Source organism: Intestinimonas timonensis (genome assembly GCF_900626145.1).
In the GTDB taxonomy this organism is placed as follows: domain Bacteria; phylum Bacillota; class Clostridia; order Oscillospirales; family Oscillospiraceae; genus Intestinimonas; species Intestinimonas aquisgranensis.
The window spans coordinates 1,975,103-2,030,783 of record NZ_LR130817.1; the positions used below are offsets into that span (position 1 = coordinate 1,975,103).

General features: G+C 63.3%; 52 protein-coding genes (2 of these 52 cut by a window edge). 10 read left to right on the top strand and 42 right to left on the bottom strand.

Annotated features, from left to right (window positions below; genetic code table 11):
* The 5 genes in view from E0E29_RS16565 to E0E29_RS16585 are tightly spaced (at most 16 nt apart) and all read right to left on the bottom strand, a layout consistent with a single transcriptional unit that may run on beyond the window.
* A protein-coding gene (locus E0E29_RS16565; RefSeq protein WP_130850744.1) for an acyl CoA:acetate/3-ketoacid CoA transferase crosses the window boundary here: on the bottom strand, window positions 1-514 show its 5' portion. The gene continues 1,052 nt to the left of window position 1, outside the view; the window shows 514 of its 1,566 coding nt (coding positions 1-514); it begins with the start codon at window positions 512-514; its stop codon lies beyond the left edge, outside the window.
* A 12-nt stretch (window positions 515-526) separates the two neighbouring features.
* A complete protein-coding gene (locus tag E0E29_RS16570) occupies window positions 527-1,651 on the bottom strand; it encodes a 2-hydroxyacyl-CoA dehydratase subunit D (RefSeq protein WP_130850745.1) in 1,125 nt (374 codons plus the stop codon).
* Window positions 1,652-1,667: 16 nt separating this feature from the next.
* The gene (locus E0E29_RS16575; protein WP_130850746.1) at window positions 1,668-2,945 is read right to left on the bottom strand and encodes a 2-hydroxyacyl-CoA dehydratase subunit D; all 1,278 of its coding nucleotides are present in this window, start codon (window positions 2,943-2,945) and stop codon (window positions 1,668-1,670) included.
* Window positions 2,942-3,733 (bottom strand): acyl-CoA dehydratase activase, encoded by a 792-nt coding sequence (locus tag E0E29_RS16580; RefSeq protein WP_130850747.1) that lies wholly within the window; start codon window positions 3,731-3,733, stop codon window positions 2,942-2,944. The genes E0E29_RS16575 and E0E29_RS16580 overlap by 4 nt, the downstream gene beginning before the upstream one ends.
* A 13-nt stretch (window positions 3,734-3,746) precedes the next feature.
* Window positions 3,747-4,172 carry a VOC family protein gene (locus E0E29_RS16585; RefSeq protein WP_130850917.1) on the bottom strand — a complete coding sequence of 142 codons (426 nt, stop codon included), beginning with the start codon at window positions 4,170-4,172 and terminating at the stop codon, window positions 3,747-3,749.
* Between the two features lie 203 nt (window positions 4,173-4,375).
* On the opposite strand from E0E29_RS16585, the gene E0E29_RS16590 reads away from it, so the two are divergent.
* From E0E29_RS16590 to E0E29_RS16610, 5 genes are all read left to right on the top strand, one after another.
* On the top strand, window positions 4,376-5,863 hold the full coding sequence (locus E0E29_RS16590; protein WP_130850748.1) for a hypothetical protein: 1,488 nt from the start codon (window positions 4,376-4,378) through the stop codon (window positions 5,861-5,863).
* Between the two features lie 82 nt (window positions 5,864-5,945).
* Window positions 5,946-6,554, top strand: coding sequence for a hypothetical protein (locus tag E0E29_RS16595; RefSeq protein ID WP_130850749.1), 609 nt, complete (start codon window positions 5,946-5,948; stop codon window positions 6,552-6,554).
* Window positions 6,555-6,691: 137 nt separating this feature from the next.
* Window positions 6,692-7,669, top strand: coding sequence for a leucine-rich repeat domain-containing protein (locus tag E0E29_RS16600; protein WP_130850750.1), 978 nt, complete (start codon window positions 6,692-6,694; stop codon window positions 7,667-7,669).
* An 8-nt stretch (window positions 7,670-7,677) separates the two neighbouring features.
* Complete coding sequence (locus E0E29_RS16605; protein WP_130850751.1) at window positions 7,678-9,003, top strand: vWA domain-containing protein; 1,326 nt, start codon at window positions 7,678-7,680, stop codon at window positions 9,001-9,003.
* A complete protein-coding gene (locus E0E29_RS16610; RefSeq protein WP_130850752.1) occupies window positions 9,000-10,520 on the top strand; it encodes an ATP-binding protein in 1,521 nt (506 codons plus the stop codon). The genes E0E29_RS16605 and E0E29_RS16610 overlap by 4 nt, the downstream gene beginning before the upstream one ends.
* Window positions 10,521-10,566: 46 nt before the next feature.
* Here E0E29_RS16610 and E0E29_RS16615 read toward each other — a convergent pair whose 3' ends face one another.
* From E0E29_RS16615 to rpoB, 8 genes are all read right to left on the bottom strand, one after another.
* On the bottom strand, window positions 10,567-11,913 hold the full coding sequence (locus tag E0E29_RS16615) for an S-layer homology domain-containing protein (RefSeq protein ID WP_130850753.1): 1,347 nt from the start codon (window positions 11,911-11,913) through the stop codon (window positions 10,567-10,569).
* Window positions 11,914-11,947: 34 nt separating this feature from the next.
* A complete protein-coding gene (locus E0E29_RS16620) occupies window positions 11,948-12,352 on the bottom strand; it encodes an SEL1-like repeat protein (RefSeq protein ID WP_130850754.1) in 405 nt (134 codons plus the stop codon).
* 14 nt (window positions 12,353-12,366) lie between these two features.
* Window positions 12,367-13,566 carry an SEL1-like repeat protein gene (locus E0E29_RS16625; protein ID WP_130850755.1) on the bottom strand — a complete coding sequence of 400 codons (1,200 nt, stop codon included), beginning with the start codon at window positions 13,564-13,566 and terminating at the stop codon, window positions 12,367-12,369.
* A gap of 128 nt (window positions 13,567-13,694) precedes the next feature.
* A complete protein-coding gene (gene galT / locus E0E29_RS16630; RefSeq protein ID WP_207303620.1) occupies window positions 13,695-15,188 on the bottom strand; it encodes a UDP-glucose--hexose-1-phosphate uridylyltransferase in 1,494 nt (497 codons plus the stop codon).
* A 4-nt stretch (window positions 15,189-15,192) separates the two neighbouring features.
* Window positions 15,193-16,185: a UDP-glucose 4-epimerase GalE gene (galE, locus tag E0E29_RS16635; RefSeq protein WP_130850756.1), complete on the bottom strand. Its 993-nt coding sequence runs from the start codon at window positions 16,183-16,185 to the stop codon at window positions 15,193-15,195.
* Window positions 16,186-16,310: 125 nt separating this feature from the next.
* On the bottom strand, window positions 16,311-17,348 hold the full coding sequence (locus E0E29_RS16640) for a LacI family DNA-binding transcriptional regulator (RefSeq protein WP_130850757.1): 1,038 nt from the start codon (window positions 17,346-17,348) through the stop codon (window positions 16,311-16,313).
* 411 nt (window positions 17,349-17,759) lie between these two features.
* Window positions 17,760-21,542: a DNA-directed RNA polymerase subunit beta' gene (gene rpoC, locus E0E29_RS16645; protein WP_130850758.1), complete on the bottom strand. Its 3,783-nt coding sequence runs from the start codon at window positions 21,540-21,542 to the stop codon at window positions 17,760-17,762.
* A gap of 20 nt (window positions 21,543-21,562) precedes the next feature.
* Window positions 21,563-25,282 carry a DNA-directed RNA polymerase subunit beta gene (gene rpoB, locus E0E29_RS16650; protein ID WP_130850919.1) on the bottom strand — a complete coding sequence of 1,240 codons (3,720 nt, stop codon included), beginning with the start codon at window positions 25,280-25,282 and terminating at the stop codon, window positions 21,563-21,565.
* A gap of 360 nt (window positions 25,283-25,642) precedes the next feature.
* Between rpoB and E0E29_RS16655 the strand changes: the two genes are divergently transcribed.
* The 5 genes from E0E29_RS16655 (at window position 25,643) to E0E29_RS16675 (ending at window position 33,321) form a co-directional block, all read left to right on the top strand.
* Complete coding sequence (locus tag E0E29_RS16655) at window positions 25,643-26,956, top strand: conjugal transfer protein TraL (protein ID WP_165449943.1); 1,314 nt, start codon at window positions 25,643-25,645, stop codon at window positions 26,954-26,956.
* A gap of 260 nt (window positions 26,957-27,216) precedes the next feature.
* Window positions 27,217-30,573, top strand: coding sequence for an Ig-like domain-containing protein (locus E0E29_RS19070; protein ID WP_165449944.1), 3,357 nt, complete (start codon window positions 27,217-27,219; stop codon window positions 30,571-30,573).
* A gap of 507 nt (window positions 30,574-31,080) precedes the next feature.
* Window positions 31,081-31,371 (top strand): hypothetical protein, encoded by a 291-nt coding sequence (locus E0E29_RS16665; RefSeq protein WP_130850760.1) that lies wholly within the window; start codon window positions 31,081-31,083, stop codon window positions 31,369-31,371.
* 54 nt (window positions 31,372-31,425) lie between these two features.
* On the top strand, window positions 31,426-32,307 hold the full coding sequence (locus E0E29_RS16670; protein WP_130850761.1) for a C40 family peptidase: 882 nt from the start codon (window positions 31,426-31,428) through the stop codon (window positions 32,305-32,307).
* 120 nt (window positions 32,308-32,427) lie between these two features.
* Complete coding sequence (locus tag E0E29_RS16675) at window positions 32,428-33,321, top strand: DMT family transporter (protein ID WP_242622537.1); 894 nt, start codon at window positions 32,428-32,430, stop codon at window positions 33,319-33,321.
* Between the two features lie 71 nt (window positions 33,322-33,392).
* Here the strand turns inward: E0E29_RS16675 and E0E29_RS16680 are convergent, their stop codons facing one another.
* The 29 genes from E0E29_RS16680 to E0E29_RS16810 all read right to left on the bottom strand — a co-directional run.
* Window positions 33,393-33,812, bottom strand: coding sequence for a serine proteinase (locus E0E29_RS16680; RefSeq protein ID WP_130850762.1), 420 nt, complete (start codon window positions 33,810-33,812; stop codon window positions 33,393-33,395).
* Between the two features lie 244 nt (window positions 33,813-34,056).
* Window positions 34,057-34,515, bottom strand: coding sequence for a phage holin family protein (locus E0E29_RS16685; protein WP_130850763.1), 459 nt, complete (start codon window positions 34,513-34,515; stop codon window positions 34,057-34,059).
* Between the two features lie 12 nt (window positions 34,516-34,527).
* Window positions 34,528-36,045, bottom strand: coding sequence for a peptidoglycan recognition protein family protein (locus E0E29_RS19430; RefSeq protein ID WP_130850764.1), 1,518 nt, complete (start codon window positions 36,043-36,045; stop codon window positions 34,528-34,530).
* Entirely contained in the window at window positions 36,042-36,491 is a 450-nt protein-coding gene (locus E0E29_RS16695) for a hypothetical protein (protein WP_130850765.1), read from the bottom strand. Before E0E29_RS16695 ends, E0E29_RS19430 begins: the two co-directional genes overlap by 4 nt.
* On the bottom strand, window positions 36,484-36,687 hold the full coding sequence (locus E0E29_RS16700; protein ID WP_130850766.1) for an XkdX family protein: 204 nt from the start codon (window positions 36,685-36,687) through the stop codon (window positions 36,484-36,486). Before E0E29_RS16700 ends, E0E29_RS16695 begins: the two co-directional genes overlap by 8 nt.
* Window positions 36,680-36,937: a hypothetical protein gene (locus E0E29_RS16705; RefSeq protein ID WP_130850767.1), complete on the bottom strand. Its 258-nt coding sequence runs from the start codon at window positions 36,935-36,937 to the stop codon at window positions 36,680-36,682. The genes E0E29_RS16700 and E0E29_RS16705 overlap by 8 nt, the downstream gene beginning before the upstream one ends.
* 21 nt (window positions 36,938-36,958) lie before the next feature.
* Window positions 36,959-38,614: a glycine-rich domain-containing protein gene (locus E0E29_RS16710; protein ID WP_130850768.1), complete on the bottom strand. Its 1,656-nt coding sequence runs from the start codon at window positions 38,612-38,614 to the stop codon at window positions 36,959-36,961.
* A 4-nt stretch (window positions 38,615-38,618) separates the two neighbouring features.
* A complete protein-coding gene (locus E0E29_RS16715) occupies window positions 38,619-39,158 on the bottom strand; it encodes a putative phage tail protein (RefSeq protein ID WP_130850769.1) in 540 nt (179 codons plus the stop codon).
* The gene (locus E0E29_RS16720; protein WP_130850770.1) at window positions 39,155-40,249 is read right to left on the bottom strand and encodes a baseplate J/gp47 family protein; all 1,095 of its coding nucleotides are present in this window, start codon (window positions 40,247-40,249) and stop codon (window positions 39,155-39,157) included. The genes E0E29_RS16715 and E0E29_RS16720 overlap by 4 nt, the downstream gene beginning before the upstream one ends.
* Window positions 40,250-40,261: 12 nt before the next feature.
* Entirely contained in the window at window positions 40,262-40,678 is a 417-nt protein-coding gene (locus E0E29_RS16725) for a DUF2634 domain-containing protein (RefSeq protein ID WP_130850771.1), read from the bottom strand.
* A complete protein-coding gene (locus tag E0E29_RS16730) occupies window positions 40,675-40,974 on the bottom strand; it encodes a hypothetical protein (RefSeq protein WP_130850772.1) in 300 nt (99 codons plus the stop codon). The genes E0E29_RS16725 and E0E29_RS16730 overlap by 4 nt, the downstream gene beginning before the upstream one ends.
* 9 nt (window positions 40,975-40,983) lie before the next feature.
* Window positions 40,984-41,970 carry an XkdQ/YqbQ family protein gene (locus tag E0E29_RS16735; protein WP_130850773.1) on the bottom strand — a complete coding sequence of 329 codons (987 nt, stop codon included), beginning with the start codon at window positions 41,968-41,970 and terminating at the stop codon, window positions 40,984-40,986.
* Entirely contained in the window at window positions 41,963-42,730 is a 768-nt protein-coding gene (locus tag E0E29_RS16740) for a LysM peptidoglycan-binding domain-containing protein (protein WP_130850774.1), read from the bottom strand. The genes E0E29_RS16735 and E0E29_RS16740 overlap by 8 nt, the downstream gene beginning before the upstream one ends.
* A complete protein-coding gene (locus E0E29_RS16745; protein WP_130850775.1) occupies window positions 42,730-44,856 on the bottom strand; it encodes a tape measure protein in 2,127 nt (708 codons plus the stop codon). Before E0E29_RS16745 ends, E0E29_RS16740 begins: the two co-directional genes overlap by 1 nt.
* Before the next feature lie 155 nt (window positions 44,857-45,011).
* Window positions 45,012-45,401 (bottom strand): phage tail assembly chaperone, encoded by a 390-nt coding sequence (locus E0E29_RS16750; RefSeq protein WP_130850776.1) that lies wholly within the window; start codon window positions 45,399-45,401, stop codon window positions 45,012-45,014.
* A gap of 12 nt (window positions 45,402-45,413) precedes the next feature.
* A complete protein-coding gene (locus E0E29_RS16755) occupies window positions 45,414-45,854 on the bottom strand; it encodes a phage tail tube protein (protein ID WP_130850777.1) in 441 nt (146 codons plus the stop codon).
* A 118-nt stretch (window positions 45,855-45,972) separates the two neighbouring features.
* Window positions 45,973-47,091 (bottom strand): phage tail sheath C-terminal domain-containing protein, encoded by a 1,119-nt coding sequence (locus E0E29_RS16760; RefSeq protein ID WP_130850778.1) that lies wholly within the window; start codon window positions 47,089-47,091, stop codon window positions 45,973-45,975.
* Between the two features lie 4 nt (window positions 47,092-47,095).
* Window positions 47,096-47,563, bottom strand: coding sequence for a DUF6838 family protein (locus E0E29_RS16765; protein ID WP_130850779.1), 468 nt, complete (start codon window positions 47,561-47,563; stop codon window positions 47,096-47,098).
* A 3-nt stretch (window positions 47,564-47,566) separates the two neighbouring features.
* Complete coding sequence (locus E0E29_RS16770; RefSeq protein WP_242622538.1) at window positions 47,567-48,118, bottom strand: hypothetical protein; 552 nt, start codon at window positions 48,116-48,118, stop codon at window positions 47,567-47,569.
* A complete protein-coding gene (locus E0E29_RS16775) occupies window positions 48,115-48,681 on the bottom strand; it encodes a hypothetical protein (protein ID WP_130850780.1) in 567 nt (188 codons plus the stop codon). Before E0E29_RS16775 ends, E0E29_RS16770 begins: the two co-directional genes overlap by 4 nt.
* A gap of 3 nt (window positions 48,682-48,684) precedes the next feature.
* Window positions 48,685-48,996, bottom strand: a complete 312-nt coding sequence (locus tag E0E29_RS16780; RefSeq protein WP_130850781.1) for a head-tail connector protein — start codon at window positions 48,994-48,996, stop codon at window positions 48,685-48,687.
* Window positions 48,997-49,000: 4 nt separating this feature from the next.
* Window positions 49,001-50,245 carry a phage major capsid protein gene (locus tag E0E29_RS16785; RefSeq protein WP_165449945.1) on the bottom strand — a complete coding sequence of 415 codons (1,245 nt, stop codon included), beginning with the start codon at window positions 50,243-50,245 and terminating at the stop codon, window positions 49,001-49,003.
* Between the two features lie 13 nt (window positions 50,246-50,258).
* On the bottom strand, window positions 50,259-50,957 hold the full coding sequence (locus E0E29_RS18330; protein ID WP_165449946.1) for a hypothetical protein: 699 nt from the start codon (window positions 50,955-50,957) through the stop codon (window positions 50,259-50,261).
* Window positions 50,958-52,247: a phage portal protein gene (locus E0E29_RS16790; protein ID WP_242622569.1), complete on the bottom strand. Its 1,290-nt coding sequence runs from the start codon at window positions 52,245-52,247 to the stop codon at window positions 50,958-50,960.
* Between the two features lie 2 nt (window positions 52,248-52,249).
* Complete coding sequence (locus E0E29_RS18335) at window positions 52,250-52,429, bottom strand: hypothetical protein (protein ID WP_165449948.1); 180 nt, start codon at window positions 52,427-52,429, stop codon at window positions 52,250-52,252.
* A 33-nt stretch (window positions 52,430-52,462) separates the two neighbouring features.
* The gene (locus E0E29_RS16795; RefSeq protein ID WP_130850784.1) at window positions 52,463-54,265 is read right to left on the bottom strand and encodes a terminase large subunit; all 1,803 of its coding nucleotides are present in this window, start codon (window positions 54,263-54,265) and stop codon (window positions 52,463-52,465) included.
* Between the two features lie 3 nt (window positions 54,266-54,268).
* Window positions 54,269-54,775: a phage terminase small subunit P27 family gene (locus E0E29_RS16800; RefSeq protein WP_165449949.1), complete on the bottom strand. Its 507-nt coding sequence runs from the start codon at window positions 54,773-54,775 to the stop codon at window positions 54,269-54,271.
* 199 nt (window positions 54,776-54,974) lie between these two features.
* Entirely contained in the window at window positions 54,975-55,340 is a 366-nt protein-coding gene (locus E0E29_RS16805; RefSeq protein WP_165449959.1) for an HNH endonuclease, read from the bottom strand.
* 150 nt (window positions 55,341-55,490) lie between these two features.
* Window positions 55,491-55,681, bottom strand: the 3' portion of a protein-coding gene (locus E0E29_RS16810; protein WP_242622539.1) for a cysteine-rich KTR domain-containing protein. The gene runs 7 nt beyond the window's last position; only the last 191 of its 198 coding nucleotides appear in the window; its start codon lies beyond the right edge, outside the window — the gene reads right to left on this strand; it ends in the stop codon at window positions 55,491-55,493.

The following is a 55,681-nucleotide window of genomic DNA, read 5'->3' on the forward strand; positions in this document are numbered from 1 at the left end:
GGATGGGAAAAGCGGGATAGAAGAGGTAATCCTTCCCCTTGATGGTGATGCGCTCCACCAGGTCTTCTGTGGTGATGCTGTTGACCTTGCCGCCGCCGTTTTGGGGATCGATAAAGGTCCCCAGGCCCACCGGCGTAATGGTACCCGGCTTGTGGGCGGCAATGTCCCGGAAGAGGTGGCACAGGGCGCCCTGGGAGAGGTTATAGCCCTCGATCTCATTGCGCATGGCCATCTCCCCCAGGGCGGGCACCGTGGCCCAGTGGCCGGCGATGAAGCGTTTGAGCAGCCCCTTGTGGGCATAGTGCTCTCCGCCGCTGCCGTCCTTGTTGCCCTGGGAGCTGGCGTAGACGTAAGTGAGATCCCTGGGGTGGCCCGTCTCCAGGAAGCGCCGCTCCACCGCTTTGTTCAGCGCCTCCGGGATGCAGCTGGCCACAAAGCCGCTGGTGGTAAAGGTATCCCCATCTTTGAGAAGGCCAGCCGCCTCCTCCGGGGAGATGATCTTGACCTTGCCCATGCTTCTGCCCCCTTACAGGGTCTCCACCAGGCTCTGGAGCCGGGTGTGGATCTGTTCAAAGGATATGGACTCCTGGTCCACCTCGATCATAAGGCTGCGGACCCCCTGGGCCTCAAACTGCTTGTAGTAGATGGGGTAGTCCCACTCCTCGGGATCGCAGAACTTCATCATGGCAACCACCACGGCGTCGGCGCCGGTCTTGCGGACCATATCCAGGAGCATGGGACCCCGCTGCTTTTGGGTATCGGTGGCCACGGAGCAGCCGTACATCTTCTGCCATACCTTGGCCAGGCGATAGAGGGGTGCCTCGTCGCCGTCGGGCACGTCCACCCGGATCTGGCGGGACTCCTGGGCCAGATCGTCGGCGACGATGGCGAGACCCAGCCGGTCGAAGATCTCCAGCAGGCCGTTGGGCTCCAGCAGGATGCCGGTGACCACCACCTTTTTACCGGTCCAGGGCTGGGGCTCCGCCGCCCGGACGGCCTCCATCAGCGCCCGCACCAGGGCGGTATGGCGGGACTTCTCCATGAAAAGCCGGGCCTTGAAGACGGCGTGGCGATCCACAGCGGAGATGACCTGGGGATACTGGGCGGCCAGAGCCGAGAACTCCCGCATGGCGGCCCGGTTCTCATTGTAGATCTGGATGGAGCGCTCCAGGGCGGCGTTGGTGATCTTCACCCCGGTGATGTCCTCCAGCTTCTCCTTCAAAATGGCGTACTCCCGCTCCAGGAAACGGTTGGCCGCCTCCAGGCCCCGGTTCTGGGGATGGGTAAAGACCAGCACGGGGGAGGTGCCCTTCCATTTCTGGGACATGCACTTGAGGGTATCACAGGGGACGGAAAAGACCACGGCGGCCAGGTCGTCATAGGCCCCCTCGCACTCCAGCTCCATGACCTGCTGCATGATGGAGCAGGCGAAGGGCGGCAGGTAGGTACGGGCCTTGGTCACGGGGCGGCTGCCGCCCCAGAGGCCCACAGGGAGGAAACCGGTGGCGTGGACCAGCTCCTCGGGGGCGTAGATGGGCATCATACCGATGGCGCCCTTCCCCGTCTCGGCCAGGTGGTCGGCCACAGCCTTCCTGGGATCGCCGGCAATGGCTCTGAACTGCTCCAGCAGAGCTTTCACATTCTCTTCCATGACTTCCGCTCCTTCCTCATGCCTGGCCGCCGTCGGCAGCCTGCTCCATCATCTCGCCCAGGGCCTGGACCCGGGTATCGTACTGAGCGGGAGCAAAGTTCCTGGGATCGGTCTGATCGCCGTCGAAGCTGACGTAGGGCAGACCATTCTTCTCCTGGATGCGCTCAGCAGTCTCCACATTCAAAAAGCTCATGAGCTTGCAGCTGCGGTTGAGGTGATAGAGGACGCCGTCGCACTGGCCCTCCTCCATAATCCGCCGCAGGACGGCCACCTTGTTTTCCAGGCAGGTGTTGATATAGGTGCGGGTATAGGCCTCGGCCATGGAGTGGAGGGATTCGTCCTCGGCGTCATAGGTCAGGTCCCACATGTTGGGGTAGGCCGAGCCGGTCATGATGGTACCCTGGTTCTTTAGGGTCTTGAAGGTGTGCCCCAGATAGGGCCACACAGCGATGCCCTCCCAGGCAATGCGGTTCTTCTCAGCACCCTTGAAGGCAGACTCGCCCATCTTATACTTCTCCTCCAGCTCGTCGGCGAACTTCTTGAAGGTGATCTCGGCGTAGTCCCGGCTGCGGGCGCACACCACCAGGGCCATGTAGTTAAAGAGGTCGAAGCCGTTGAGAGGAGAGGGTTTATAGCGGCTCATGGAGGCGATGCGGTTCCACTGGGCGATGGAGCGCTGGGTCTGGCGGCGGACCTGGTGGAACTTCTCATAGTCGAAGGGCCGGCCGCAGATGACCTCCAGCTGGGAGATGGCGTTGCGGAACTCGTCGGCGATGTACTCCTTGGCGTGCTCGGACACCGGCATGGTGTGGTTGAAGGGCACGTCGATAACGATGCAGGGGATGTTCAGCTCGGCGGCCAGATTCTCATACCACTTGAGGAGGGTGTTGCAGATGTTGTTGCAGGTGATGACCAGGTCGGGGAGGGGCACCCGGGCGGCGGGGGAATTGGCCAGGGCCTCGGGGGTCTTGCCCGTCATGGCCTCCTCCTTCAGCAGCTCCATATAGCCCATGTTCACCCGGCCGTAGGAGCAGCAGTCCACGGAGTAGCCCATGCGGTCGGCCACCTCCAGCATGTCCATGGCGCCCTTACGGGCGCCGATGCCGGCGGCGTGGGTCTCGGGGTAGACCATGGAGATGTCCATGGCCACACACATCTCCGGCGGCGCCACAGAAGCCGACCAGCACACCAGCTTGCCGTTGGCCTTGGCCTGTCGTGCCTCCTCATCCAGCTTGGCCTGGTAATAGGCCAGAAGCTCTTTCGCCGTCATCTCTTGGGTGGATTTCTCACTCATGCGGAACGCTCCTTTCGCATCATTTCCTCATAGGCCAGCAGGGCGGCGCCCAGCGCGCCGGTGAGCTGCGGATTTTGGGCCACCACCAGGGGCGCCCCCAACTCCTTTTCAATGGCATCGGCCACACCGCCGTTCTTGGCGGCGCCGCCGCACAGGACCACCTCCCGCCGGACCCCCACACGCTGGGCCAGGGCACAGGCTTTGGCCGCCACGCTGAAGTGGACACCGGCGATGATATCCTCCTTGGCCGTCCCTCGGGAGAGGAGGGAAATGACCTCGGACTCGGCAAAGACCGTACAGGTGCTGCTCACCTGGGCGGGATTTTTGGAACGGAAGTGGTACTCTGCCATCTCCTCCAGCGGCACCTCCAGCACCCGGGCCATGACCTCCAGGAACCGGCCTGTACCGGCGGCACACTTGTCGTTCATATAGAACTGGCGGATGCCGCCCCGGTCGTCCAGGGCGATGGCCTTCACGTCCTGCCCGCCGATATCGATGATGGTGCGGACGGAGGGGTCCTGGAAAAAGACACCCTTGGCGTGACAGGTGATCTCGCTCATCTGCTTGTTGGCCATCGGCAGGGCGGTGCGGCCATAGCCGGTGGCCAGGATGAAGTCCATGTCCTTCAGGTCGAGTCCGCTCACTGCGGTGATCTCCTCCAGCACCCGGCCGGGCCCGCTGCTGCCGGTGCCCGCCTGGACGGCCAGACCCGCCACTACCTCCTTGCCATCTCGGAGGATGACGGCCTTGGAGGAGGCGGAGCCCACGTCGATGCCCATGGTATACATGCTGTTTCCTCCCTCAGTTCTGTTCGCCGCGGTCGATGGGACCCACGGTCTGGACCAGTTCGAAGAGGATGCCCTCAGAGTACCGGGGCCGCAGGAAATTGACGATGATATCGGAGGTTCCCTCCACCGCCTCTTTCTCCAACATCTCCAGACCCTGTGCCTCCAGCTCCCGGCTGGCGGCCTCCACATCCTCCACCTCGAAAGCGATATGGGCAATGCCGCCCTTGCCGCCGTTGAAGCGGGTGAGCACCCCCTCATGCGGGATGATGAACTCAATGGGGCTCTCCCGTGGGCCATACTTGGTAAAGATCAGGTCGGCGTGATAGCTCTTTACATAGCCTCGGTAATCCACCTCCAGGCCAAAGAGCTTGATGAGGCGTTCCGCCTGTTCCACAGTGGGGAGGACCACTCCCACATGGTGCATCCGCAGGGGTTTCATTTTGGTCACCCTTTCCTTTGAAGTGGCACCAGTGTAGCATGGTCCGCAGCGTGAAGCCATGAAATGCAATGGACTTTTCTGGAAATGAGTTGCATCAAACTTGAATCCGCCATGCAACTTGAATCAAGTTGCATGGCGGATTTGAAAAGTGGTCCCACCTATGGTATACTGACCCAAACAGGGAGCACAGGGAGGGATCTGTTATGACGGAATATGGCGCTCTGCTCCGGCGGCTGGTGGACTTCACGGGCAGTAAGCTCTACGCGGTGGCCGATGAGGTCGGCTACGACGTCTCCTATATCAGCAAGTGGTGCAACAAGGACCTGCTCCCCGCCCCCAAGACCGCCCACACGGTGGATGTGGCGCTGGGGCGGTTTTTCGGGGACGCCATCCGCCGGGATGGCGCGGAGGCCGCCTTTGACGCCGCCTTTCCCGGAGCCGGTGCGGAGGCGGAACTGGAGCCTCGGATCACCGCCCTTCTGACGGAGGCATACGATGCCTCCGTCCACCACCGGACCGCTGCCGGTACCGCTGCCACATCGGAAGCGGAGCTGCTCATCCGGCACCACGAGATCCTGGGGCGTCTGCGGGCCATCCCCACCCCAGGTAAGGGGGAGACGGTGGTCTGCACCATCGATCTGCTCACCCTGCTCAAAAGCCGGGATTTTCCCGCCCTGGAGCACCTCTTCCACGGCAGCGGCGTCCATATCCACGCCGCGCTGGACCTGACGGCCTTTCAGAGCGGCGGTCAGGAGGAGATGGAGCGGCTCTACGGCTTCCTCAGCCGGAACAGGGCGAGCTTCATCACCCTGTACGACGGCGCGGGGCTGGAGCGGGAAGGGCTCCTGGCGGCAGGTGAGCACTGCGGCATGCTCATGAGCATGGACGGCCGCGGAGAACTGGACGCCCTCGTCATGGCCCAGGGCGCGGCGGGAACCCATCTGCGGGAAACTGCCATGACCCGCCTTTCCGAGCGGCCCGTTCTGCTGAGTCCCGCCCAGCCGGAGGACATGCGCCGGGGCGGATACCGCACCGACTTCTACAGCCGGGATCAATTTCAGTTCTTTTCCCCCTACGGCTTTGAATTTCTGCTGCCCCCCTCCGTCTGCGAACCCATCCTTCAGGCCGGCGGACCGGCCGCCGGCCCCGTATGGGACCTCAGGCGGCTGTTCATCACCTGGGAGGAGGTCTTCCAGAAAAGCCACATCGACTTTTACCTGCTCAAATCCTCCCTCCTGCGCTATTTGGACTCCGGCGGCCTCCTCTTCGCCGACATCCCATACCACATGTCCTACGCCCAGCGCCTGGAGCACCTGGAAAACATCAAGGAGCGGGTCCTGGCCAACCATGACATCCGATTCTTTGTCCTGGATGACGACGCCCTCCCCGTGGGACCGCAGCCCGGCCTCGCGGTCTACCTCAGCCCTAAAAAGCTCTTTCTCAAAAACCCCGCCGCCTATTTGACAGGCGAGGGTCCCATGTTCTACACCGTCCAGAGCGAGGTGCTCATCCAGGCGGCGCGGCGGTGCCTGGAGCATCTCCAATCCCTGAACGCCTGCCAGTGCTTCGATCACCGGGATGTGCCCGAACTGGAACGCAGGTACGGCGGTATGATCTACCGTATGCTCACCCTGGGGCAGAGCGGCGAGCCGGAGGCCCGCTCACCCTCCGGCGGTCCTACGCCGATATGACCACGGTCCTACAACGGTGTTTTCTTCTCCTCTTTTTTGTGGTATGATACGAAAAGAATCTCATCTGCACAGGAGGACAGACATGAAAAAGCGCACCATCGCGCTGCTCCTGCTGACCGCCCTGCTGGGCGTACTGCTGACGAGCTGCAGCGAAGACAAACGCAACCACTACTCCCCCGGCTATTGGCAGGACAGCATCTTCTACGACGCCTTCGTGGACCTCCGCTTTACCCTGCCACAGGGCTGGGAGGCCACCAGCCAGGAGGACCTGGACGCCATGAGCGCCGAGGCCGACAAGGCCCTGGACATCCAGCGTGGCGGCACCGGCGAGGACCCCACCTCCGTCTACCACTATGAGCTCTCCGCCAAGGACACTGAGACCGGAAACGGCATTCTCATCTTGGTGCAAAGTTACAGCGGCAACGCCAATGACTACATTGACGGCCTGAAGTCTGGAGCCGAGCTTGAGGGCGCCACCTACTCTGTGGGCAGCACCTCCACTGTACAGCTGCCCGGCCACGCCTACCTCATGGTCCCCCTGACCATGGAGGGCCAGGACACCCCCTATCAGCGGCAGTACCTGCGCAAGCAGGGGGATTACCTCATCAATATCATGCTCTTCTCTACCACTGAGGATGAGGCCGCTTTCTCCGCTCTGGAGGCCACCCTCTCCGAGATGGATAACGCGTAAAACAGCCCTGTTTCCCGTTTCGCTCCAAAAGGCTCCGCCGTGACCGGCGGAGCCTTTTTTGCCCATTTGTCCCTCTTGCCTCGTCGGGACGGAGGTGGTATCATGTTGCCTGCTGAAACTGAAGGGAGGGAACCAATATGGAACGACAGACCAGTGAGAGCGATCTGCTCCTCACCTGCCGCAAAACGCAGGAGGGCGTCACCATCCTGCGCTGTGCCGCTGACACCGCCCATATCGTGCTGCCCGACTTGGTGCTGGGCCAGCCGGTAACCGCCCTGGGACCCTACGCCCTCTCCCAGCGGGAGCCCGATCTCTCCGGCTGCGCCAACGCCTTTCAGGTCCATGTCACCTGCGGTGGCACGGAACCCCAACACGATGCCTCCGCCATCCGCGACCTAGTCCTCCCCGCCGGGCTCAAAACCGTGGGGGATTACGCCTTCTATAACTGCCGGAATCTGGCCCACCTCACTCTCACCGGGTCTGTGGAGCGGCTGGGCAGCGACTCCTTCATGAACTGTCCTCTCCGGAAGATTACCCTGACCTTGGGGGAGGACGGCAGGAGCTGCCTGCGCCCCCTGCTGGCCGACTGCGTGGCCGACCTGGAGGTGGTGCTCCGCTTCCCCGACGGGGTGGAGGCCCGGCTCTTCTTCCCCGCATGGCACGAGGAGCTGGAGCTGCTGGCCGCCCCCCACATCTTCCAGACCCGCATCCAGGGGGGCGGCTACGCCTGCCGCCAGTGCGTCCAGAACGGCGTGGTGGACTTCGGCGCCTATGACGGTTGTCTGGACCGGCTCCTGGCTGAGCACGACTTCCCCGCCGTCTGCCGGATGGCCCTGGACCGGCTCCGCTGGCCCTTCCGTCTCTCCGCTGGAGCCAAGGCGGCCTACCGCTCCGCCCTCTCCGACCACGGAGCGGAGGCGGTCCAGCTCCTGCTGGACCGGCGGGATCAGGAGGGGCTCTCCTTCCTTCTCTCCCAAAAGCTCCTCTCCCCCGCCCAGCGCTCCGCCGCCTGCGACGCCGCCCGGCAGCGGGGGAACACCGAGGCCCTGGCCCTCCTGCTGGAGGACCTGCGCCCCGCGCCGGGGCAGGGCCTGGACAAGTCCTTTGATCTGTGAGGTGGACCATGGCAGAACGCAGTGAATGGCAGGCTTTGGGCCAAAAGATCCTGTTTGCCGCCCGGAACGAACTCTACCTCAACTTGCCCTTTCTGGACGCCGCTCTGGGTACCCTCCGGCCGGAAACCGGCTTTGACACCCCCACTCTGGCCACCGACGGTCGGGCCCTCTACTACTGCGGCACCTGGCTCTCCGCCCGGTATGAGCGCAGCCGGGCCCTGGTGTGCCGGGCCTACCTCCACACCGTCCTCCACTGCCTCCTCCGCCACCTCCCCAAGCGCAGGGGCCGGGACGGGGAGCTGTGGGACCTCAGCTGTGATATCGCGGTGGAGTCCATCCTGGACGGACTAGACTACCCCTGTCTGGCCGCGCCGGTGGCGGTAAGCCGGCGGCAGGCCCTCTACGCTCGGCTGGGGGGCGGGGAAAAGGCCCTCACCGCCGAGGCCATCTACCGCTTCTTCCGTCTGGAACGCCCCTCCCCCTATGAGCGGGCCACCCTGGCCCGGGAATTTCTCCAGGACGACCACAGCCTCTGGGACCAGAAGCAGACCCAGGAGAACGAGGAGCAGTGGCAGCATGCCGCTCAGCGGGTGCAGACCGGCATGGAGACGGTGTTCAGCCAGAACGCCACCGGCGGTCAGGCGGTGCTGGAGCATCTGAAGGTGGAGGCCCGGGAGAAGCACAACTACCGGGCCTTTCTCCAGCGCTTCGCCGTGCTGGGTGAGGAGCTGGGGGTGGACGCCGACGCCTTTGACTACGGCTACTACGCCTACGGCCTGCGCCGCTACGGCAATATGCCCCTCATCGAGCCTCTGGAGACCCGGGAGACCCGCCGGGTCCGGGACCTGGTCATCGCTATCGATACCTCCATGTCCACCTCCGGGGAGCTGGTGCGGGAGTTCCTCTCCTACACCTATGCCATCCTAAAGGAGTCGGAGAGCTTTTTCCGCACCTTCCGCCTGCGGCTCCTCCAGTGTGATGACCAGCTCCGTTCCGACCAGCTGATTACAAATGAAGAGGAATTGAAGGCCGCCATGGAGCACTTCCAGCTCACCGGCCAGAGCGCCACCGACTTCCGGCCCGTCTTTGAACATGTGGACGGCCTGATCAGAAAGGGCGAGCTCCGGGACCTGCGGGGGCTCCTGTACTTCACCGACGGTCTGGGGATCTACCCCGCCCGGCGGCCCGCCTACGACGCCGCCTTTGTCATGCTGGCCCAGCAGGGCTTCCCGGAGCGGGTGCCCCCCTGGGGCATCCGGGTGCTGCTGGACGAGGATGAGCTCATCCAGGAGGAAACCTACCCTGACACCCTTTCCGAGGAGGAAGATCCATGAACATCAAACGCGCCAAAGAGGAGATCCAAAACACCGTCCGGGCCTATCTGTCCAAAGACGAGCTGGGGGCCTGGCGTATCCCGCCGGTGCGGCAGCGGCCCCTCCTCCTCATGGGCCCGCCGGGCATCGGCAAGACCCAGATCATGGAGCAGATCGCCGCTGAGCTGGGCATCGGCCTGGTGAGCTACACCATCACCCACCACACCCGCCAGTCCGCCCTGGGCCTCCCCTTCATTCGTGAGGAGACCTTCGGCGGCCAGGCCCACTCGGTCACCGAGTACACCATGAGCGAGATTTTGGCCTCGGTCTACCGGACCATGGAGGAGACCGGCGTCCGGGAGGGCATCCTCTTCCTGGATGAGATCAACTGCATCTCCGAAACTCTGGCCCCCATGATGCTCCAGTTCCTCCAGTGCAAGACCTTTGGCAACCAGCGCCTCCCTGAGGGCTGGATCATCGCCGCCGCCGGCAACCCGCCGGAGTACAACAAGTCCGTGCGGGAGTTCGACGTGGTCACCCTGGACCGGGTCAAGCGCATGGATATCACCGCCGACTACGGCGTGTGGAAGGAGTACGCCCAGGCCCGGGGTATCCACGGGGCCATCCTCTCCTACCTGGACCTGCGCAAAGAGAACTTTTACGCCGTGGAGCGCACCGCAGACGGCCTCCAGTTCGTCACCGCCCGGGGCTGGGAGGACCTCTCCGAGCTGCTCCTCTCCTACGAGGCCCTGGGCATCCCCGCTGACCGGGAGGTGGTGGGGGAATACCTCCAGCTCCCCCGCATCGCCCGGGACTTTGCCGAGTACCTGGTCCTCTATGACCAGTACCGAAAAGTTTACCACGTCGATGAGATTCTCTCCGGGAAGTGGTCCCCCCTGATGGTCCGGGAACTCTCCGCCGCCCCCTTTGACCAGCGGTTGAGCATTTTGGGGCTGCTCCTCTCCCGGCTCCGTGAGGAGTGCCGGAAGGTGTGGGAGCTGGACGCCCTGGCCGACGCCCTCCACGCCGATCTGGCCGCCCTGAAGGGTCAGCTCTCCGATGTCCAGCCCGACGCCTTCCTGACAGAGAAGTCCGACGCCCTCCGGCAGGACCTGTCCCGCCGCCGGGCCTCCGGCTCCGGCGACCGGCAGGGGGAGCGGCTGGTCCTGGCCCATCTGGGGCGGCTGGAGGAGCTCCTCCGCCACATTGAGCAGGCCGCCCCCGCCGACGGCGCCGCCTTTGACCTCCTGAAAGCCGACTTCCAGTCCGACGTGGCCCTCCGGGCCAATGCCGCCGCCCAGGTGAGCAGTCACCTAGAGCAGGCCTTCGCCTTCCTGGAGGCCGCCCTGGGGGAGGGCCAGGAGCTGGTCATCTTCGCCACTGATCTCACCGCCGGCACCCACACCTCCTGGTTCATCCAGAGCTTCGGCTGCGAGGCCTATTACCGCCACAACAAGTCCCTCCTCTTCAACGACACCCAGCAGGCTCTTCTCTCTGAGATCGCCCAGGTTCGCCGGGAAGACCCCGGCGAGGCATAACAAAACGCGTCCCGGCTCTGAGAAAGAGCCGGGACGCGTTTTATTTTTACCAAATGGTGCGGAACAGGAAGGTGACGATCTGGCCCCGGGTGCAGGTGAGGTTGGGTGAGAAGGTCCCCTCGCCCGTGCCCTGGGTGACGCCCCAGTTCACGGCCCAGGTCACCGCGTCGGCGTAAGAGGCCCCGGCGGGCACGTCTGCAAAGCCGGTATCCGCTTCCACCTGGGGACGCTGGTTGGCGTGCCACAGGAACTCCACCGCCATGGCCCGGGTGCAGAGGTCACCAGGGGCAAAGGTATCGCCGTCCGTCATGCCCTGCTCCGCGGCCCACTGGCAGGTCTTGTAGTAGTAGCTGTCGCGATCGGTGACGTCGTCAAAGGCGGAGCCGGCGGCCTCTGGCTCAGGAGAGCCGTAAAACCGCCACAGGAGGGTGATGATCTCTCCCCGGGTGCAGGTCTGCTCCGGGGAGAAGGTGGTGGCGCTGGTGCCGGTGGTGACGCCAGTTTTGGCCGCCCAGAGGGCAGGGGCGTAGTAGTAGGCATCCTCGGCCACATCGTTGAAGGGATTCACCGGCGGGACCCGGAAGTTGATGCAGGTGTCGGCGTCGGTCCTGAACTCGTAGATCTTGTCCTCCACCACGGTGACACTGCGGCGGTCGTCCTCACTCACCTCGCCACCGCCGCCGTTTCCGGTCAGGATGGAGTAGGAGAGGCACATGTAGAAGTCGATCCCCTCCGGGGCGGTGACGGTGGTGCCGGGCTGGGGCTCATGCTCGGGGGTGCCGCTGAGCTCGTCTGCGGAAACCGCCACATAGGGCTTGTCCAGAGTAAAGACGTTGCCGGCGTCGTCGGTGACGGTATAGGCGTCCTCAGCGGTCTCAGGCACGTCGGTAGCCTCGGACGCCGTGTCGGCCCCCGCTACGACGATGCAGTCGGGGGTGGCATAGGCCACATCGCGGTAGCAGGTATACACCCCCTTGTGGAGGACGTAGACAGAGCCCTGCATATGGGCGGAGGGGCCGTACTCTTCCACGTCGTAGAACTGCGCCTGGGACATGTCCACCTCCGTCCCGGCGTCATAGTCCAGCCCGAACGTGGTCCAGAGGGCCTGATCCGCCACACGGAGATCATAGTAGTTGTCCTGAACGGCGGTCATCAGCGAATCCTCGCCGACGAAATAGACAGGCAGCTCCATGGTGCCTTCCAGATACGGGGCAAAGAGCTCCGTGGCGCCCGTCCAGCCGCCGATCTCGTACAGCTCCTCCAGCTGCCAGCTGCTCTCGAAGTCGCTCACGGTCCCAGAGGCGTCCGCGGCGTTGGCCGTCGGGACCGCGGTCGTGCACAGAAGCAGGCACAAGGCCGCCGTCAGGGCCCAGATGGGGATGCGTCTTTTCATGGTCATACCTCCTCGTTTCTATCCGCAAAGGGCGTCAGCCCTCGATGCGACGGCGCAGATCACAGATCCTGTGATAGAGCTCGATGCTGAATTTTTCATAGTTCTGCTCCTCCGCCCGGGCCAGCCAGGCCGAGGCGTCCAGCAGGCTGCGGTCCAGGGCCAGGAGAGCCAGCCGGTAGCTGGCCTGGGCGCTGCCCTGGGCGGAGGCCATCTCCAGATTGGCCCGGTAGGCCTCCGGGTCCGAGGTCAGGCCGTCGGGGGCGTAGAGCTGCAGAGCCAGGTTGAGCCGGGCGGTGGGGTAGTTCCAGGCGGCGGCCCGCTCCCACAGGGCCCTGGCCCCCTCCAGGTCTCCTCCGTCGCACTTGAGGAGGGCCAGGCAGTTCATGGCCCACAGATTGCCCTGGTCGGCGGCCAGCTGCCACCGCCCGGCCGTGTCCATGGGACCCTCCAGCTTCAGCTCCGGCCCCAGCAGGGGGAGCACATGCCGCCGGTAGTCGGCCCGGGACAGGACTCCGCCACGTTGATATGGCCGTAGGGCCAGCCGTCCTGCCCCGCCCGATCCCAGAGCTCCAGGGCCCGGCGGTAGTGGGAGAGCATGGCCGCCCGCTCCTCCCCCGTCAGTGCGTGGAGCCGCTCCAGCAGCCGGTCCCCCCGCTTTTGTTCCAGGAGCCCCAGGCTGTTGTGGGCCGCCGTGAACTCCTGATCGGCAGCGTACTGAAAATAGGTCTCGGCCAGCCGGTCGGCCTCCTCGCCGTCCAGGCCGGCGATCTTCCGGTTGAGGGCCATGTGGCCCAGGGACCAGCAGGCGCTGGTCACCGGCGGGTCCCAAGCGGCAGCCAGCTTGAAGTACTTTGCCGCCAGCTCGTGGTCCCGCTCCACCCGAAACCAGCCGTCGTTGCCCTCGCCCTCTTCCACGCACAGGTACTCCGCCCCATAGTAGTAGACGCAGGCCAGCTCGTTGGCGGCCACGGCGTTGCTACCGGCCAGGCGTTGGAGGGCAAAAAAGCGGTCGATGTTCCGATTGCCGAAGCGGTCCACCTTGGCAAAGTACTCGGAATTCTGCTGCTCCACCCGGCGCTCCGCCCCCCGGACCCGGGCCAGGTCGGTGCGCACCTGGGTGAAGAAGGAGCATAGGACCTCGTAGATCACGTTGGCCAGGATGCCAGGGGTGAGGAGGTCGGTCTGGCGCAGGGTGTCCGACGCCCCGCCCAGCTCCCTCTTCAGCTGCTCCAGGAGGGCGGCGAAGTCCCCCTCCTCCATGGCGTCCCGGGAGGAGCGGCGCACCAGGCAGTACTGGATCACCGCCCGCAGCCGTCGGAGGATCTCTCCCCGGTTTCGGTCGTTGAGGTAGTGGGCCCGGTGGGCCTTGGGCACCGGGTTGTCGGGCAGGTCGTTGATGTGCTTACCAATGTTGGCCGAGTTGCTGTCCAGGCAGTGGTGGAGGAGGTAGTCCATCTGCCGGCACAGGGGCTCGTCGGGCCGCTGACCGCTGCCCAGCCGGCCCAGCGCCTCCACCATGGGGACGGGCAGCAGGGCCGGGTCGGTGAGGCCCAGCACCCCGTTATAAAACACCACCTGGTTGGGAAAGACCTTCCGGCCCCGGCCGGACAGGTGCCGCTGCAGGATGCGCAGGTCCGTCTCTCGCCCTTTCATGTCCACCCCTCCCGTTTTATTCCATTTTACCATGGCCCGCATCCACCGTACAGGCGGCGGAGGCTCTATACAATAGTAAAGCGCCGTCCCGGAATCTCTTCCGGGACGGCGCAAAAATATAGTATGGCTCAGATCTGCTCCAGGAACCGCAGGAAGGCGGCCTTGCCCTCAGCGGTGCGCTTGTAGACACCGGCGTGCTCCAGCACCTGGGCAAAGACCAGGCCGGTCTCCTTCTCCACGATGTCCAGGGCGTTGTCCGCCGTGATGGTGTACTTGCCCTTGAAGCCCTCGGCCCAGTCAGCGTGCTTTTCAGTGCGCTCGTCGGCACGGAGATCAGCGCCGGAGGCCAGGGCATCAGCCACGGCGGCGAGCTCCTCCTTCAGCCGGGCGGGCAGCACAGCCAGGCCCATGACCTCGATGAGTCCGATGTTCTCCTTCTTGATGTGGTGGAGCTCGGCGTGGGGGTGGTAGACACCCAGGGGGTGCTCGGCTGTGGTGATGTTGTTGCGGAGCACCAGGTCCAGTTCATAGTCGCTCCCACGGCGGCGGGCGATGGGGGTGATGGTGTTGTGGGGCTCCCCGTCGGTCTCGGCGAAGATGAAGGCGGCCTCGTCGGTATAGTCCCGCCAGGACAGCAGGATCTTGTCGGCCAGGTCGATGAGCCGGGCCGGGTCGGCGGCGGTGAGGCGGACCACCGACATGGGCCACTTCACAATACCGGCCTTCACATCCTCGTAGCCGTGGAAGGTGAAGGGGGTCTCCACCGGCGCTTTTTCCATGGCGAAGGTATAGTGGCCGCCCTGGAAGTGGTCGTGGGCCAGGATGGAGCCGCCCACGATGGGCAGGTCGGCGTTGGAGCCAACGAAGTAGTGGGGGAACTGGCCCACAAAGTCCAGCAGCTTGGCAAAGCAGGCCCGGTCGATCTTCATGGGCACGTGCTCACTGTTGAGGCAGATGCAGTGCTCATTATAATAGACGTAGGGGGAGTACTGCAAGAACCAGGGAGAGCCGTTGATGGTGATGGGGACGATGCGGTGATTCTCCCGGGCGGGGTGGTTGACCCGGCCGGCGTAGCCCTCGTTCTCAGCGCACAGCTGGCACCGGGGGTAGGCGGAGGCGGGCAGGTTCCGGGCGGCGGCGATGGCCTTGGGGTCCTTCTCCGGCTTGGAGAGGTTGATGGTGATATCCAGATCCCCGTACTCCGTGGGGGCGATCCACTTCACGTCCTTGGCGATGCGGTCCCGGCGGATATAGTTGGTATCCTGGCTGAACTTATAGTACCAGTCGGTGGCCTTCTCCGGACTCTCTGCACAGAGGGCCTGGAACTTGCCGATGACCTGGGCGGGTCGGGGCGTGAGCACACCCATCAGCTTGGTGTCGAAGAGGTCCCGGTAGACCACGGAGTCCTCCTTGAGCACGCCCCGGGCGTGAGCATCGTCCATGAGGGCGGTGAGCACGGCCGGCAGGTCCACGGACCGCTCCGCCGGGGTCTCCGGCTCGGTATAGCTGTCCAGTCCCAGGGCCTCCAGCAGGGCGTTCACCGCCCATACCTGCTCGCAGGGCTCAATGAGGCCGGTATCCAGAGCGTAGGCCACCAAGGCCTGGATCTCTCTGTCCACCATGTGCTCAGCCCTCCCCGTAGCCGTTGGGGTGGGCCTGATGCCACTTCCAAGCGGTGGAGATGATGGTGCTCAGGTCGTTGTACTTGGGCTGCCACCCCAGGACCTCCACGGCCTTGGCGGAGGAGGCGATGAGCTGGGCAGGGTCGCCGGCCCGGCGGGGAGAGACCTCTGCGGGGATGGGGTGGCCGGTGACGCTTCGGGCCACGTCGATGACCTCCTTCACGGAGAAGCCCACACCGTTGCCCAGGTTAAAGACGTTGTTCTCGCCGCCCTTGATCAGGTAGTCCAGGGCCAGGATGTGGGCCTGGGCCAGGTCGGTGACGTGGATGTAGTCCCGGATGCAGGTGCCGTCGGGGGTGGGGTAGTCGTCCCCGTAGATGCCCACATGGTCCCGCTGGCCGTTGGGCACCTGGAGGATGATGGGGATCAGATGGGTCTCGGGGTTGTGGGCCTCACCGATGGCGCCGGAGATGTGGGCGCCGGCGGCATTGAAGTACCGCAGGGCCACATACCGAAGGCCGTGGGCCTTGGACACCCAGCCCATCATCTGCTCCATGGACAGCTTGGTGTTGCCGTAGCAGTTGGTGGGCACGGTCTTGTCGCTCTCCAGGATGGGCACCCGCTCAGGCTCCCCGTAGGTGGCGGCGGTGGAGGAGAAAACGATCTTGTCCACCCCGTGCTCCACCATGGACTTCAGGAGCACCATGGTGCCGTAGAGGTTGTTGTCATAGTACTTCAGGGGGTCGGACATGCTCTCCCCCACCTGGGATGAGGCGGCAAAGTGGATCACGCCCTCGATGTGCTCCGCTTGGAACAGGGTGTCCAGGGCACCCTTGTCCCGGATGTCCAGCTGATAGAACCGGGCCTTGGGGTGGACCGCCTGCTTGAAGCCGGTGAGGAGGTTATCCGCCACCACCACGTCCCGGCCTGCGTCAATGAGCTCGTACACCGTGTGGGAGCCGATGTAGCCAGCTCCGCCCAACACTAAAATTGCCATTCTGATGCGCCTTCCTTTCCACGTTTCCTCTGGTGATTCCAGTATATCCGCCCAGGGAGAAAATAGCAAGACGAATTTTTACTAAAAATTTAACTTTGGCGTAGCGCACAGTTGGGACCCGGCCCTTATGGGCAATCTGACGGAGGAGCGGCACTCTCCCGGACCACCAGAGAGGGTGGGACCACCAGTTTCACCGGCAGGGTGCGGACCGGCGGCCGGTTCGGGAGGTCGGCCCGTTCCGCCAGGAGCCGGACGGCAGCCCGGCCCATCTCCTCGGCGTGGGTGGACACTGAGGTGAGGGCTGGGGTGACCAGGGCGGAGAGTGGGGTATCGTTGAAGGAGACCAGGGAGAGATCGCCTGGGATGGAGAGCCCCGCTTCCGTAATGGCTCGGACAGCACCCAGGGCGGTCTCCTCACTGGCTGCCAGAAAGGCGGTGGGCCGTGGGGCACCGGAAGCCAGATAGGCAGACATGGCGGCGGCGGTAGAATGGGCATCCATGGGCGCCTCCACCAGAAAGGCCGGGTCCAGCAGTCCGTATGAGCCCATGTGGGCCATGAAGCGTTCCCGGCGGACCTCCGGGGCAGGCTCGCCCCGGTAGTCGGGCCGCAGGGCCGGGCCGATAAAGCCCACCTTCCGGTGGCCTAGCCCCAGCAGGTAGTCCACCGCCAGACGGATGCCCAGGTCGTAGTTGAGGACCACCGAGTCGAACCGGGACTCGTCCGGGGAGGCGTTGAGGAAGACCACATTGGGGCTCATGGCCGCCAGCGACTCCGCCTCCCGGAGGGAGAAGCGGCCGATGGCCACCACCCCATCCACCGCACCCTCCGGTGGGGCGAAGCCCTCCCCCCGCCGGGCCAGGGTCTGAAAGGCGATGCGCTGATCCAGACAGGCCTGCTCCACATGGCCGCGGAGATAGAGGTAAAAGGGGTCCTCCAGCTGCTGGGCGGGAGTCAGCCGCTCCGCCGCCGCCGCCCACATCAGGGTCTTGGGCGCCCGGCCCCGGCGGGACTTGGTGGCGGCGTAGTTGAGCCTGCCCGCCTCCTCCAGCACCTTCTTCCGCGCCTCCGGGCTCACCGCCAGACTGGGGTCCCCCGTAAGGATGCGGGAGATGGTGGCCGGGGCATAGCCCGTCCGCTCTGAGAGCTCCTTCAGGGTGGCCATGGGCCTCCCTCCTTTCCAATATCACACCTAATTTTACTAAAAATATTGTAGCTCTGACGACGCTTGTTTGCAAGGAAAAAAGCACCGGCGCACAGACAAAGTCTGTGCGCCGGTGCTCAGGTTGTCGAAAAAGGGCATATACGTCAGATTTTGTGCAAGAGCCTCGCAGAGTTCCGTCGTCCGCAGACGACGGAATCAAGTACAGTCTGTTTTTTCCGGGGACATGTGCCTCGGAAAAAACACTGCTCAGGCCGCAAACGTGCGAGCGAAGCGAGTGCGATGCAGCGGCCTGCATCTTTTCGAAAAAATGCCTGCATTTTTGAGAGAGCCTGTCGACTTTGTCGACAGGCTCAGCACCGGCGCACAGACAAAGTCTGTGCGCCGGTACTTTTTATTGGCTGAAACCAGCCCTTATTCCACGGTGATGGTCTCGTCCTCGGCAGGGATCTCCTGGTCCTCCATGACCGGAGCCTCAGCCTCGGCAGCCTGCTCGGCGGGGGCATCGTCGGGGCTCATGGTACCCCAGTCAAACTGGCGGTACCGGGCCAGGCCGGAGCCGGCGGGGATGAGCTTACCGATGATAACGTTCTCCTTCAGACCCAGCAGGTGGTCCACCTTGCCCTTGATGGCGGCCTCAGTGAGGACCTTGGTGGTCTCCTGGAAGGAGGCGGCGGACAGGAAGGACTCGGTGGCCAGAGAAGCCTTGGTGATACCCATGATGAGGCGGGTGGCCACAGGGAGCTTCAGCTCCAGACCGTTGTTGGTCTCACCGGCGTCGATACGGGCCTGGACGGCACGCTCGGCGTCCTTGAACTCGATGAGGTCGATGGTGGAGCCGCTGAGGAGGTCGGAGTCGCCGGCGTCCTCCACGCGGACCTTCCGCATCATCTGACGGGCGATGACCTCGATGTGCTTGTCGTTGATATCAACGCCCTGCTGACGGTAGGGCTTCTGAACTTCCTGGATGAGGTAGTCGTACACGGCGTGGATGCCGCGGATGCGCAGCACGTCGGCGGGATACAGGGCGCCGTCGGTGAGCATATCGCCCTTCTGGACGGTGTCGCCCTCCTTCACCCGGATACCAGAGTTGTGGGCCAGGGTGTAGGTGACCACCTCACCATCGTTGGCAGTGATGGTGACATTGACCATACCGCCCTTCTTGGCGTCCTCCATGGTGACCTTACCGCTGATCTCAGCCAGCTGGGCCATCTTCTTGGGACGGCGGGCCTCAAAGAGCTCCTCAACACGGGGAAGACCCTGAGTGATATCGCCGCCGGCCACGCCGCCGGTGTGGAAGGTACGCATGGTCAGCTGGGTACCGGGCTCGCCGATGGACTGGGCGGCGATGATACCCACGGCCTCGCCCTCGCCCACGGTCTCGCCGATGGCCAGGTTGATGCCGTAGCACTTGGAGCACACGCCGCTGCGGGACTCACAGGTGAGCACGGAGCGGATCATGACCTGATGGATGCCGTGCTCCTCCAGGAGCTTGGCGTCATCGGGGGTCATCATGGTATCCCGGCTGATGAGGACCTCGCCGGTCTTGGGATCGCAGATGTCCTCCACGGGATAGCGGCCCTTCAGGCGCTCGCCGAAGGTCTCGATGACCTGGCCGTTCTCCACGATCTCGCTGGCCATGATGCCGTCGTGGGTACCGCAGTCGTGCTCGCGGATGATGACCTCCTGGGACACGTCCACCAGACGACGGGTCAGGTAACCAGAGTCGGCGGTACGCAGGGCGGTATCGGCCATACCCTTACGGGCGCCTCTGGAGGAGATGAAGTACTCCAGAACGGACAGGCCCTCACGGAAGTTGGACTTGATGGGGATCTCGATGGTACGGCCGGAGGTATCGGCCATCAGGCCACGCATAGCGGCCAGCTGACGGATCTGGGCGGTGGAACCACGGGCGCCGGAGTCGGCCATCATCCAAATAGGATTGTACCGGTCCAGCACGTTCATCAGGGCGTCGGTCACGTCCTTGGTGGTCTTTTCCCAGGCCTGGACCACCAGACGGTACCGCTCGTCGTTGGTCAGGAAGCCGCGCTTGTACTGCCGGTCGATCTTGACGATCTCCTTCTCGGTGGCGGCGATGAGGGCGGGCTTCTGAGGCGGCACGGTCATGTCGTGGATGGAGACGGTCAGGGCACCGCGGGTGGAGAACTTATAGCCCCGGGCCTTGATGGTGTCCAGCACGGTGGCGGAAACGGTAAAGCCGTGCTTGGTGATGCACTTGTCGATGATCTTGCCCAGCTGCTTCTTGCCGGTGATGAAGTTGATCTCGGGATCAAACATGGTCTCGGGATCGGTGCGGTCCACAAAGCCCAGATCCTGGGGGATGCCCTCGTTGAAGATCAGGCGGCCCACAGTGGTGCGGACCAGCTTGTGGCGGGTCTCGCCGTCCACCTCCATGGAGCGGCGGACCAGGATGGGCATGTGGAGATCCAGCTCACCCTCGTCGTAGGCCAGACGGGCCTCCCCGTCGTCGGAGTACACCCGGTAGATCTCACGGGGCAGCTCTCCGTCGGGAGTGTCGGCGCAGATGCCGGCGTAGGTGGGGATGTCGTCCAGGGAGCCGGGGTGCTTCACCCACACCTTGTCGTCGGGCTGGACGGTACCCTCAGCCAGGGCGGCCTTCACGGCAGCCACATCCTCGTAGGCAAAGTCGTGGTCCTCGTACTTCTCATAGGTGAGGTAGTAGGAACCCAGCACCATGTCCTGAGTGGGCACGGTGACGGGGCCGCCGTCCTGAGGACGCAGGAGGTTGTTGGCGGAGAGCATCAGGATGCGGGCCTCGGCCTGGGCCTCGGCGGACAGAGGCACGTGAACGGCCATCTGGTCGCCATCGAAGTCGGCGTTGAAGGCGGTACACACCAGGGGGTGGAGCTTGATGGCGCGGCCCTCCACCAGGACGGGCTCGAAGGCCTGGATGCCCAGACGGTGCAGCGTAGGCGCACGGTTGAGCATCACGGGGTGCTCCTTGATGACGAAGTCCAGGGCATCCCACACCTCGGGGCGGCCCTTGTCCACCATCTTCTTGGCGGACTTGATGTTGTTGGCCAGGCCGTCTTCCACCAGCTTCTTCATGACGAAGGGGCGGAACAGCTCAATGGCCATCTCCTTGGGCAGGCCGCACTGGTAGATCTTCATCTCAGGGCCGACCACGATAACGGAACGGCCGGAGTAGTCCACGCGCTTACCCAGCAGGTTCTGACGGAAACGGCCCTGCTTACCTTTCAGCATATCGGAGAGGGACTTGAGGGCACGGTTGTTGGCGCCGGTGACGGCACGGCCGCGGCGGCCGTTGTCGATGAGGGCGTCCACCGCCTCCTGAAGCATCCGCTTCTCGTTCCGGACGATGATGTCGGGGGCGTTGAGCTGGATGAGGCGCTTGAGGCGGTTGTTGCGGTTGATGACCCGGCGGTAGAGGTCGTTCAGGTCAGAGGTGGCGAAGCGGCCGCCGTCCAGCTGCACCATGGGGCGCAGCTCGGGGGGAATGACGGGCAGCACGTCGATGATCATCCACTCAGGCTTGTTGCCGGAGATACGGAAGGCGTCCACCACCTCCAGGCGCTTGACGATGCGGGCCTTCTTCTGACCGGAGGCGTCCTTGAGCTCGGCACGGAGCTGCTCGGAGAGCTCCTCCAGGTTGATGTCCTGGAGCAGCTTCTTCACGGCCTCGGCACCCATGGCGGCCTCAAAGTCGTCCTCGTACTTCTCCCGCATGTCGCGGTATTCCTTCTCGGTGAGGATCTGGTTCTTGGCCAGGGGGGAGAAGCCGGGGTCGGTGACGATATAGGCGGCGAAGTAGAGGACCTTTTCCAGGATGCGGGGGCTGATATCCAGCAGCAGACCCATCCGGGAGGGGATGCCCTTGAAGTACCAGATGTGGGACACAGGGGCGGCCAGCTGGATGTGGCCCATGCGCTCACGGCGGACCTTGGCCCGGGTGACCTCAACGCCGCAGCGGTCACAGATCTTACCCTTGTAGCGGATCTTCTTATACTTGCCGCAGTGGCACTCCCAGTCCTTGGTGGGCCCGAAGATCTTCTCGCAGAACAGACCGTCCCGCTCGGGCTTCAGGGTGCGGTAGTTGATGGTCTCCGGCTTGAGGACCTCGCCGTAGGACCACTCGAGGATCTGCTCCGGGGAGGCGATGCCAATTCGGATGGCGTCAAACTCAGCATAGCTCATATTCTATCGTCCTCCCTTTCTTATTCCATATCGTCCTGGTCGCCGTCGAGGGAAATCTCTCCCTCTTCAAACTCCAGGCCGTCATCATCGCTGTCGGAGGCAGCCAGGTCATCGTCGTCGCTGCCCTCCTTGAGGGTGAAGCCGGCGGCGGCGAAATCGGACTCCCCACCGGCGTTGTAGCCGTAGAAGTCGTCGTCGTCCCGGATGCGGTCGGGCTGGTAGTTGTCCTCGTCGTCATCCTTGAGCTCGATCTCGTTGCCGTCGTGGTCCAGGACCTGGATGTCCAGGCACAGAGCCTGGAGCTCCTTGACCAGAACCTTGAAGGACTCGGGCACACCGGGCTTGGGCACGTTGTGGCCCTTGACAATGGCCTCGTAGGTGCGGACACGGCCGGTGACGTCGTCGGACTTGACGGTGAGGATCTCCTGGAGGGTGTAAGCGGCGCCGTAGGCCTCCAGGGCCCACACCTCCATCTCGCCGAAGCGCTGGCCGCCGAACTGGGCCTTGCCGCCCAGAGGCTGCTGGGTGACCAGGGAGTAGGGGCCGGTGGAACGGGCGTGGATCTTATCATCCACCAGGTGGTGCAGCTTGAGGAAGTAGACGTAGCCAACGGTGACACGGTTATCGAACCGCTCACCGGTACGGCCGTCGTAGAGCCAGCTCTTGCCGTCCTCGGCCAGACCGGCAGCCTGGAGGGTGGCGGCGATCTCGGGCTCGTTGGCGCCGTTGAAGATGGGGGTGGCCACCTTCCAGCCCAGGGCCTGGGCGGCGTAGCCCAGGTGGACCTCCAGCACCTGACCGATGTTCATACGGGAAGGCACGCCCAGGGGGTTCAGCACGATGTCCAGGGGGGTGCCGTCGGGCAGGAAGGGCATATCCTCCTGGGGCATGATCCGGGACACGACACCCTTGTTGCCGTGACGGCCGGCCATCTTATCGCCCACGGAGATCTTACGCTTCTGGGCAATATAGACGCGGACCACCTCGTTGACACCGGGGGACAGCTCGTCGCCGGCCTCGCGGGTGAAGACCTTCACGTCCACGATGATACCGCTCTCACCGTGGGGCACCTTCAGAGAGGTATCACGGACCTCACGGGCCTTCTCACCAAAGATGGCCCGCAGCAGGCGCTCCTCGGCGGTGAGGTCGGTCTCGCCCTTGGGGGTGACCTTGCCCACCAGGATGTCGCCGGCGTGGACCTCGGCACCCACGCGGATGATGCCGCGCTCGTCCAGGTCCTTCAGGGCGTCCTCGCCCACGTTGGGAATGTCGCGGGTGATCTCCTCGGGCCCCAGCTTGGTGTCACGGGACTCAGTTTCGTACTCCTCGATGTGGATGGAGGTGAAGACGTCCTCCTTGACCATGCGCTCGTTGAGCAGGATGGCGTCCTCGTAGTTGTAGCCTTCCCAGGTCATGAAGCCCATGAGGATGTTCTTACCCAAGGCGATCTCGCCGTTGGAGGTGGAGGGACCGTCCACCAGGACGTCGCCCTTCTCCACCCGCTGGCCCACACTGACGATGGGCCGCTGGTTGATACAGGTGCCGTGGTTGGAGCGCATGAACTTGGTGAGCTTGTACTCCACCATACGGCCGTCGTCGTAGCGGACAGTGATATACTGGGCGGAGACCTTGGTGACCTCACCTGGGCCCTCGGCCAGAATGACGATCTCGGAGTCGATGCAGTTCTTGTGCTCCTGGCCGGTGGCCACGATGGGGGCCTCGGTGGTCAGCAGGGGCACGGCCTGACGCTGCATGTTGGCGCCCATCAGGGCACGGTTGGCGTCGTCGTTCTCCAGGAAGGGGATCATGGCGGTAGCGATGGACACCATCATCTTGGGAGAGACGTCGATATAGTCCACCTGCTCCCGGTCCACCTCAATGACCTCATTGCGGTGACGGCAGGTGATACGGGCGTTGAGGAGGTAGCCATTCTCGTCCACGGGCTCGGTGGCCTGGGCGATGGTGTACTCGTCCTCAATGTCGGCGGTCATATACTCGATCTCGTCGGTGACCCGGCCGGTGGCCTTGTCCACCTTCCGGTAGGGGGCCTCAATGAAGCCGTACCGGTTGATGCGGGCGTAGGAGGCCAGGTAGGAGATCAGACCGATGTTGGGACCTTCGGGGGTCTCGATGGGGCACAGACGGCCGTAGTGAGAGTAGTGAATATCACGGACGTCGAAGGAGGCGCGGTCACGGGACAGACCGCCGGGGCCCAGAGCGGACATACGACGCTTGTGGGTCAGCTCGGCCAGAGGGTTGGTCTGGTCCATGAACTGGCTCAGGGGGCTGCTGCCGAAGAACTCCTTGATGGCGGCGGTGACAGGCCGGATGTTGATGAGGGACTGGGGGGTGACGATGTCCAGATCCTGGATGGTCATACGCTCGCGGATGACACGCTCCATGCGGCTGAAGCCGATGCGGAACTGGTTCTGAAGCAGCTCACCCACGCAGCGCAGACGGCGGTTGCCCAGGTGGTCGATGTCGTCGTGGGTGCCCACGCCGTTGGCCAGGCAGTTGAGGTAGTTGATGGAGGCCATGATGTCCTCCACAAAGATGTGCTTGGGCACCAGGTCGTCCACCCGGTCCTTCACGGCCTCCTTCAGGCCCTCCTCATCCCCGGCGTACTGCTCCAGCAGCTCCCGGAGGAGGGGGAAGTAGACCTTCTCGGTGATGCCGCACTCGGCGGGATCGAAGGGCAGGAAACCCTTGGCGTCCACCATGCTGTTGGAGAAGACCCGCACCAGGGTGCCCTCCAGGTCGATGACGGCCTCGTTGACACCCTTGGCCTCGATGGCCTGGGCACGCTCCCGGGTCAGGACCTCTCCGGCCTCGGCGATGATCTCGCCGGTCATGGGGTCGGCGATAGGCAGGGCCAGCTTCTGGCCGTTCAGGCGGGACCAGATGGCCAGCTTCTTGTTGAACTTGTAGCGGCCCACGGCGGACAGATCGTACCGGCGGGGGTCAAAGAAGAGGGCGTTCAGAAGGCTCTCGGCGGAGTCCACCGTGGGGGGCTCGCCGGGGCGCAGCTTGCGGTAGATCTCCAGGAGGGCGTCCTCCCGGGTCTTGCAGGTGTCCTTCTCCATAGTGGCCAGGATGCGGGCATCCTCGCCGAACATGTCGATGATCTCGGCATCGGTGCGGGGGCCCACCGCACGGATAAGGCAGGTGATGGGCAGCTTCCGGTTCTTGTCGATGCGGACATAGAAGATGTCGGAGAGATCGGTCTCGTACTCCAGCCAGGCGCCGCGGTAGGGAATGACGGTGGTGCCGTAGGTGACGTTGCCCGCCTTGTCCTCGTTCTTGGCGAAGTAGACGCCGGGGGAACGGACGATCTGGGAGACGATGACACGCTCAGCGCCGTTGATGACAAAGGTGCCGGCGTTGGTCATCAGGGGGAAGTCGCCCATGAAGATCTCCTGCTCCTTGATCTCCTCGGTCTCCTTGTTGCGCAGGCGCACACGGACCTTGATGGGAGCGGCGTACGTGGCATCCCGGGCCTTGCACTCCTCCACGTTGTACTTGGGGGCTTCATCCATGGTGTAGTCGATGAAGCTCAGCTCCAGGTTGCCCGCGTAGTCCGTGATGGCGGCCACGTCCTTGAAGACTTCCCGCAGGCCGGTGTCCAGGAACCACTGATAGGAATGCTTCTGGACGTCCAGCAGGTAGGGCATCTCCAGAATCTCCTGGTGGCGGGCATAGCTCTTGCGCAGGGTCTTGCCGTAGTAGACGTCCTTGACCATGCCGTTGAGGTTGTCGTTGACCATTCCGAAAATCACACTCCGTTTTCTCGCATTCGGCGCCAAAAGCAGCGGCTTTCGGCTGTTTTCTCATGGCTGCACAGGCCGTTTCCCGTGGAATTGGCCAAAAACGCCGGTCCCGCCGTATTTGATACACGCGGCGGCGTTGTTGCTTTGTTAGTGCTCTCCTCTTGCACATATCCACCAAAACTGTTATACTTGACCCACCGTGGGAGGGTCTCTCAAAATGGTGGCAGTCACACGAGAGCATTTAAGTATACCATGCAGTTTTTCCCACGTCAAGTCTTTTGCCTGGAAAGTTCGGAGTAATCCGAACTTTTTTTCGTATCAGGAGGTCATTTCATGTCCCGTCTCCACCCTCTCCCTCTGTGCTGCCTGGGCGGCGGTACGGCCCTGCTGCTGTGCGCTCTGGCCCGGACGGCCAGCCTCTCCCAGGCCTCTTCCCGGCCCTTCGTCATGGCTGCCCTGGTCTTTCTCTTCCTCCTGTGTGCTTGTCTTCTCTTCCTGCGCTGCCGGCAGTGGGAGACAGTATGCCTTGCCCTGCTGCCGGTGGGTCTGGCCCTCCTGCTCCGGACCCTGCTTCTGGATCACGTCACCGACGACTATGTGACCTTTCTCTCCGATTGGGCCGCCTTTTTCCGGGAAAACGGCGGCTGGGCGGCGGTGGCCCTCCCCAAGGGGAACTACACCGCCCCCTACCTCTATTTTCTGGCCGCTATCTCCTACCTGCCGTTCTACGACCTCTATCTCATCAAGCTCTTTTCCATTTTATTTGATGTGATCCTGGCCTGGGGCGGCTGCCGGCTGGTGCAAGCTCTGGTCCCGGGGGACCGGTACCGTGGTGCCGCCGCATTTTGCCTTCTCCTGCTGCTGCCCACAGTGATCCTCAACGCTTCGGCCTGGGCCCAGTGCGACGCCATCTACGCCGCCCTGTGTCTCCACGGACTGGCCGCGGGGCTGGAGGGGCGGCCAAGGTCCTCCGCCTTCCTGGCCGGGCTGGCTTTCGCCTGCAAGCTCCAGACCGTCTTTCTGCTCCCCGTATGGGCGGTACTGTGGATGTCCCGGCGGACCCGGTTTCGGCACCTGCTGTGGTTCCCCGCCGCCTGCGTTCTCTCCGTCCTCCCCGCCCTGGCCCTGGGCAAACCTCTGGCGGACGTGCTGGTGGTCTACTTCGGCCAGGCCGCCGAGTACAGCGCCTACCTCACCCTTAATGCCCCCTCCCTCTATGCCCTGATCCCTTCCAGCGCCCAGGTCAACGTGGCCCTCGCCGCCCGAGTGGGTATACTCGCCGCTTTCGTTTTGGTCCTGGGAGTGCTGGGCTGGCTGCTGCTCCGGCGGCGGGGTCTCTCCCGCCGGGCCGTCTTTCTGGCCGGGGTGGTCTTTGCCATCGGCATCCCCCTCCTCCTGCCCCACATGCATGACCGGTACTTCTTCCTGGCCGACGTTCTCACCCTGACCTGGGCCTGCACCGACCGACGGGGCGTTCTCCCCGCTGTTTTCACTCAGATTGCCTCCTTGGGCGCCTACCACGCCTATCTTCTCCTTCGCTACGCCTTCCCTATGGGGTTAGGCTCCATTCTGCTGCTGTGTACCCTTCTTTTTACCCTGATTTTCCTTGCTTCAGAGCTCCATATGCCTTCTAACGAAGCTCCTTAAAAATTTGTAAGAATTTTTTGAAACCTTTGTCACATTTCCCCGTCTAAATTCGATGTATGATATAGATGAGCGCATCCCAAGCAAAACGGAGTTTGGAAGGAGTCTTTACAATGAAAAGAAGCTCACGCGCCCGTGTTCTTTCGGCGCTTCTGACCCTGGCTATGGTTTTCAGCATGCTGCCCACCGCCTGGGCGGCGGAGGAAGTCTCTATTTCAGGACTTACAAAAAATGTAACAATAACTGCTGGTGATTCCCAAAACATGGAACTTCAACTTACAGGTGCCGAAGCGACGCGCTGGGGTGTTAGCGGAAATGCAAACGGTGTGACTGCGACCATCGATGCACAAGGAAAACTGGAAATCAAAGTGGATTCTGACGCGGAGAACAATGCCACGGCGACACTGAAGATCACCGCAGAATATACCGTTAAGGAATCTCTTGAGCCGGATTCTGACGGTGAGCCTCAGGAAACTACCAAAAGCGTCGACGATACCTGTATCGTTACTGTGAAAAACGATACCCCGGCCAAAAAGCCGGTAACAAACATCGAACTCTCCGCCACCTCCCAGTCCCTGAATCTCACGGACAAGAAGACCGCCGACATCACTGTCACCGTGGAGCCGGGCGACGCTACCAACAAGTCTGTTGTTTGGTCTGTCAGCGGCGATGCGGTCACCCTTGGCGGGAGCAACAGTGACAGCACCCGGACCGTGACTGCCCAGAAGGGCGGTACTGCCACCATTACTGTAAAAGCGGAGGATGGCAGTAATGTCTCCAACACCATTGAAATCACCGTGACCGACGACACCCCCGTTCCGGTCACCGGCGTATCCCTGAACAAAAACTCCCTGTCTCTTACCGTGGGCGGTAAGGACACCCTTATTGCCACCGTCGCTCCCACCAATGCCTCCAACCAGAAGGTGAACTGGAGCTCCAGCAATGACAAAATCGCTTCCGTGGACAGTAACGGCAATGTCACCGCTGTCGCCCAGGGAAGTGCCACCATCACCGCCACCACGGAAGACGGCAAAAAGACGGCCACCTGCTCCGTTACCGTCACCGCCTCCACCGTAGCCGTCACCGGGGTGACGCTGGACAAGTCCAGCGCCACGGTGAACGTCAACGGCACCACACAGCTCACCGCTACCGTGGCGCCCTCCAACGCCTCCAACAAGAACGTGATCTGGAAGTCCTCCAACACCAACATCGCCACCGTCGACTCCAACGGCAAGGTCACCGGCAAGGCCGTGGGTGAGGCCACTATCACCGTCACCACAGCTGACGGCGGCAAAACCGCCACTTGCAAGGTGACCGTCTCCAAGGGCAGCGTGACCACCATCACCTACTCCGTAGCGGTAGACAAGACCCTGACCCTGGAACGCAGCGACTTCTACAATGTGTGCACCGGGGTGTACGGCAATGGCCTGGAATATGTAAAGTTCGATAAGAATTCCTCCAAGGGCACCCTCTACTATAACTATACCAAGGGTGACGGCGGTGCTAAGATCTCCACCTCTGAGCGCTATTACTACTCCAGCAGCTCCAGCAAGTCCATCTCCAAGATCACCTTCGTTCCCGACGGCAACAGCGGCGACACCGCCGTCTTTACTTACGTCGGGTATGATTCCCAGGGCAAATCCTACGAGGGAACTCTCCAGATCAAGCTCACCGCCCCCTCCGGCGATATCTCCTATGAGACCGGCAAGAACGAAACCATCACCTTCACCGACAGCGACTTCAACAGCATCTGCAAAAAGATCACCGGCTCCTCCCTGGACTACGTGACCTTCGGCTCGGTGAGCTCTTCCAAGGGCGCCCTCTATCTGGACTACGGCGGAAAGGACGAGGACAAGCTCTCCACCTCCACCAAGTGCTACTACAACAACTCTCCCTACCTGAGCAATGTCACCTTCGTCCCCGCCAAGGATTACACCGGCACCTTCACCATCTCCTACTCCGGCCGCAGCAACGCCCGTGACAGCTTCTCCGGCAGCGTGAAGATCACCGTACGCAAGAGCAGCTCCGTCCTCTCCTACACCGTGGTCGAGGGCAAGACCCTGACCCTGGACGACAGCGATTTCAACGATTTCTGCAAGGACGAGACGGGCTACAACATGGACTACGTGAAGATCACGCCCCCCTCCTCCTCCAAGGGTACCTTCTATTACCGCTACGGCGAGAGCCGCTACGCGGAGAAGATCTCCTCCTCCGACAAGTACTATCGCACCTCCTCCCCCAAGCTGGACGACGTGACCTTTGTCCCCGAAGACGACTACAACGGCACTGTTTCGGTCTCCTTCACCGGCCTGAGCACCGACGGCGACAGCTTCTCCGGTACCATGAAGATCCGGGTGGGTGACACCGACGAGGGCGACATTACCTACACCGCCGCCGCCGGCACCGCCGTCACCTTCAACGACGACGATTTCAACGACTACTGCAAGGACATCACCGACTACAGTCTGGACTATGTCCGCTTCACCCTGCCCAGCGACTCCAAGGGCACCCTCTACTACCAGTACGACAAGAGCGGCGAGAAAAAGGTCAGCAGCTCCACCTCCTATTACCGCTCCTCCTCTCCCCGGCTTTATGACGTGACCTTCGTCCCTGCCAAGGAGTACACCGGCAATGTGGAGATCTCCTTCACCGGCCGGAGCACCGACGGTGACAGCTTCTCCGGTACCGTGGTCATTGCTTATTCCGCCCCCAAGGAGGCCTCTGTCATCCGCTACTCCACCACCTCCGCCCCTGTGACCTTCTCCACCGCTGACTTTATCAACGCTTGCTCCGCCCGCGGCTCTGGCTCTCTCACCTCCGTGAAGTTCGAGCTGCCCTCCATCGCCGCCGGCAAGCTCTACTATGGTTACACCAACCCCACCAAATACGGCGGTCTGGTGAGTCCCGCCATCTCCTTCCCCGCCTCCACCGGCAGCGGCTCTATCTCTTCCGTCACCTTCGTCCCCAAGGCCTCCTACAACGGCACCGTCTCTGTCAACTACACCGGCACCGACAGCAAAAACAACACCTTTACCGGCCGGGTGGACATCACAGTCACCCCCTCCACCCAGTCCAAGCGCTTCACCGACATGGGCAATCACGGCTGGGCCGCCGCTTCTGTGGACTTCCTCTATGACGGCGGCATCACCACCGGCACCAGCGCTACCACTTACGGCCCCGCCCTCAACATCACCCGCGGCGACTTCATCCTGATGCTCTACCGGGCCTTCAACCTCTCCGCCAATACCACCGATGGCTTTAAGGATGTGCCCTCTGACAGCTACTATGCCCAGGCCATTGCTGTGGCTAAGGCTCTGGGGATCGCTCAGGGTTCCGATGACGGGCGCTTCAACCCCACCGCTCCCCTTACCCGCGAGGACGCCATGGTCTTCCTTTATCGGACGCTCAACCGGACCGGGCGGACCATCGCCTCTGCCTCCGCCTCCTATCTCAACCGCTTCTCCGACGGCAGCAGCACCTCCAGCTATGCCCAGGACTCCGTGGCCGCTCTGGCTCAGGCGGGGATCATTCAGGGTGATACCAACGGCCGCCTCAATCCGAAAGGCTCTCTGACCCGCGCTGAGATGGCTGTCATCCTCCATCGGGTGGTCACTCTGTAATCCGCACTTGTGGCTCTCACCTGCCGTACATGAAGAAATATGGAAAAAGCTCCCGCCCCAACCTCAAATGTTGGGGCGGGAGCTTTCAGGTTGTCGAAAAAGGGCATATACGTCAGATTTTGTGCAAGAGCCTCGCAGAGTTCCGTCGTCCGCAGACGACGGAATCAAGTACAGTCTGTTTTTTCCGGGGACATGTGCCTCGGAAAAAACACTGCTCAGGCCGCAAACGTGCGAGCGAAGCGAGTGCGATGCAGCGGCCTGCATCTTTTCGAAAAAATGCCTGCATTTTTGAGAGAGCCTGTCGACTTTGTCGACAGGCTCAAAGCTCCCGCCCCAACATCAAATGTTGGGGCGGGAGCTTTTTGTGCATCTGCCCACATGCGCAGCCTCTCTGCTCCAGCGCTTTACAGTTTATTCACAATTTACCCTTCTTTCCGGGGTTGACGAGTCGGTGACATTGTGTTACAATTTGGTTACAATTTTTAAGATATTCTTAGGAGGCATATGATGGCCGAAGAAAAGATTCCCCTGACCTACAAGGGTCACCCCCTGCGCCGCAAGGACAACCTCATTTACTACGGCAGCATGGCCGACAAATACATCATCATGCTCCAGGTGATGGACACCAAGAAGGTGGACGATCTGGATGTGGCCACCCGGGTGGCCGTTCAGCTCCAGCTCACAGATCCCGACCTCAAGAGCCGGGACCGCGTGGTCAAGAAGACGGAAAAGGACAGCCTGTACGCCGCCATGGACGTGGCTGCCGTCTGGCTGGCCCGCTCTCTGGCCAACAAGTAACACAAGCCGCAAGTCATCCGCACAAAAGAGATTCTTGATGGAGGGGTCATACCAATGATACATTCTCGCCTGATGCGCGTCGCCCTGCTGGGCACCGTTCTCACCGCCATGTGCACCATCGGTGCCTCCGCCGCCACCCTGGGTGCCGGCACTGTCACTGCCGACGCGCTTCGGCTCCGTTCCACTCCCGCCGCCGAAGGTAAGATTCTGGCTACCGTTTCCAGCGGCACCAACGTCGTCGTTCTGGACGAAGCGGAAGACGGCTGGTACAAGGTCAACTACAACTCCGTGGAGGGCTACATGTCCGGTGAGTACCTGGACGTGACCACCAAGGCCGATACCGACCTGGGCTACGGAAAGGTAGATGCTGACGGCTCCACCCTGAACATGCGTGCAGGCGCCAGCACCTCCTTCGACTCCCTGCGCTCCATTCCCAGCGGCACCGTGCTGGAGCTGGAGGGCATCTACGAGGGCTGGTACAAGGTTACATACGCCGGCAACACCGGTTACGTCAGCAGCGACTACATCACCATCACCACTGAGCCCGCCACCAGCACCTCCTCCGCGCTGGGCGAGCAGATCGTGGCTCTGGCCAAGCAGTATCTGGGTACCCCCTACGTCCTGGGCGGCAACGGCCCCAGCAGCTTTGACTGCTCCGGTTTTACTAAGTACATCTACGCCCAGTTTGGTTACACCCTCAACCGCACCGCCACCGACCAGCTCCAGAACGGCGTCTCCGTCAGCCGCGATGAGCTGCAGCCCGGCGATCTGGTCTTCTTCAAGTACAACACCAGCAAGCCTGTTTCCCACGTGGGCATCTACATCGGCAACGGTGAGTTCATCCACGCTTCCACCAATCGCTACGTGGTCCAGATCGACCAGATGAACACCGGCCATTACGCCAACGTCTTTGTCTACGCCCGCCGCATTCTGTGAGCGCAGTATCCCTACCCCTCTGACAATTCCATCTGATCTCTACCGTGCGGGAGGCTCGCCTCCCGCACGGTTTTTACCGTTTTGAGAAACCGCCGGTACGGCCGGCAGAGGAGGTTCCCCATGGTTCGATCCGATCCCGTCCCCAACCGGCTGCTGGGCCACGGCATGGCCCTTTTCGTCACGGTGGTCTGGGGGACTACCTTCATCTCCTCCAAGCTGCTGCTGGCGGCTTTTACCCCATTGGTGATCATGTCTTTCCGCTTTGTCATCGCCTGGGTGGTGCTCTTCCTCCTCTCCCCCCGGCCCATCAAACCCAAGAGCCTCAAAGGCGAGCTACCCTTTATCGGCGCCGGTATTACCGGGCTCACCCTCTACTTCATTTTGGAGAACACCGCCCTGGAGTACACCCTGGCCTCCAACGTGGGGATCATCATCTCGGCGGCTCCCATGTTCTCCGCCCTGCTGCTGTGGGCTTTCCGGCGAACGAAACGCCCCAAGCCCACCTTCTTTCTGGGCTTCTTTATCGCCATGAGCGGCATTGCCCTCATCTCTCTGGCCGGTGGAGAGAAATTGGATCTGGACCCGCTGGGCAACCTGCTCACCCTGGGTGCCGCCCTGTGCTGGGGACTCTACGGAGTATGCCTGGAAGCTGCCGGCGGCCAGGGACTCACTCAGCTCCAGGCCACCCGGAAAGTCTTTTTCTACGGTATCCTCACCATGCTCCCTCTCTTCCCTGTTCTGCGTCCTTCCCTTTCCCTGGCCCCCTTTTTTGAAGCGCCCATGATGGTGTTCCACATCCTCTACCTGGGCCTGGCCGCCTCGGCCCTGTGCTTTGTCTGCTGGAACCGCGCCATGGCTCTCATCGGCACCGTGGCCACCAACGTCTATATCTACCTCACCCCGGTCATTACGCTGATTGCCTCCGCCCTCATCCTGGACGAGCCTGTCCTGCCGCAGGCGCTGGGCGCCATCGCCCTCATCCTACTGGGGCTGTGGCTCTCCCAGCGGCAATAATACAGAACGAATCAAAAATGCCCGTCTCGTCCCCATTAGGACGAAACGGGCATTTCTCATTCTTTTACTGTTTAGACGTTGTCGTCGTCGGTTTTCTCGTCAGCCAGGGGCTCCACCACAATGGGCTCCTCGGCAGGCGCCTCCACAGTCTCATCCTCACAGCTGCAGCCGCAGTCGCAGGTATAGGCAGCGACATCGTCATCGTTGATGTTGCCGGCCCGCTTGATCTCAGCGATCTTGGCCTTGTTCTCCTCCAAGCGCTGCTTGGCGGCGGTGATCTTCTCACACAGAGTCACATAGGCGCCCTCGGGAGCCATGCCCCGCTCGGCGTAGTAGAGCTTGCCCAGGTCGATATAGGCCTTGCGGATGGTGTCCTCCTCAGCGGAGTTGGCAATGTTCAGCTTGGCGATATCGGTGAGCTCCTTGGCCTTGGCCGCACCCGCCTGCGCCAGATTCAGCGCTTTCGCCTTCAGGTCGTCAAAAGAAGTCATGGAAAAACCTCCTGTTCAGTTTGGTTTGGGCTTCTGGCCTTATTCTATACCGGGGAACACAGCCGCGCAAGTGCATCCTTCCCGAATTAACCGAATTTTAATCAATTTACAAGGCGGGACACATAATGCGGTCCCAGCTTCACCCACCGGATAGGTTATTTTAGCATGATGGAAACTTTTTGGACATTGGCATTATCACTAACTTTTATCCGTTAGTAACACGCTTCTGCCCAGAAGGCCCGATTCACTCGCTCTTTTCTCCCGTCTCATCCACCTTACTCCTCAGCGCCTCGATGGCGCCGGCAAGCCAAGGCGGGATATCGGCACCCAGGGCGCCGGCGTTCTCGATGATGCTGCCGGTCTCGGTGAGGATGTACCAGATCAGGACCAGTGGGCAGAAGAACACCTCATAAGTAAAGGGCAGGGTGACGCTGGGGATGTTGGTCAGGATCATGCCGATGACCATGTCCAGGATAGCGGCCACGATGACGGCCACCGCACAGCCCATCTTGTGCCAGATGCCGTCCCTGGCCACGGAGCTGGACCACTTCCCTGCCCGGATGGCGGCGCAGGAGCCGGTGATGTAGTCGATGGCCATGCAGGCGATCCAGGCGATCACCAGCCAGCCGAACCACCCCCACAGAGCGGTCAGCGCGGCCAGGAGCGCGGAAAGCGCCGCCTTAAAAGCGTTGATGTTCTCCATCTTATCCCTCCTTCAGAGCGAGTCCGCCCACTTGATGAGCAGCTGCTTCACATTGTCGGCGGAGTAGTCCCCGCCCTTCCAATAGTCGGGGCTGTCGATGAGCCCGGCAGCAGAGAGCTTGTCCACGGCGGTGTCCAACTCGGACACGTCCTCCCCTTCCAGAGCGATCTTCACCGCCGCCCGGAAGTCATCCATGCTCCTGCCGTGCCGGGGGAACCAGTGGCTCACGTCGGCGTGGTTGGAGGCGATGCCCAGGGCGTGGCCCTCGCTGTGGTCCAGGACGTCGGTCATGGGGTCCAGTCCGTAGGTCTCACACAGGTGGGCCGTCAGGGCCACCGCGTGGCTCCAGGCGGCCGCAAAGTAATCCTGGGTCTCCGCCGGGTCGTAGGCCAAATACGAGTCCTCCCGGTCCGCCAGGGCGGAAAGAGTAGCGGGGCCGCAGGAGCCGTCCACCTCCAGGCCCAGGTCCTTCTGGCAGGAGCGCAGTGCGGCGTCGCAGCCGGGACCGAAGCTGCCATCGATGCCCTTGGGATCGTAGCCCCGGGCGGTGAGCTCCCGCTGGAGCCGCTCCACCGCCCAGCCGGTGTCGCCGCGTTTGAGGGGTTCCCACTCCTCCGGCAGGAGCCGGCACTCCTGGGGCTCGCAGATCTCAAAAGCGATATGGGTTCCGTTGGCCGTGCCCGCCTGGCTGCCGGCGTGGCCGCCCCGGGCAGTCCAGGGTAGGGTCTGGAGGGTAACGGTGTCGTCCACAATGGCGTGGGCAGCAGCCTGCGCCGTGGGGGTGTCCCAGCTCTGGGCCAGGGCCTGGGCCATGATGCCGGGAGTGGCGGTGGAATGGACCATGACTCCCTTGGTGGTGATGGTCCGGCCGCTGGTGTAGCAGGGGTTTCGGGTCATCATGCGCTGCGTGATGCCGTCCATGGGCGTCTCCTCCTCTTTCTTCAGCCAGATCAGGATGAGGTTTTGGGACGGGTCCTTGCCCTCAATGATGGTCCCCGCCTCCCGGTCGTAGTAGTTGACCTTCCGGCCACCGTCACCCAGAATGAAGTCGTTCCAGCCCTGGGACTTGGCCCAGGCCCGGAGTTCCAGGGGCGTTATGCCGTCAGACCCGTCCGGGAAGGCCACCAGGGCCAGAGCGCCGTCTTTGAGGCCCCAGCCGGTGCGCCCTCTCCGTCCACCTACGTCGGCGCCGAAGATCATGGGCTGGTCCTGCCCGTGGTAGATGCCGGCGCAGTTGGCGATGTAGTTCTGACAGGCCGAGAGCCCACCCTTGGACACCACGTCCACGGTCACGTCGGGACCCTGGTCCCAGCACAGGGCGGGGTAGGCGTACTCAGGATCATACTCCACCACCTGGCCATCGGCCTTCAGCGGGCAGACGGGTTTCCAGTCCGGGCCGTAAAAGTTCCCGGTGATGGCCAGGTCAGGTCTCTCCCGCTCCACGATGGCGGAGAGGGACAGCCTGTCCTTGTTGATGTAGATCTTCATGGACCGGATGCGGTCTGTGGGAATGTATCTGGTGTAGATCATGCCAGCACCTCTTCCCACCCCTGTGGGTATGCGCTGGGAGACCAGGTATTGGTATCAATGGTGGAGCGCCAAGTCTTTCCACTCTCAGTGCAGCAGTCCCCTTTCATATATGGGCTGGTGGCCAGCTCAATGAATGGCAGTGCCTTGGCCGGGTCCTTGGACCAATAAAAGCCCCACTGGGCCGGCATGTCCTCCGGCTCCTGAGTGTAGGTCTCGCTGTCGTACACCTGGAGAAGTTTGACCACACGGCCTGCTGTGGATCGGCAAAGGAATCCCACCGGCCGCTCCAGCATGTTCTTGACGGCCTTGGCTGCTGCAAAGTCCGGGATTTTCCCCTCCTCGGCGTAGATGGCCGTACCATCCATGGTGGCTGCCCGACCCTGGAGGTCAGCGGCATCGGCCAGCCCCTTCTCGCGCATGGCTGTCAAATAGAGCTCGTTACTCATAGCTGTTAACCCCCTCCTTGTAGGCGGCATCCAGTTCCGCCGTAGCGATGGAATCTTCGGGCACTGGGCCGGTAGAGCTTCCGCCCTTGATCTCCTCCGCCTGATCCTCGGTGAGGACGCCCAAGGTCACGTAGCGACCCAGCTGCTCGTCCGTCACGTAGCCCTTGTCATACCGGGCCTTGATGGTCTCATACATTGACCGTTCCTCCTTCTAGTTGAGTGAGCTGGAGCTCCGTCATCATCTGCCCCTGGGCGATCTGCTCCAGCTGGAGCTCTGTGATCTCCTGCCCTAGGAGTTGGGCTTCGGTGGGAGGCGGTGTCCAGGTGTCTCCGATGTCAAAGACCCGGTCATCTGCGATGGCACCGAAGATGGTGGGGTCGGCATCCTCCTCCAGGACGATGGAGTTTATAACCACGTTTTGCTTATCTATTACGTAGTAATACAAGAATTCAACCTCCCATCCAATTTAGTGCCAAAAACGTGCAGTAATCACACCGCGGTAACCATCTCCACCTGTTCCCATATTAAAATTATTGTCAATTGCGCCACTGCCTCCTCCGCCGCCTGGACCTTTTCCAGAATATCCTTGTATATGCGACGTAGTACCACCAGCGCCACCATACTTGGCACCACCCTGACCCTGTGAGTTGCTCATATTACGTCCTGCTCCGCCTCCACCACCGTACAGTACAGTTTCCGTAAAAGAAGAATATCCCTGAACCGTTCCATCCTTTCCTTTTGTATCTGAGGCCGAACCGGTTCCATATCCTCCCTTTCCATTGCCAGCTCCACCACTAACGGTGCCACCCTTTCCACCTTCTGCTGTGACGTCGCCAATAGTAGTTGTTCCGCCGATATAACCGCTACCAGTTGATGTTGTGCTTCCTTTTCCGCCAGCTCCTATTACCACCGGAATGACTGTTTCTGGAGTGAAAGGAAACTGTTCTTTCAACGTAACATATCCGCCACCACCAGCGCCGCCACGGTCTCCACCAGAGCCTCCTCCTCCACCGCCAACAGCACAAACATCCATGCGAGTACAAGCATTGCTGACGACAATATTTTGTGATGTGGTGATTTCAGTAAAATCCTTCAAATTGATTGTCATGCTATCGTTTGTTACATCGCCGGATTCTGCTGTTATTGATTTTGACGGGTTCTCTAAATCAATATAATTTTTGCCTAGTGATACGGTAGCAGTACCGCCGCCTGGAATGGTAATGCTTGCTTTCCCGCTTCCGTTGGTAACAAAAGTATTTGTTGTTACTCCGTTGGTAACATTCAATGATATATTCCCAGCCGATTTTCCGTTAGAAAATGTAACGGTTAAGTTTACAATCCCGTCGTTTCCGATGAGTTTGTTTATTTTTTCAACAGCTTCTTTTGCACTGGCAGCAGTTAAGTCAATCGCTATCTGGACGTTATTAGCGGCTACACCAGATACAGAGTTGTTATAGGGCACCTGCTCCGCCGTCACCCCGTGTGGGTTTTCCTTGTTGTCGGTGTGTGCAGTCAGCTCCTGCTGCACTGCCGCAGCGCTCCCAGCCGGGTCGTAGTCCATCTTCGGCAGCTGCTCCTCCGGGACCTTGCCATCGCTGCCCAGCGTCGCCACCCCGCCGGGCTTTCCCTTTTCCGAAGTGGGGATATAGTTCAATCCACCAAGATCCTTCTCGGTCAGAAAGCCACCTGCAGGATACTCCAAGGTAACGGATACCTCCCCGGTCACAGCGATGGCCACCGGGAATCGGTGGACGTCCAACCCCTCTGAGGCAGGTTTTACCGGCTGTGGCGCATCACCCAGGCTACCGTAGTAGAGCAGAGCGGCGGGATCGTCTCCCACATGGGCGGAGATCCCGAACTCAGAAAGGGCAAAGCCAGCCTCCAGCCCCCCGTTCAAGTCGTTTCGGTATTCCACCGTCATGGAGATCTGATTCCCGGATACCGCCGGAGCGGTGCTGGTGGCGGCAGCCACCGGGTCGATGAGGGTGTTGAGGGCTTTGGCAGCCGCAGCGCTCTCCACCACTCCCCTGCCCACCATCACGGCGTCCAGGACCAGCGCCTCACCCGCTGCTGCTCTGGCCAGCATGGCCTCACCGGCGGTGGTAATGACAAATCCATACATACTGTTACACCTCCATAGGCATCAGGGTCGTCTCCTGGATGGTCCAGAAGGCCCCGCCCGTCCGTGCCTCGGTCAATAGGCGGGAGAGTTCAAAGGTGAACCACCACGCCAGATGGGCCGGCTTGATCTCATTGACGGCCGCTCTCGGCCCATCCAGGTCCTCCGGGATAGCGGCCAGTCCGGAGAGCACTACCTCAAACTGGCAGGATGCGGCGTGCTCGATGACGGACACCTGCTCCGATTGAAAACCAAAGGAGGCCACCACAGCAGCTACAGTTTCTGCGGTGGTGGTCCCTTGTCCCCGAAGTTTGGCCTTGATCCGTCCTCTCCGGTAACTGTAAAGGCTGGTCCGGTCCACTGTAAGGCCCACCCAGGCCTCCCACAGGTCCAGCCCCCAGGTGGCGGAATCCACCCAGAGCTGGGCCAGCACATCGCGCTCCGCCTGCTTCAGGCTATCCGTCTCCAGGCTGAGCACCCGCTCCAGCTCTGCCACCGGAGGACTCGCTCGGTAGTATTCCGGGAGCCGATCGATGAGCATGCTCATGATACCACCACCTCACCCAACACAGGGATTTCATCCTTCTGGATGGTCAGATCTTCCATGCCTCCGTTCACGGTCAAGGCCGAGAAGTTCTCTACACCCGGGAGATTGAGCAGAATGGCCAGCACCCGGTTGTAGAGCATAGTGTAGGGCAGATCCTCGTCCGGATCGTAATATACGGCAGAAAATTTCCCGTCGATCAGGCTATGGCAGTGCTCCTCCAGTCCGGCGCGAAAGGCCGTCTCCACCGCTGTGCGGTCGGCACCTGGTGCCAGGGTAACGGTAGCGGCTACCGTCACATCCAGGCGCTTTGCCGCCGCCACCGTTACCGCAGCGCCGATGGGACGCTCCTCTCCGATATGGTCATCCACCGCTGTCACGATCTCTTCAGCGGGCGGCTCGTAATTGCTGTCCACCAGGGTGACCGACACCGTTCCGGGCCCGTCCGGCAGCTCCACCACCTTGGCATTTCCAACGCCGGGGACCTCCAGGGCCCACTGGCGGTACTGGTAGCCGTTGCCACTGGTGGGCGGCCGCTGCACCCGCTCCTGGATGCGGGCGAGGAGGGCGGCGTCACTCTCCTCATCGGTTCCCCCTTCCGCCGCCTCGTTCCGGTATCCGGTGAGCCCGGGAAGGTTGACATACATCCGGCTGATGGTTCCGGCCTCCACGTTGTAGACGCTGCCCACCTGGGCGGCCTCCAGGCGGCCGGAGCCGGTACCGGCGTCTCCCAGCACCACCTGGGCCATGAGGGTGAAGGAAAGCCCTCCGGCGGTCAGGAAGGCGGTCCCGGCGGGGATGGTCAGGCCGGGGGTGCCGGTAAAGGAAATATCACAGTAGGCCCGTGTGCCGGACCTGCGGGTGATGTTGTAATACTGCCGTCCCACCAGGTCGATGTAGCCCCCGGAGCTCTCGTCCACAAAGAGCATGGAGGGGACGGCGCTGAGGGCCTGGTAAACCCGGCTGATCTCCTCGGCCACAGGCCCGGACACACCGTCAGCGAAGCCGCCTGCCATGGAGGAGAGCCCCTGGTCCTCCCGGATGGCGGAGAGGATGCGGGCCTTGACGGCCTCCACGGTCTGATTTTCGTACATCGCGCTCCCTCCTTATATGCTCAAATCCGTCTTACCGTACACGGTGGACATGGTCACGCTGATCCTCAGCGTAGAGCCCACCAGCCCCTCCACCGTGGCCGTGGCGGCGGTGATATAGGGGCAGACGGTGAGGGCCTCCTCCACATACCTGGCGGCCTCGCTGCGCCGGGTCTCGGCCCGGTAGGGCTGTCCGATGAGCCGCTCCAGCTCGCAGCCGTAGTCCCAGGAGTTGTAGCTGAAGCGGTACCGGGCGGTCTTGACGGCCCGCCAGGCCCAGCTTTTCACCGCCTCCAGGCCGGTCACCACCACCGGCTCACCGCCGGAAAAGCGGGGAATGCCCAGCTCATAGTCCATGGCCACATCCCGGTACAGGGGCAGGGCGGCGGGCCGTGCCGTCTCCCCGGGAAAGAACGGGAAAAGCTGTCTCACTGCCACACCGCCTTTTTTAAGATATAGTAATCCTGGTTGTCGTCGCTCACCAGACAGATGAGCCGGTCACCGGCCCGGAGGAGATGCTCCTCCCCCGTGTCGGTGGTCCACTGGTAGCTGAGGTCGGTGGGCACGCCGATGCCGTTCTGGTCCAGGGTCATACCGTTGCACACCACCTGGAGCTTACCGCCGCCGGCCTGCTCCACCGTACCGAAGAGCAGCGACATCCGACTCTTGGGCCGGTCATCGTCCGACCCGCCCAGCATCCCGGCCAGAGCCGCGTAGATCTCACTCATGGCATCCTCCTAGTCCTCGCTCCCCGCCTCGGTCTCGTTCATGAGGTTCCGGAAGTTGAGAGAGAGCTTGCAGAAATACTGTCCGTTCTTCCAGGTGTGGGTGTCGCTGTCGATCCAGCACAGGCCCACCGCCCCGGTGCTGTTCTCCCGGAGGAGGACGGCGTTGCCGGTGATGAGGCTGGGGTCTCCCAGGCATTCCACCGTCATATTCTGCTGGAGTCCGTTGTCCTCCAGTTCCGCCTGAGCCTCCGGCCCCTTGTCCTCCCCGTCCCGCTGGGTGAGGATGGACTGAAACCGCCCGTAGAGGGCGGCGCTCTCGGCGTCCTCCACAGTCCGGATGAGAACACCGCCGCTGGAGTAGATGGCCACCGCATTGGTGAGCCCGGAGATGTCCTCCCGGACGTTGAGGGTCTGGAGGTTCTTGCCCGGCGCGATCTCCAGGGCGGCGGCAGAGGGCTTCTCCACCACCTCCAGAGCGCCGGCGCCGTTGAATCGTGCCAGGTACCGCCGCCCGTTCTGCTCCCCGGCCAGAGTGTAGAGGGTATCCACGATCTTGGAGAGGGCCGTGCCGGGGAACTTCCGGGTGACGGAGACCCCGGTCTGGGCCAGAGTCCCCACGGGCACGCCAAAGTCGGCGCACAGGGCGGCCACGGCCTGCTCCGGCGTCGCACCGGAGAACTGGTACCAGCCCTGGTTTCCCGCCAAAAACCGCCCCCGGTCCTGGGCGGTGAGGGAGAGAACGCTGCTCCCGGTGGCCTTTTCCCGGGCCACCAGGTGGCCCAGAAAAACCTGGTCGCCGTCCACCGTCAGGTGGATCTCCGCCCCCAGGTCGCAGGGGGGCGTGGGAAGGCTGCCATCGGTTGGGACGGCAGCCTGGATCTCCAGGGACCGGCATACCTCCCGGAGGCTCCCGGTCCAGTTCAGGGTCATCACCCGCTGGGTGAGGTCCCAGGTCTCCCCCTGCCGGGAGAGGAGGGTGAGCCGGTAATCAGCCAAAGTACGCCTCCTCCTTCTTGAGCTGCACCGCCCACCGTTTGGCGTCGGCGTCCCAGGTGGTGGTAGTGGCCGCCGCCGTCCTGGCGCTGGGCGGCTTCTCTGCCGCCGCCGGCAGGGCGTCCATGGGCGGGATGGTGAGGGTCCGGCCGGGCTGGATCAGATTGGCGTTGGGGATATCGTTGGCCGCCGCCAGCCGCCAGCACAGGGAGCCGTCTCCATAGTAGGCCTTGCTGATTGCCCAGAGGGTGTCACCGCTCTGAACGGTGTAGGATCGCTGGGCGGCCGCCCCCGTGGCGCTCTCCCGCACCGTCGCCCCGGTCCCGTCGGCCTGGGCAGGAATGACGGGGGTCTCCGGACGCTGGTACTGCCGGTAGGTGATGTCGGCATAGAGGTCGTTGGTGCCGTCCTGCTCCCGATAGACCACCCCCTCCAGCAGCACAGAGGCATTGACGGGGGTGCCGCTCACCAGCCACCGGAGGACGGTCCCCTGGTCGATCCACCGCTCCAGCTGCTCCAGGTAGGCCCAGGGGTTGGTCCCCGCTCCCGGGGACAGGAAGGGATAGGCCTGGGCGGGAAGGATACAGTCGGTGAGGGTGGCAGACCCCATTTTCTTCCCGCCGAAGAAATTGAGGTCGCCCAGCTGGTCCACCCGCACCGTCTCCAGGATGGCCTCGTGGGGCCACTGGTAGGAGGCCGGGGTCACCGGCAGCACCAGCTCGGTGCCGGTGACCTCGTCCAGGAAGGTGATGAGCCGCAGCATCAGCGCACCCCTCCCCTCTGGGCCAGCTCGACCTTGCGGAGGATGGCCGCGGCGATGGCGTCCACGTCCTCATCCGTCCGCACCGACCAGCTGCCGGTGACGGTGATCTGGATGGGACTGGAGGTCTTTCGGTCCATCTCCCTGGCCTCCCGTGCCGTCAGCACCCGCTCGCCCTCGTGGAGCAGCGCGGCATAGTTGTCGTAGGGCACCCGGTCCAGACCAGCCGCATGAGGCGTATAGAGCGTGTCAGTGTTGCTCTCTCGCACCCAGTCCTGATAGGAGGAGGAAATGGCACGGCCGCTCTCGCCAAGGGGGTGGTTGTCCGCCCAGGCGGCCGCCATGCCCTTGGAGTACTCCAGGCCCATTTCATACCCGGCGTCCCAGTAGTCGCTTTTCAGACCGGTGTCCGCCCGGATTCCGGCTATCAGCGCCTTTTCCGATTCCAGCGCCAGCTGGGCGCCCTCAGAGGCGTTGTACTCGTTCAGGGCCATGACCCTGGCCTCCGCCAGGGCACGGCCCATCTCGGCAGCGTCTCCTTCCACCTGGGCTTTTTGGTACTCGTTGGTCAGATCATTGAGCCGTTTCTGTGCCTCCTCGCTGAACAGCGTTGTTTCTGCGCCGCTCATAACTGCGTCCAGAGCTTCTCGCTGAAATTGTTCCTTCTGATTCTCCAGAGAGGCCTGCCAGGCGCCGATGGCCTTGTTGGCCTCCTGCTGGGCCTCGCCGCTCACCCCGGAGAGCCACTCCGTCTGGGCCTGGAGGCCCTTGGCCCGCTCCGCGTTGTAGCCTTCCCCGTAGGCGGCGTCCATCTCGGTCTCCGCGTCGGCCAGGGTGGAGGAAAGGCCGGAGAAGGTCCTGGACATCTCGTCCATGGCTCCCGCGTACTGCTCCAGCCCCTGCTGGATGATGGACACCGCCTGGGTGCCGGAGATGGAGCCCTTGGAGATCATGTCGTAGACCTCGCCCTGGCTCACACCCAGGCTCCCGGCCAGCATACCGATGACGTCCACGCCCCGCTCCTGGAACATGTTGAGGTATTCCAGACTGGCCTTGTCGCTGGACTGCATCCGGCTCAGGGCCTGAGCCATGACGGACATGTCGGAGGCGCTGACGCCTACGGCGCTGCCGGCGTTGCCGATGCCCTCCATCAGATCCAGCATCCGCTGGGGGTCGGAGCCAAAGCCGGTGGCCAGCGCCCGGGACATGGCGGTAAGGTCGCTGTACTCCATGGGCGTCTCCGCCGCCATGGCCCGCAGGTCCTTCAGGTACTGGTCCCCTATGCCCTCCCCCAGCAGCTTGTTGAAGGCGATGGCGTCCAGCTCCCGCTGGGCGGCCACCGAGGAGCCGGAAGAGATGGCAGAATCCCGCTCTGAGGTCTGCTCCTCCGCCGCCTCCTGGACGTAGGACTGGAAGGCGCTGTCCCGTCCCTCGTAGATCTGACTGGCGCCGGAGGCCAATCCTACCCCGGCGCCGATGGCGGCACCAACGGCGGTACCTACTCCCGGAGCGATCATAGAGCCGATGGCCGCCCCGCTGCCGGCGCTCCCAAGCACGGAAGAGAAAAGGCTCCCGCCGCTGCTCCCCAGAGCAGAGCTTGCCAGCGTCCCCGCCCACTGTCCGGCGGTGTCGCCAAGCATATCGTAGAGCCCGGCTTTTCCCAGAGCGGCGAGCATTCCCACCGCTCCGGACAGGCCGCCCGACCGGTTATCCATCCGGCTGGCCGCCGCCTCGGTCTCTCCGATCCCCCGGGCGGCCTTTCTGGCCTGCTCGTAGAGATCGTCGTAGGCCTTGGAGTTGGCCTTCAGGTTGGTTTCCGTTTCCGTGAGGGCCCGGCGCAGCTCCGTTTGCCGGTCGATGGCTTCGTCCAATGCCTTCTTGCTGGCCTCGTCGTTGAGCTTCTTATAGCTCTTCTGGGCCGCCTTGACCTGGTTGTCCGTCTCCGCCATGGCCTTCTTCAGGTCCGCGTACTTTTTCACCATGGAGTCCTGAGCCTTGTCATAGGACCTGATGCTCTCCTCCAGGTCGTCCAGGGTCTTGTCAAAGGCCTGACTGTTGCCCGCGATGGCCTTCAGCGTGGGGCTCACCCGGTCATAGAGGCTCATCACAATACCGACTTCTTCCGCCATGGGTCACCCCTCCTTGTCCGACTCGATTTCATGGAGGGCCAGCGCCCAGGTGAGATCTCTCGCCCCTTCCCCCATGCCGGCGTACATCTCCGGCGTCCAGTGATGGTGGCGGAAGAGGTAGTAGATCAGCTCCAGCTCCGGGTCGCTGCCCTCCGTCAGGCGTTTTTTACTTCATCAATGGTGGTCCGGCGGTAGCCGCACAGCTTTTCCACCGCCCGGCTCAGGTCCTCGATCTCCCCCGGCAGGAGCATGGCCTTCACCGTCTCCGCAGGAGTGGCCCCGCCGTAGCGCTCCTTGAGGGCCGGGTCCTTCAGGTCGGGCTCCACGCAGCCCTGGAGCAGGATGTGGACCGACACGTCGTCGGACAGGCTCTCCCGGAGCTTCTGCACCTTGCCGTAAGGCAGGCCCCGCAGGGTAAAGACCACATCTTCCCCGATGAGCTCACTCAGCCGCTTGACGCGGTACCGGGCGGTGGGCAGCTCCTTGAGCACGTTGGGCAGCTCCGGACGCAGCAGCAGGGAGACCAGGTCTTTCTTTTCCTCCATGCTTTTCCCTCCTTATGCCGGGGTGATCTGATCCAGGAACTCATAGCGGCCAAAGGTAAAGGGGGTCGTCACCGTCCCCACCGTGGCCGCCTGCCAGTCGGCCAGCGTGAGGTCGTCAAAGCTGACGTTGTAGACGGCCACACGCTCCGCCCCCCAGCTGTCAGGGTCCTTCAGCTTGGAGATCACCGTAAACCGGCGGTCCACGCCGTCCTGGAGGCCGCTCTGCTTCTGGGCAAAGCCGGAGTCCACCTTGTAGAGGGTCAGGCTGCCGGCACCGCTGGCGCTGGTGGCCTTGGTGTCGGTCATGAACTGGCCGCACAGGTTGATGGTCTCCTTGTTCTTGCTCACCTTCAGCTGGCAGGCGGTGCACTCGGCGATCTTCTCGCCGTCCACCCACACCTCACCGAAGGTTCCGTTGATAACTCTCTTCGCACTGTCAACGCTTGTCGCCATGTCGTCCTCGCAAACTCCTTTCCACTCCGCCCGGCTGTCCGCCGGGCATCCGTTTCAATCTGTTGCTCGTCCTCTCCCCACGGAAGCCGCTTTGCGTGGCTTTCGTGGGGACCCTAGCTTATGCCGCCAGGGTGGACGCAGCGTGGAAGATCACCTGGAAGTCCTCCATGGCGTCCACCAGCCGGCCACCGCACTTGATAAAGACCCAGCTCCCGGTCTGATACTCCTTGAGCTGCTGCTCCGTGAGGTCGGCGGTCTCCACACCCTGGGCCTTGAGCCACCGCTCCTGGGCCTCCAGGTCGATCTCCGCCCAGCTCTCCCCGGGATTGAGCACCCCGGCGCTCTCCAGATAGGAGAAGTACTCCCGGATGGCGGTGAGCAGCAGGCACTTGTTGTCGTAGGTGTTGGGATAGCGGCCAATGTACTGTCCCTGGATGGTAGTGCGCAGGTAGTAGGTGATGAGGTCCATCCCCTCCACGATCTTGATCTTGCTCCAGTCGGCGTTGCCGGTGGCCGGAATGGTGGTCAGGGAGTTGACACCCCGGCCCATCTTGGCCACCTGGCCGTCGTGGATCAGGATGAGGTTGCCCTCATTGATGGCCGTCTTCTGCTCCTCTTCACTGCGGGGCGTCACCGCCGTCAGTTCCTCCAGAGCGGCGTAGGTACAGGACATACCCATGGGGATACCCGCCAGGGCCCCGGCGATCCGGCTGGAATACTGGGCCGCTGTGTAGGTGGTATTCCCTGCTGCGATGGCGCCGTCGGTCTCCTTGAAGGAGATGATACCCGTATCATCGGGAGGGGAGGCGGGATTGGCCTCCACCAGCTTTTCGGTGAAGTAGTCCTTCCGCCGCTCCTTCACCCAGGTCTCCAGCAGGGTCTTCTCCGCCGCCGTCACGTCCGGAGGCGGGGCGATGTAGTCCAGGCTCTGGTTCTCGATGAGCTTCAGTCCGGCCTCCAGGGCGTCGGTGTCCTCGGTGCCGGGTGCGATGACCACCGCCACCACCTTGCTGGGCTGGCCCCGGTCGGTGCCGGTGAAGGCCCGGCTCAGGTAGGCCTGGTTGTCCGCCCCCAGCTCCGAGGGGATGAGGGCCGCGCTGGTGAGCTGGTGGACTCCCTGGGCCTGGGAGTCCCGTACAAAGACGCCCACGTAGCCCTTCTTGCTCCGGTTGGCCGCCGCCTGGGCGGCCTTCTGAAAGGTGATGGTCAGGCTGGGCAGCCCGATTGTCGTCGCCATAAGATCACTCCTTTGTTGAGATATTGAGTTCATAGTGCTCCATGAGGGGCACGCCGCTGGGCGGGACATCAGGATCGGTATGGGATGGCCGCCCGTCCACCCAGGAGAAGATGAGGGTCACCTCAATGAAATCAGGGGCGCCGGTGCCCCGGTTGGTCTGTACCTGGATGGCCCGGTCCTCCACCGGGAAATATCCCCGGGCAAACAGACCACAGGCGGCCTCCATGCGCTGGTTGAGGGCCTCCAGGCTGCTGTCGTGGTAAGCGTCCACCGCCTCGAAGCCGGTGAGCAGCAGGGTGACCGTCCGCCGGACCAGGGCGATGTTGACGTCCGCCGTCTCCTCCTTTTGCAGTTCCAAGGCAAAGGAGGGGCGCTTGAAATCCTTGGGGAGGTAGTTGGTGTAGACCTCCTCCCCCGGCCAGTGCTCTTGGACCCTGGCCTTCACCGCGTCCATCAGTGCTTGGGTGGTCATCCGTCACACTCCCTTCTCCTCGGCGAAGATCTCCAGGGCCTCATTGGCAGCATCAATGGCGTGCTCCTGGGCCTTCATCTTGGTCCAGGAGTAGAACATGCGGCCCTTCACATAGCGCAGACCTGTTGCCGTATTGAGTCCGGAGCGCCGGTTCCGGTTTTTCCGTGCTGTGCTCCAGGCGTAATCCTTTCTGGTGTCCGCCTTTCGTACTCCGTGGCCCCGCTCCAGCCATTTGGTGACCTGTTTGACGGTAACGGCCTGGCCGTGCCAGCTCTTGGGCTTTTTCCCAGGCCGGACCGGAGATGCCTTCTGCGGAGTCAGGGCGGCATATCCACCCCTGCTGCCGAAACGAAGCTCCTGCCAGGACCGGACCGTCCCCTTGGCGTCCGCCTCCAGGTCTGCCCTGCCGATCTGGGCATCCAGGTCCCGCTTAGTGGCCTCACCCATGGCTTTCACCGCCACAGCTCTGGCCTCCGGGAAGTCCTCCATCAGATCTTCCCAATAGGAATAGAACTTCTGGACCGCCTTCCGGTCCAGAGTCGCCTTCCGGCTCACAGGTCCGCCCTCCTCCCGATCTCGTACTCGTTCTTGAACTGGTCCAGCTCGTGGGGCGTCAGAATCTCCCAGGCCGCGCCACGGACTTCCACCAGACAGCCCGGACGCAGGGTAATGGCCTTGGGGGTCACCAACACCAGGCCCAGCTCATTGACCGACATGGGCCATTCCTGTTCATGCCGGACGTATTTCTCGGTGAGGACGCCGGGAAAGGTCATCTCGTCCGTGGTCCCGTCCGGCCTCAGCCGGACGGTATCCACGGTCACCAGAGCGGCATCCATATCCAGATGCCCCCGCCCCCGGTCCGTGATGGAGGTGAGGAAGAGGTGCTGCTCCCCCAGGCGCAGGGCGTTGTGAAGGGTGAGGGGCTGCCGCCGGATCACGATAGCGGCATCCCTTGCCCCCACGCCCACCTGGGAAAAGAGGTTGCTCTTGGCCTGTAAGGTGATGTTGGCCCAGGCCCGGCGGAGGGGCACCCATTCCCAGATCCCGGCAGTCGTCTCCCGGAGTTCCAGGACCTGGGCGGGCTTGTCCAGCTTCCCGGCGTCGATATGCTCCGCCATGGACTACACCTCCCCTCTCGGCTCGCTCAGCTTCAGCTGGTTGATGAGCCGCCGGAAGGCGGGGTTGTCCGCCACGATGGTACCGGTGATGGTAACATCCCGACGATCATAACCATCCAACACCAGATAGTTGACACACAGGTCGTACTGTGCGGCCCTGGGGGTACCGGAGGCGGGCGGGGAGATCCCCGCCCCCTCCATGTACCCCACCGCCGCGTCGTAGAGCCCCTCCAGGGTGAGGAGCTCCTCATCGGTGGGCTCCTCGATCCGGCAATAGGCCAGCAGTCTGGCCCGCCGCTCCTCGGTCAGGGCCATGGGCTCAGCCGTTGGCGGGCAGGGTGGCCACCACGAAGCCCTTGTCCACGATGAGGTTGCCGCCCACCATGGCGTCGCCCAGAATGGTGAGCATCCGCTCCACCGCCTTGACAGACTCATCCACCCGGACCGTGTAGGGGCCAAAGAGGCCCAGCTCGTAGTTCATGGGGTCGCCGTACACCATGGTCTGGATGGCGGAGGAACCCTTTTCGGAGGCGGAGAGGGCGGTGAGCTTGGAGGAGATGGAATAGGGCACGATGGTGCCGCCCTCCCGGATGGTGCCGGTGTTGGGGTTGGCGGCGTCGGGCACGATGTCGAAGAGCCGCCCCTTCTCGTTGGTGCCCCGCAGCTTGCCCAGGGCCAGCAGGTCCTTCTTGTTGAGGTAGAGCCGGCAGTTGCCGCCCAGCTCCTCGTCGCCGCCGTAGGCGAACATCAGCTCGGTCAGCAGGTCGGGGCCGACCTCCTCCACGTCCAGGCTTGCGTAGATGGGGCTGCCCGCCATGTTCTTGGCGGTCTTGATGCCGAACATGTCATTGGTGGCCTGGCCGTCGCCATTGAAGATCATCCCCACCGTGCTCCGGCGCATGGACTTCATGGCCATGGCGAGGATCTTGGCGTAGTAGTTGGCGGGGGTGAGCCGGGAGATGTTCCGGTCCACATAGCTGGTGGTGGTCAGCTCATAGGGGGCGACCTTGGCCACGCCCAGCTGGGGATCGTCGGAGGCGGCGCGGGCTGTGCCGGCGGCGGTGGTCACCTTTGCCCCCTTGGCGTCCGGCTCGGAGATCACGTAGGGCTCCAGATAGGCGGACATGCCGGTGAGATCCTGCACATACACCTGGTCGATGATAGCGCCCACGCCGTAGCCCAGGGCGTCCCGGATATCGGTGCCGGCGCCGGTGGGCTGGGCCAGGGTGCCGGTGGCCAGGGTCACGGACTTCTCGGTGTGCTTGGGGACAAAGAGGGCCTTGGCCACCTCCAGGGGAGAGAAGGTCACCTCGTGGCCCTTCATGAGCTCATTGCCCCGCTCCTCCGCCTTGTCCTTCTCCTCGGCGGGGTCGTCGGCCTTCTCCAGGAACTTCCGGTCCTGCTCCCGGACCAGGTCCTCCACGTCCTTGATCTCCTCGTTCATCTTGGTCACCTTGGCCATCTCGGCGTGGTACTCCTCCCGCTTGCCCTCCTTCAGCAGGGCCTCGGCCCCCTCCAGCAGGGCGGTGCGCTGGGTCTTCAGATCGATCAGCTTGCGTCTCATTGTGTTCCCTCCATTAAAATCTGTTTTTCTCCAGCTCCAGCAGGGCCTCGTCCCGCCAGTCCTGGCTATCTGCGCCGGGCGCTCCGCCCGGAGGGGGATCTTCCGGGCCATCCGGCCCGCCGTAGCGTTTGACCACACCGGCCGCCGGCTGGGCCGGCACCGGCAGCATGGACACCTCATAGGCGTCGGTGGCGCCGTCCAGCTCGATGTAGCAGAGCTTGCCGTCATACTCGCAGCCCTTGACGTGCTCGCACCAGGCGGTGGCCCGGTCCGTGCCGCAGATGGAGCAGACGGCCCGCTCCCCGGCGACTCCCACACTGCACTCCCGCAGCAGGCCCGTCTCGATGGCGGCGATGGTGTCGCCGTTGCCCTGGAGCCGGGGCATATAGCACCGCAGCACCAGCTGCTGTCCGCCCTCCACGCCGGGCATCTCCTCCACCCCGGCGGCGTACACCCGGGCGGTCTGGCTGCCGGCGCTCCACTTGTGGTCCAGCAGCACCGGACGGCCCACGAAGAGCTTGGCCAGGGCCTCCAGCGTGCGCTCGGTGAACCGCTCCAGGTCCCGGTCCACCTGGTTGTTGCAGGCCGCCAGGCGGAAGGTGTAGACCTCCTCCGCCGCCAGCGCCCGCAGGGCCTGGGCGCTGATGAGAGCCAGGTCCTCCTCGGTGGCCTCGGCCTTCAGGAGCCGGGCCGCTTTCATGATCTGTTCCATTCACGTCTCCTCTCCCGGGGCGGTCTGCGCCCCGGCTCGTTTCCGGCTCAGCTCCGGCCAGTCCTCCAGGGGCACATAGTTGAGGGAGGCCTTCCGGGCGTCCCCGCCGGGCACGTCGGGCCGGTCCTCCAGCTCCTCGATGTCGTTGACGGAGAACACGCCGATCTCGTTCATGGCCTTGTACCAGTCCTTCCGGGCCGAAGTGTCGCCCCGGAGCTCCGCCATCATGTTGATGCGGATCTCCAGCCCGGCGTCCACCTGGCTCTGGGTCAGCAGCTTCCAGGTTCGCTCCTCCTCGTACTGGGTCACGTTGGGGTGGAGAGTGCCCACCACATACTCGATGGCGTTCTGCTCGTTGGATCCGTAGGCCTGCTTGCCCTCCTGGAGCTTGTAAAGGGGTACTCCGAAGTAGCGGGCGATGTCCCGGACCGAAACCTCCCGGCTCTCGATGAACTGGGCGTCCTGGTTGCTCACCGACAGGGGCTTGTATTCCAGTCCGAAGTCCAGAATGGCCACCCGGTGGCTGTTGCTGGGGCCGGCGTGGATCTTCTCCCACTCACTCCGCAGCTGGTCCTTCAGGGTGATCCAGGTGCCGTCCGGCCGTTTCAGCGGCTTCCCATTCGGGTCCTTGGCGTAGCCGCCCAGGTCGCTCTCGGTGCGGAGGACGCCGGAGGGCTGGCCGCCGTTTTCGTAGTAGGAGCGCTCATACTGCTGGGCCGCCAGGCTGGAGGCGATGACCTCGCTGGCCCGGCGAAGGACCCCCACGCCCTTCAGCCCGTCCCGGGAGGCGGCTTTGTAGTGGCAGATGTCCTCCTGGGGCAGCCGCATTGGCTCCCCCGTCCAGGGATGGGTCACCGTGTACCACACCCGGCCGCTCAGGTCCCGCCAGGGCTCCACCAGCTCTCCGGGCACGGGGATCAGCTCCGTGATGCGCCCGGTGCGGGGGTCCCGCAGCACCCATTCGTAGCCGTTGCCGGTGACCAGACGGCTGGTCTCCACCACCTTCTTGGCCACAAAGGGACTCATGGCCTCGTTGGGACGCACGTTGAGGAGGCGCAGCAGGGGCAGGTCCACCCGCTGCCGTGTCTTACTGTCCATGATGTAGGAGGGCAGCTTGCCCATGGAGTCGCTGAGGATCTCGATGCACCGGTCCACTGCCGAGAGCTTCCGGGCCAGGCTCTCCCCTGCCTCGGTGCCGCTCACGGGATAGCCGGCGGCCACCAGCCCCTCTGCCGTCACCGCCTTGCTGACGGTGGGCGACCGGGCCAGCGCCCGGATGCCCTGGGTCATGCTCACGCCTCTTCCCTCCTTCCCATGGCGCTGAGCACCGCACCGGCCATGGCCAGGGCCCCGCCGGTGATGAGCCCGGCGGGCAGGTAAATGAGTCCCGCCCCCACCGCCACCGCTGCGGCGCCTGCCACCAGCACCAGGTCGGCGCTCATGCGGCCCAGCGCCTTCTTCCATCGCTTCATCCGACTCCTCCTTCCGTGTCCGACTTGGACACCCTATAAGCTGAAGCCCGGCCGCTCCATGGCCGCCGCCAGATCCGGCTTGGCCGCCTCCTTGACCATGGCCGTGGCCATAGAGATAATCCAGGCCACGGTGATGTCGATGCGGCCGGTGCTGCGGTTCTTCATGGGCTTCATGTTCTCGTTGCCGTCCACTGCGCAGCGGACGTTTCCGAAGTTCCACCGGGCGCAGGTGTTGTGCTCGTGGAGCATCTGGTGGGCCCGGATAAGGACCTCCAGCTTCTTGGTGGCGGGAGACATGCCCAGCATGGTCTGGGAGATCTCCAGCACCTCAATGCCTCCCTGCATGAGCCGCTGGGACAGCGTCCAGGACATGGCCGGGTCCAGACCCAGGGTGATGAGGTCGAAGGCGTCCGCCACCTCCCGGATGACCTCCTCCACCCGGCTGTAGTCCACAATGTCCCCCTCACACAGCTCCAGAAAGCCCGCCCGGGCCCAGTCCCGGTAGGGGACGTGGTCCCGCTGCTCGGCCTCCACTACCCCATCCTCCGGCCGCCAGGCCCAGAAGAGGGCCACCCAGGTCTCCAGCCCGGGCTGGGGCGGGAAAAGGAGCACGAAGGCGGTGAGGTCGGTGCTCTTGGAGAGGTCCAGCCCGCCGTAGCACTGCTTGCCCCGCAGCCAGTCCCGGACGGCCTGCCTGCGTGCCGGGGCGCTCAGCCCCGCCCACTCCGGGCGGTTGAACTGGGTCTTGTCGTACAGCGTGAGAGGCACCCAGCCCACCGCTTTCACGCTGATCCACTGATTGAGCCGGAGCCAGCGGAAGAGCTTCTCCGCCGCCTGGCTGCGCTTGGCCGCCTGGGCCTCCAGACGCAGGGTCCGCAGGGTCAGGTGCTTCCCCAGGGAGGGGTTGCACAGGCGCCACAGGGACTCGTCCCAGATATCCACCTGCTCCAGGGCCTCCGGGTCGTCCCCGTAGAGAGCGGTGAGGCCGTAAAGGATGGGCAGCCAGTTGGACTCATCCCGGGCCAGCAGGGCCTCTTGGGCCTCACGCAGCTCCTCCGGGGCGGCCCGGCGCAGGGAGATCACCTGCCGGGGGTCGCCGCCCTGGGCCAGGATCTGCCGCAGCTGCCGGGCGTCCCGGATGGCCGCCGCCCGCTCGTGGATCTCCCAGCCGATGCTCTTCCGGTCCGGGTCGTCTCCGGCGGTGGTAAGCACGATCCACACCGGCTGTGCGTGGGCAGCGCCGGCGGCGCCGGTCATCACGTCCCACAGGGCCCGGTTGGGCTGGGCGTGGAGCTCGTCGAAGATGACGCAGCTTGGCTTATAGCCGTGCTTGGAGAAAGCCTCGGCGGACAGCACCGCCATCAGGCCCACAGTCACCCAGCGCTTGCCGCCGTTTTCCGCCCGGCGCAGCTGCCGGTATTCGATCTGCTTCTTGGACTTGGTGATCTTCAGCTCGCCCCGGGCGATCATCTTGGCCGTCCAGGGGGCGGTCTCCAGCATGAACACCGCCGCCCGGAACACGATGCTGGCGTTGTCCCGGTCCGCCGCGCACAGGTAGACCTCGGCGTTGAGCTCGCCGTCCCCAAACAGGTGATAGAGCCCCAGGGCGGCGGCCAGCTCGCTCTTGCCGTTCTTCTTTGGGATCTCCAGATAGAGATACTGGTACTGCCGCAGCAACTCCCCGCTCTCCCCGTCCGGCTCCAGGGTGGAGTAGAAGTCCATCAGGGCGTCGCGCTGCCAGTCGTAGAGCCGGAAGGGCTTCCCCGTGTCGGTGGTGGGCAGGCGCTCCACGAAGTCGCAGACGAACTGCCCGGCCGCCCGGTCCAGCACCGCCATGGGCTACTCCCCCATAGCCCTGGCCTGCCTGGCCCTCAGGGCACGGGTGAACTCGTCGGTCTCGTCCACCTCTTTGGCGGCGTTGGCCAGGACCTCCGGCACCACCAGCCGGCAGCGGGAGGAGATGGACAGGCCCATGACCTCGGCGCACTGGCGGCACTGCTTGAAGTAGGATGCCTGGACTCCTGTCCACTCCTTGGCCAGCTTCTCATCCTTGTCCCGGATGGCGGCCGAGGCCAGCTTGTCAGCCCGAAGCCACCGATCCCGGGCCACCAGGAACTGCCCCAGCACGTCCCGGTCCAGCTCGGTGTAGAGTCCGGCCTGGCGGAGGATCTCTCCGATCTCAGAGAACTCCCGATGGAACTTCTTCAGCAGCCACCGGGGAGGCTGGGCCTTATCCGGAGGCGGCACATGGACCTCCCGGTCCCGGCGCTCGTCCTCCTCCGCCTGGGACAGGTGCTTTCGCCCGTTGGCCTTCACCAGGTCGGTGGGCTGTCTGGGTCCCGGCATGGCATCCACTCCTTTCACGCGGCCATGGGGAAAATTTCTCACACGAAGGGGGCCGCACGGTCTTGCGCCCCTCCGCCCAAAACTTTTTGGCACTGGGGGAAGGGTCCGGCAAGCCGGAGGCTTGCGGCGCCTGCGTGCGGGCGCGGCGGGAGCGCGGGCGGGCGCCCGAGCGTTCCGCCGCTTTGTTGCTCCCTCATCGTCAGAAATGGCCTCTTTTTTTGCGTTCTTCCGCCTGCTCCCGCGCCGTCTTCCGGTCATGGCAGCGCTTGCACAGGCTCTGATGGTTGGCCGGATCGATGAACAGCTGCCAGTCTCCCCGATGGGGCGTGACGTGGTCCACCACGGTGGCCCGGGTGCGAACGCCATGCCGGGCACACTCCCGGCACCAGGGCTCCCGCAGGAGCTGGGCCGGCCGCAGGTCGTCGGTCCATACGGGCAGGTTGTACCAGCCGTGGTATTCCACCGAGGCCCGGCGCTCGGCCCGCTTGGGCTTGTGCTTGGGACAGTAGCCCTCTCGGGTGAGCGCCGGACACCCGGGATGTCGGCAGGGTCGGAGCGGCTTCATGGCCACGGGCTATCACCTCCGGGCAAAACAAAAGCCAGCGCCCGACCTGGTCCCACGCTGGGGATCTTGTCGGGCTCTGGCTTCCGCTCCGGGCTATCACCTCCGGAGATGCAAAAAGCACCTGCACCGACAAGACCGCTTCAGCGCGGATCATGTGGCACAGGCACTCTGGCACAGGCACTCGTCGATATTCACGATGTGTTCGTGGCCGCAGCGTTTACAGTAGACCTGCAAGCACTTGGCCCGGGTTTCGGGGTAGATCCGGAGGACCCTCCCTTTCCCGCAGGACGGGCACATGAGCCATCCGTCCTTGATGACCAGTGTATCAGCTTTTCTTTTCG

Excerpts from the sequence above, each read along its gene's own strand:
- E0E29_RS16730 (WP_130850772.1), bottom strand. The coding sequence starts at position 40,974 with ATGAGTGAGATCTACGCGGCTCTGGCCGGGATGCTGGGCGGGTCGGAC.
- E0E29_RS18335 (WP_165449948.1), bottom strand. The coding sequence starts at position 52,429 with ATGAAGCGATGGAAGAAGGCGCTGGGCCGCATGAGCGCCGACCTGGTG.
- E0E29_RS16680 (WP_130850762.1), bottom strand. The coding sequence starts at position 33,812 with ATGACTTCTTTTGACGACCTGAAGGCGAAAGCGCTGAATCTGGCGCAG.
- E0E29_RS16775 (WP_130850780.1), bottom strand. The coding sequence starts at position 48,681 with ATGGCGGAGCATATCGACGCCGGGAAGCTGGACAAGCCCGCCCAGGTC.
- E0E29_RS16790 (WP_242622569.1), bottom strand. The coding sequence starts at position 52,247 with ATGACCCAGGGCATCCGGGCGCTGGCCCGGTCGCCCACCGTCAGCAAG.
- rpoB (WP_130850919.1), bottom strand. The coding sequence starts at position 25,282 with ATGGTCAAGGACGTCTACTACGGCAAGACCCTGCGCAAGAGCTATGCC.
- E0E29_RS16675 (WP_242622537.1), top strand. The coding sequence starts at position 32,428 with ATGGTTCGATCCGATCCCGTCCCCAACCGGCTGCTGGGCCACGGCATG.
- E0E29_RS19430 (WP_130850764.1), bottom strand. The coding sequence starts at position 36,045 with ATGATCTACACCAGATACATTCCCACAGACCGCATCCGGTCCATGAAG.
- E0E29_RS18330 (WP_165449946.1), bottom strand. The coding sequence starts at position 50,957 with ATGGAACAGATCATGAAAGCGGCCCGGCTCCTGAAGGCCGAGGCCACC.
- E0E29_RS16655 (WP_165449943.1), top strand. The coding sequence starts at position 25,643 with ATGTCCCGTCTCCACCCTCTCCCTCTGTGCTGCCTGGGCGGCGGTACG.
- E0E29_RS16760 (WP_130850778.1), bottom strand. The coding sequence starts at position 47,091 with ATGGCGACGACAATCGGGCTGCCCAGCCTGACCATCACCTTTCAGAAG.
- E0E29_RS16740 (WP_130850774.1), bottom strand. The coding sequence starts at position 42,730 with ATGCTGCGGCTCATCACCTTCCTGGACGAGGTCACCGGCACCGAGCTG.
- E0E29_RS16800 (WP_165449949.1), bottom strand. The coding sequence starts at position 54,775 with ATGCCGGGACCCAGACAGCCCACCGACCTGGTGAAGGCCAACGGGCGA.
- E0E29_RS16700 (WP_130850766.1), bottom strand. The coding sequence starts at position 36,687 with ATGTATGAGACCATCAAGGCCCGGTATGACAAGGGCTACGTGACGGAC.
- rpoC (WP_130850758.1), bottom strand. The coding sequence starts at position 21,542 with ATGAGCTATGCTGAGTTTGACGCCATCCGAATTGGCATCGCCTCCCCG.
- E0E29_RS16785 (WP_165449945.1), bottom strand. The coding sequence starts at position 50,245 with ATGAGACGCAAGCTGATCGATCTGAAGACCCAGCGCACCGCCCTGCTG.
- E0E29_RS16795 (WP_130850784.1), bottom strand. The coding sequence starts at position 54,265 with ATGGCGGTGCTGGACCGGGCGGCCGGGCAGTTCGTCTGCGACTTCGTG.
- E0E29_RS16610 (WP_130850752.1), top strand. The coding sequence starts at position 9,000 with ATGAACATCAAACGCGCCAAAGAGGAGATCCAAAACACCGTCCGGGCC.
- E0E29_RS16805 (WP_165449959.1), bottom strand. The coding sequence starts at position 55,340 with ATGAAGCCGCTCCGACCCTGCCGACATCCCGGGTGTCCGGCGCTCACC.
- E0E29_RS16745 (WP_130850775.1), bottom strand. The coding sequence starts at position 44,856 with ATGGCGGAAGAAGTCGGTATTGTGATGAGCCTCTATGACCGGGTGAGC.
- E0E29_RS16755 (WP_130850777.1), bottom strand. The coding sequence starts at position 45,854 with ATGGCGACAAGCGTTGACAGTGCGAAGAGAGTTATCAACGGAACCTTC.
- E0E29_RS16640 (WP_130850757.1), bottom strand. The coding sequence starts at position 17,348 with ATGGCCACCCTGAAGGAGCTCTCAGAGCGGACGGGCTATGCCCCGGCC.
- E0E29_RS16720 (WP_130850770.1), bottom strand. The coding sequence starts at position 40,249 with ATGTACGAAAATCAGACCGTGGAGGCCGTCAAGGCCCGCATCCTCTCC.
- E0E29_RS16570 (WP_130850745.1), bottom strand. The coding sequence starts at position 1,651 with ATGGAAGAGAATGTGAAAGCTCTGCTGGAGCAGTTCAGAGCCATTGCC.
- E0E29_RS16750 (WP_130850776.1), bottom strand. The coding sequence starts at position 45,401 with ATGGAGGAAAAGAAAGACCTGGTCTCCCTGCTGCTGCGTCCGGAGCTG.
- E0E29_RS16590 (WP_130850748.1), top strand. The coding sequence starts at position 4,376 with ATGACGGAATATGGCGCTCTGCTCCGGCGGCTGGTGGACTTCACGGGC.
- E0E29_RS16670 (WP_130850761.1), top strand. The coding sequence starts at position 31,426 with ATGATACATTCTCGCCTGATGCGCGTCGCCCTGCTGGGCACCGTTCTC.
- galE (WP_130850756.1), bottom strand. The coding sequence starts at position 16,185 with ATGGCAATTTTAGTGTTGGGCGGAGCTGGCTACATCGGCTCCCACACG.
- E0E29_RS19070 (WP_165449944.1), top strand. The coding sequence starts at position 27,217 with ATGGAACTTCAACTTACAGGTGCCGAAGCGACGCGCTGGGGTGTTAGC.
- E0E29_RS16580 (WP_130850747.1), bottom strand. The coding sequence starts at position 3,733 with ATGTATACCATGGGCATCGACGTGGGCTCCGCCTCCTCCAAGGCCGTC.
- E0E29_RS16605 (WP_130850751.1), top strand. The coding sequence starts at position 7,678 with ATGGCAGAACGCAGTGAATGGCAGGCTTTGGGCCAAAAGATCCTGTTT.
- E0E29_RS16585 (WP_130850917.1), bottom strand. The coding sequence starts at position 4,172 with ATGAAACCCCTGCGGATGCACCATGTGGGAGTGGTCCTCCCCACTGTG.
- E0E29_RS16780 (WP_130850781.1), bottom strand. The coding sequence starts at position 48,996 with ATGGCCCTGACCGAGGAGCGGCGGGCCAGACTGCTGGCCTATTGCCGG.
- E0E29_RS16665 (WP_130850760.1), top strand. The coding sequence starts at position 31,081 with ATGGCCGAAGAAAAGATTCCCCTGACCTACAAGGGTCACCCCCTGCGC.
- E0E29_RS16685 (WP_130850763.1), bottom strand. The coding sequence starts at position 34,515 with ATGGAGAACATCAACGCTTTTAAGGCGGCGCTTTCCGCGCTCCTGGCC.
- E0E29_RS16625 (WP_130850755.1), bottom strand. The coding sequence starts at position 13,566 with ATGAAAGGGCGAGAGACGGACCTGCGCATCCTGCAGCGGCACCTGTCC.
- E0E29_RS16600 (WP_130850750.1), top strand. The coding sequence starts at position 6,692 with ATGGAACGACAGACCAGTGAGAGCGATCTGCTCCTCACCTGCCGCAAA.
- E0E29_RS16620 (WP_130850754.1), bottom strand. The coding sequence starts at position 12,352 with ATGGACACGGCCGGGCGGTGGCAGCTGGCCGCCGACCAGGGCAATCTG.
- E0E29_RS16765 (WP_130850779.1), bottom strand. The coding sequence starts at position 47,563 with ATGACCACCCAAGCACTGATGGACGCGGTGAAGGCCAGGGTCCAAGAG.
- E0E29_RS16695 (WP_130850765.1), bottom strand. The coding sequence starts at position 36,491 with ATGAGTAACGAGCTCTATTTGACAGCCATGCGCGAGAAGGGGCTGGCC.
- E0E29_RS16615 (WP_130850753.1), bottom strand. The coding sequence starts at position 11,913 with ATGAAAAGACGCATCCCCATCTGGGCCCTGACGGCGGCCTTGTGCCTG.
- E0E29_RS16575 (WP_130850746.1), bottom strand. The coding sequence starts at position 2,945 with ATGAGTGAGAAATCCACCCAAGAGATGACGGCGAAAGAGCTTCTGGCC.
- E0E29_RS16710 (WP_130850768.1), bottom strand. The coding sequence starts at position 38,614 with ATGTATGGATTTGTCATTACCACCGCCGGTGAGGCCATGCTGGCCAGA.
- galT (WP_207303620.1), bottom strand. The coding sequence starts at position 15,188 with ATGGTGGACAGAGAGATCCAGGCCTTGGTGGCCTACGCTCTGGATACC.
- E0E29_RS16595 (WP_130850749.1), top strand. The coding sequence starts at position 5,946 with ATGAAAAAGCGCACCATCGCGCTGCTCCTGCTGACCGCCCTGCTGGGC.
- E0E29_RS16715 (WP_130850769.1), bottom strand. The coding sequence starts at position 39,158 with ATGAGCATGCTCATCGATCGGCTCCCGGAATACTACCGAGCGAGTCCT.